This window comes from Streptomyces sp. MUM 203J (genome assembly GCF_022414595.1).
In the GTDB taxonomy this organism is placed as follows: Bacteria; Actinomycetota; Actinomycetes; order Streptomycetales; family Streptomycetaceae; genus Streptomyces.
Window position 1 is genome coordinate 1 of sequence record NZ_JADWYO010000032.1, and the last position, 57,671, is coordinate 57,671.

Below are 57,671 nucleotides of genomic sequence, written 5' to 3' on the forward strand. Positions count from 1 at the left end.
CCGCGGAGGCCGCGACTGCGGCCGCCGCCCCCGCTGCGGAGCCCGCGGCGGAGGCAGCTCCCAAGCCGCGCCGCCGCCGCACCCGCAAGCCGTCCACCCCGGACGCCTGACCAGGTCGTCCCGACGCCCCTGCCCCTCGCCCGAGGCGGCAGGGGCGTCGCGTTTTCCCCGTGCGGGTGGCCGGTCCGGTCCCGGCGGGACCCTGCGGGTGCCCTCCCGCCGTGCACGGATCCTCCGCCGGGGGGGTGCCGCGCCTCCCGGCGGCAGGTGCGTCGGGGCGCTCCGGGGGTTCACCTCCTCACGACGGCTCGTGCGGGTCCGCGTGTGGTGCGGCTCCCCTCACCCCCCGGGCCTCGGCTGCACTCAGGCAGGGGACCCCACCGCTGCGGGGCACCCCATCCCGCAGGGCGGCGACCGCAGGCCGGTGAGGGCGTGGGTGAGGCGGGTGCCGCGGGTCCGCCTGCGCTCCGCGGAGGCGCGGCGCGGGGACCGGGGCGGCGCTGCCGGGCGCTCCTCCTCGCGCTCGCGCTCGCGCCCGCGCCCCGCGCGGCCTCCGCGGCCACGGCTGCCCGGCTCGCCGAGGTCCTCCAGCTCCTCCGCGTCCAGCCCGGCGCGGGTGCGCTCGGCGCGCGGCAGGACGCCCTTCGTGCCCTCCGGGATGCCGAGGTCCTCGTAGAGGTGCGGCGACGTCGAGTACGTCTCGACCGGGTCGTTGAAGTCCAGCTCCAGCGCCTTGTTGATCAGCTGCCAGCGCGGGATGTCGTCCCAGTCGACGAGCGTGATCGCCGTACCGGCCGCGCCCGCGCGGCCGGTACGGCCCACCCGGTGGAGGTACGTCTTCTCGTCCTCGGGCGACTGGTAGTTGATCACATGCGTGACGCCCTCGACGTCGATGCCGCGCGCCGCGACATCGGTGCAGACGAGCACGTCGACCTTGCCGTTGCGGAACGCCCGCAGCGCCTGCTCGCGGGCGCCCTGGCCCAGGTCGCCGTGCACGGCGCCGGACGCGAAGCCACGCCGCTCCAGCTGCTCCGCGATGTCCGCCGCCGTCCGCTTGGTGCGGCAGAAGACCATCGCAAGCCCCCTGCTCTCGGCCTGCAGGATGCGCGCGACCATCTCCGGCTTGTCCATGGAGTGCGCGCGGTACACGTGCTGGGTGATGTTGGCGACCGTCGCGCCCTCGTCGTCCGGCGCGGTGGCGCGGATGTGCGTGGGCTGCGACATGTAGCGGCGGGCCAGTCCGATGACCGCGCCCGGCATGGTCGCGGAGAACAGCATGGTCTGGCGCTTCACCGGAAGCATGTCGATGATCTTCTCGACATCCGGCAGGAAGCCCAGGTCGAGCATCTCGTCCGCCTCGTCGAGGACGAGGGTCCGGACGTGCGCCAGGTTCAGCTTCTTCTGCCCGGCCAGGTCCAGCAGGCGCCCCGGCGTGCCGACGACCACGTCGACACCCTTCTTGAGGGCCTCGACCTGAGGCTCGTACGCCCGGCCGCCGTAGATCGCGAGTACGCGGACGTTACGGACCTTGCCCGCGGTCAGCAGGTCGTTGGTGACCTGGGTGCACAGCTCGCGCGTCGGAACGACGACGAGCGCCTGCGGGGTGTCGGTCAGCTGCCCGGGCTCGGCCCGGCCGGCCTCGACGTCCGCGGGGACGGTGACCCGCTCCAGCAGCGGCAGACCGAAACCGAGGGTCTTGCCGGTGCCGGTCTTGGCCTGGCCGATGACGTCCGTGCCGGAGAGTGCGACCGGGAGGGTCATCTCCTGGATGGGGAAGGGGGTGACGATGCCGACGGCCTCAAGGGCCTCGGCGGTCTCGGGAAGGATCCCGAGCTCTCGGAAAGTCGTAGGCTGCGTAGTCAGGGTGTCGCCTCTTCTGTGAGCCGCGGTATGAGGCGAACGCTGGGGGTCTTGACCACGCCGGTCCGGAGTCGACCGCCGGCCAGGGAACGCGGCCGGATGGCGCGGGACCACTGCCGTCGCTCTAGCGTCATACCGCTGAGGGGCCCCTCGGTGCGAGGGCGCACGGAGGGCTGTCGGGTCGGAGCCGATCGGGCCACCGACCGGGCATCCTCATTCATGAAACGGCCCACCGAGCGCGTGCGGCGCACAGCACAGCGTGTCCGCATACTCGACAGGCGCTTTATCACTGTACCCCGGATTCGCGCAGGTGTGTTGGGCCAATTCACAAGGAGGGCCACGTCACACTCACTGACCAGGGCCTTCGAGGACCTGTCGGGCGGGCTATTCTCCGGACCATGGAGACGCCTGACAACGCCACCGCCGCCGCCGCGGAGACAGAAGAGCCCACCGGGATCGCCGCCAAGGACTGGGCCGGGGCGTCCGCCGACCCCCGCTACCGCGAGGCGATCGTCGATCTGCTCGGCGTACTCGCGTACGGCGAACTCGCGGCTTTCGAGCGCCTCGCGGAGGACGCCAAGCTGGCCCCGTCCCTGGCGGACAAGGCGGAGCTGGCCAAGATGGCGTCGGCCGAGTTCGCGCATTTCGAGCGGCTGCGGGACCGGCTCGCCGCGATCGGTGAGGAGCCGACCGCCGCCATGGAGCCGTTCGCCAGGCACCTGGACGACTTCCACGCCCAGACCGCACCCTCCGACTGGCTGGAGGGCCTGGTCAAGGCATACGTCGGCGATTCGATCGCCAGCGACTTCTACCGCGAGGTCGCCACCCGGCTGGACTCCGACACCTGCGCTCTGGTGCTGGGCGTGCTGGACGACACGGGCCACGGCAACTTCGCGGTGGAGAAGGTCCGGGCGGCGATCGAGGCGGACCCGCGCGTCGGCGGGCGGCTCGCGCTCTGGGCGCGGCGGCTGATGGGCGAGGCGCTCTCCCAGGCCCAGCGGGTGGTCGCGGAGCGCGACGCGCTGTCGACGATGCTGGTCGGCGGGGTCGCGGACGGCTTCGACCTGGCGGCGGTGGGCGAGATGTTCTCGCGGATCACCAAGGCCCACACGAAGCGCATGGCCGCGCTGGGCCTGGCCTCCTAGCGGCGGTCTCGGCTACTCAGCAGGTGGGCGCCGTCTCCGGCGGCGCGGTGGCCGGCCGCGCCGCCGCGCGTCGGCGCAGCCGGCGCCTCGCCGGCCTGATCAGCAGCGACAGCAGTACGGCGCTGATCGCAGCCGCACCGGCGAGCGTGCCCGGCACCTGGCCGGGGCCCAGCGCGGAGTGCGTGACCAGCGCGCCGAACAGGGCACCCAGCACCCCGGTCACCAGGACGGCGCTCCGCGACGGAAGCCGGTCGGCCAGTCGGTGGAGGGCCGCCCAGGCCAGGGCGAGTCCCAGGAGGACGGAGCCGAGAGCTTCCCAGTACACACACATCACCTCGCGGACGGCGGGGCGGGTCAGAACGGTCGTTCCCGTCCTACCCGACACCCCCGGAACGCAACCCTCCCCCGCCCGTCCCGGCCGTCCCGGCGGCTCTCTTCACCCGGTCGGACCACAACGCGGCCGGACAGCACGAAGGCCCGGCGGATCATCCCGCCGGGCCTTCGCCCACGTTCCGCAGCTCAGAGCGCGCCGAAGCCCACCCGGCGCACCGTGGGCTCACCGATCTCCACATACGCGAGCCGGTCGGCCGGCACGAGCACCTTGCGGCCCTTCTCGTCGGTCAGGCTCAGCAGCTGCGCCTTGCCCGACAGTGCCTCCGCCACCAGACGCTCGACGTCCTCGGCGGACTGCCCGCTCTCCAGAACGATCTCCCGGGGCGCGTGCTGCACGCCGATCTTGACCTCCACGGCTATGTCCCTCCGAACGGTCAGCGATGCGCGGCCAGCCGCGCCGTACGCTGCACACATTAGCCCGGAGAGGGGACGCCCCACGGCCCGGCCGCGCACGCCAACAGCGAACAGCGGCGCCACCGGAAGTCCCGGAGGGGGTTCAGGTCCCCTCGGTCCCGTGCAGCGGGAACCCGGCGATGCCCCGCCAGGCCAGGGAGGTCAGCAGCTCCACAGCGCGGTCGCGCGGCACCGGCGACTCGCTGGCCAGCCAGTGCCGGGCCACCACCTGGGACACCCCGCCCAGCCCCACGGCCAGCAGCATCGACTCGTCCTTCGACAGCCCCGTGTCCTCCGCGATCACCTCGGAGATCGCCTCCGCGCACTGCTGCGACACCCGCTCGACGCGCTCCCGCACGGCGGGCTCGTTCGTCAGGTCCGACTCGAAGACCAGCCGGAAGGCGCCGCCCTCGTCCTCCACGTACGCGAAGTAGGCGTCCATCGTCGCAGCCACGCGCTGCTTGTTGTCCGTCGTGGAGCCGAGTGCGGTGCGCACCGCCACCAGCAGCGACTCGCAGTGCTGGTCCAGCAGCGCCAGGTACAGCTCCAGCTTCCCCGGGAAGTGCTGGTAGAGGACGGGCTTGCTGACGCCCGCCCGCTCCGCGATGTCGTCCATCGCCGCCGCGTGGTAACCCTGGGCGACGAAGACCTCCTGGGCAGCGCCCAGAAGCTGGTTGCGTCGGGCTCGGCGCGGCAGGCGGGTGCCTCTAGGGCGTGCTGCCTCTGTCTGCTCGATGGCTGTCACGCCGCCTCCCAAAATCGATCCACATGTGCGCTGTGCGCCGCGCCCGCCATCGTACTTTCGGGTAACCCGGCTGTGCGCGCCGCGAGCGCAGAATTTCACGTACCGGACGCCGGCGACAGATGGTGCTTCAATCTTGAACCGCTACGGGGCGAGCGAGGACCGGTCAAAGTGTGGCGAAGCGGGCGCCGATCGTGAGTGATGCAGCTGGTCAGCGGTAGTCGTCCTCGTCCAGCTGGACGACCCGGGACTGCTCCGCCGCGTCCGCCTCGTTGGCCGTCGACGGGTCGATCCGGGTCAGCGGGTCGTCCTGCTCCTGGCGGAGGTCCGCGTGCTGCTCCGCCACGTCGGCCTCGGGGCTCTCCTCGTCCTCGGTGATCACTCCCGCGCCGTTCTCCTCGCCCGGCTCCGCTCGCGTCTCGGGATCCGTGGGATCGACGCTCATGAGGTCCCCTTTCCCTGCTGTCCACCCTGCTCGGGAGGCCCGCTCCGGGGTGTGGCGCGAGGCCCTGTAACGAGCCTATGGGCTGGCCTCTTCCCGCGCTACGCGATGTGTGACCGCAGACACACCGAATCGGGCGTGATCGTCTCGTAACATTGCCGCATGTCTTCGACCGAGCTGCCCGCGTCCGCGTCCGCCATCGCCGCAGCGGCTCCCCCGGTCCGCTCCGTCCGGGTCGGGGACGGCGAGAGACTGCGCTCCGTGGCACTGCCGGGCCTGAGGCTGAACGTACGCTTCCGTCCCGCCGAGGACCCCGGCAGGGCCCCCGCCCTGTACGTGCACGGGCTCGGCGGCTCCTCGCAGAACTGGTCGGCGCTCATGCCGCTGCTCGACGACCTGCTGGACGGCGAGGCCGTCGATCTGCCCGGCTTCGGTGACTCGCTGCCGCCGGACGACGGCAACTACTCGGTGACCGGACACGCCCGGGCCGTCATCCGGCTGCTGGACAGCGGCGACCGGGGTCCGGTCCATCTGATCGGCAACTCGCTCGGCGGCGCCGTCGCCACCCGGGTCGCGGCCGTCCGTCCCGACCTCGTGCGCACACTGACGCTCGTCTCGCCCGCGCTGCCCGAGCTCAGGGCCCAGCGCAACGCGTGGCCCACCGCGATGCTCGCGGTGCCGGGCGTCTCCCGGGTGTTCGCCAGGATGACCCGGGAGTGGACGCCCGAGCAGCACGTGCAGGGTGTCCTCTCGCTCTGTTACGGGGACCCCCGCCGGGTCACCGAGGACGCACGGCGCGCCGCCGTCGAGGAGATGGAGCGGCGCCTTGAGCTCCCGTACTTCTGGGACGCGATGGCCCGCTCGGCGCGCGGCATCGTCGACGCGTACACGCTGGGCGGCCAGCACAACCTGTGGCGGCAGGCCGAGCGGGTGCTCGCACCGACGCTGCTGGTGTACGGCGGGCGCGACCAGCTCGTCTCGTACCGGATGGCCGGCAAGGCGGCGGCCGCGTTCCGGGACGCGAGGCTGCTGACGCTGCCGGAGGCGGGGCATGTCGCGATGATGGAGTACCCCGAGACGGTCGCCCGCGCGGTACGGGAGCTGGTCACCGAGCACGAACCGGCCGGCCGGGAGCGTCCCGGCGGGCCGGCGGGGAGCTGAGCGGGGCGTGGGACGGCACAGCCGCAAAGGCGGCCGCTCCGCGACACCCCCGCGGAGCGGCGCGGTGGGCACGGGTACGGGGCGGCGCCGCAAGCCGCAGGCGGAGGAGCCGTACCAGGGCGCGGCGTATCAGGAGAGGGCACGGTCGCAGGGGGCCGGTCCCGATCCGGCGCGCCCCGTCCGCGGCGGGCACCCCGAGCAGAGGGAGCCGGGCGGTGGCTGGGGGGCCGGGCCGTACGCGGCAGCCGCGCCGCGGACCGCGCAGTCGCCGCCACGGGTGCCGGGGCCCCGGCAGGAGTTCGTCGAGGCGTTCGACGGGCCGCCGCCCTCGGGCGGGGCGGGCGATCCCGCCGGGGGTCCCGACGGCAGGGCGGAAGGCGGCGCGAAGGCCCCGGACGCCGCCCTCCCGGCCGGCGGCCGGGAGGGCGGGTCCGGCCTGGGGCGTACGTTCACCGGCATCGCCGCCGCCGCCGTCACCACCGTGCTCGCGTTCGTCGTGGCCGGGCAGGTGGCCGACGGGCAGAGGAGGGACGGGCAGGCCGTGTCGCCGGTCGACGCCGCCATGCGGCCCGGTGACGCGGACTCCGTTTCGCGGTCGGACCAGCGGCCCACCCCGTCCGAAGGGGTGGCGTCGCCGTCGGCGTCCGCGTCGCCCGAGAAGCCCCCGCCACCCACGTACGAGGAGCTGATGGCCCTCCAGTTCGACCTCGACCCCGAGCTGAAGGGGTCCGGCGAGTTCGAGGCCGTCGGCGGGACCGACCCCGCGCCCGGCAAGGGACGCAAGGTGCGTTACCGGATCGACGTGGAGAAGGGCCTCGGCCTGGACTCCGAGCTGTTCGCGCGGGCCGTGCAGGACACCCTCAACGACGACCGGAGCTGGGCCCACGACGGGGTCATGACCTTCGAGCGGATCTCCAGCGGGCAGCCGGAGTTCGTGATCACCCTCGCCAGCCCCGGCACGACCGGCGTCTGGTGCGCCAAGTCCGGGCTCGACACCACGGTCGACAACGTCTCGTGCGACTCCGCCGCCACCCGGCGCATCATGATCAACGCCTGGCGCTGGGCGCAGGGCGCGGACACCTTCGGGCCCGACGCGATGCTCGCGTACCGGCAGATGCTGATCAACCACGAGGTGGGTCACCGTCTCGGTCACAACCACGAGACCTGCCGCAAGCAGAACGCGCTCGCTCCGGTGATGCAGCAGCAGACGAAGACCCTGGAGATCGGCGGCGTGACCTGCCGTCCCAACCCCTGGGTGTACCCGTCAGCCTGACGGAGTGTGACCAATACCCGGTCTAGCGCAACAGAACGCTACCAGCGCGCGAAAGTTACGTGCATTCACCCCTTCCGGTGGCGCGATGGACAACCGTCCGCCGCGCCACCGCTCTGTCCGCTTACCGTCGTCCCGCCGCGAGTCGCCGGACCAACGGCGGCCGCACACAAGGGAGATCGGGGGTGTACTCGTGCGAATCGGAGTGCTCACAGAGGGTGGCTATCCGTATGCGTCGAGTGAGTCCAGGGTCTGGTGTGACCGGCTCGTGCGCGGGCTCGCGCAGCACGAGTTCGACGTCTACGCGCTGAGCCGCAGCGCCGGCACCCGGGGCGGTGGCGGACCGTTCCGGCAGCCCGCGAACGTGCGGCTCGTACGGACCGCGCCCCTGTGGGCGCCCGCCGACGACGGCCGCACCTACGGGCGCCGCGACCGCCGCCGCTTCACCACCCACCTGGCCGATCTCGTCACCGCCCTGAGCCGCACCCCGCAGGCCGCGGGCGGGACCGGTGACGACCCGCTCGCCGCCCGGTTCGCCTCCGGGCTCTACGGGCTCGCGGACCTCGCCCGCGAGCGCGGCGGACTGTGCGCCGCCCTCCGCTCTGAGAGCGCCGCCCGCGTGCTGGAGGCCGCCTGCCGGGCTCCCGGCGCACACCGGAGCGTGCACCCCGCGACCGTCCCCGACTACCTCGCCTTCGCCGACCGGCTCGAACGCGCCCTGCGGCCCCTGTCGCTCGACTGGTACGACACGGCGGACGGTCTCGGTTCCACCGACCTGTGCCACGCCGCGTCCAGCGGCGCGGCGGCCCTGCCCGGGCTGGTGGCCAAACGCTTCTTCGGGGTCCCGCTCCTGGTCACCGAGTACGGCGTACAGCTGCGCGCCCACTACCTGACCGCCGCCGGAACCCCGGACAGCCCGCCCCTGCGTACCCTCCTCGCCGCCTTCCAGAGGCGGCTCACCACCGAGGTCTACCGCCAGGCGGACGCCCTGACGCCCGGCAACACGCACGCCCGCCGCTGGCAGGAGCGATGCGGTGCCGACCGGGCCAGGATCCGGACGGTCTACCCCGGGGTCGAAGCGGAACGGTTCGCCGCCGTAGGGGACCGGGCGGACGAGGGCGGCGCGGGCGACGGCCGGACCGTCGTATGGGTCGGGCGCGTCGAACCCGCCAAGGACCTCGTCGGACTCCTCCACGCGTTCGGCGAGATCCGCAAGCAGCTTCCGCACACCCGGCTGCGGATCATCGCCGCCCCCGTGCGGGACCGGGAGGCCGGCGGCTATCTCGCCCACTGCAGGGGGCTGGCCGCCCAGCTGTTCCCCGACGAGGCCGCCGGCGCGCACGCGGTCGGGGACAATCCCGTCTCGTTCGAGGAGATCGGCGGCCCCGAGGCCCCCGACCTGGCCGACGCCTACGCCGCCGGGTCAGTGAGTGTGCTCTCCAGTGTCGTCGAGGGCTTCCCGGTCGGCCTCATCGAAGCCATGCTCTGCGGCCGGGCCACCGTCTCGACCGACGTCGGGGCGGTCGTGGAGGTCATCGGCGGCACGGGCCTGGTCGTGCCCCCGCGCAACCCGCGGGCGCTCGCGGACGCCTGCCTCGCGCTGTTGCGCGATCCGGAGCGCCGGCAGCGGCTCGGGGCCGCCGCCCGCGCCCGTGCGCTGGAACTCTTCACCGTCGAGCAGAACCTCGCCGCGTTCCGCGCCCTCTACCTCGAACTCCTGGCCCTCGCGCCCGTGCGCCGGGAGACCGAGAGCCCGTACGGCTGGCCCGTGCCGTTCGCCCATCCCGCCGAGGCCCATGTGGCCGGCCGTTGGACGGCCGCCCCGCGCCCCGCGCCCGCCTGGGCCGCCACGGTCGCGGAGGGTGTCCATGTCTGAGAGCCGCGCCGCCACGGCCCCGCCGCGCGGGCCCGTCGACCCCGTGAAGGTGCTCCTGCACCGCCACCGTGACCTGTGTGAACGGGCCGTCGACCCACTGGAGATCGCCGCAGGTCTCGAAGCCCACGGGGTCACCGACCGGACCGCCGCCCGCTTCCGCCACCGGGACGTGTTCTCCCTCGCGGAGGAGCTGTACGCGCGCGTGCCCCGGGGCGGGGCCGCCGCCCCGGACGCCGCGCCCGGCCGGGACCGGGCGGGCGAACCCGAGCGGCCGTGGCTGCCCGCCGCACTGCTGCCCGGAGCCGTCTGCGGGCTCACCGCGGCCGGTCACGCCCTGACCACCGGACCCCTGCGGCTCGCCCTCACCACCGCGGGTGCGCTGGGTCTCGTCGGGGCCGGGGTGTGGTGTGTGCGGCGGGGTCCCCTGCGGGCGCCGGGGCGGGGGGTGCCCGGGATGCCGGTGTGGACACCGCTGCTCGTGCTGTACGCGGCGTTCGGGGACGGACTGCTGGGCCAGCTGCTCCGGGGCGGGGTCGACCGGACGTGGTCCCCCGCCACCGGGGCGGTGCTGGGGCTGGCGCTCGCGGTGCCGCCCGCCGCCGGATGCGCCCGGCTGTACGCCGTACGGGCCGGGCGCAGGCTCGCCGGGAGCCGCGGGCTCACCGACTTCACGGCCCGGGCCCGCCCTCTGCTGCTGGCCGTCGTCGCCCTCCAGCTCTGCGCGCTGGCCGGACTGCTGGCGCTGGCCCGGCTGGTGCCCGGCACGGTGCCCGGCGCGTTCGCCCCGGCCGTCGCCCTGGGTCTGCTGCTGTTCCTGGCCCGGCTGCTGGCCGTGCACGGGTACGCGGAGGCCGCTTCCGCGGGGCTCGGCGCCGCATGCGCCGCCGAGGGGCTGGCCTGTGTGTCCGTCCTGGCCGGGCGGCTGCCGGGGGGCGGTGCGCTGGGCGTGCCGGTGCGGGCCGTCGTGGACGCCTGGGGGCCCGCCGCCGTGCCGACGCTCGCCTGCGGCGCCGCCGCGCTGGCCCTGCTGGTCCACGCGGCGGCGGTGCTCTCGCGTGCCTCCGCGCACACCCGACGACTCTGAGACCTCTGCCGATCGGACCCCGGGCCCGTCCTCGTACAAGGCCGGTGCCCTCGTCCCCGTGACTCTCCGTCCTGTCCGTCCTGTCCGTCCTGCTCCCCACCTTCCGTCGACCAAGGAGACATGCCACATGACCCCCCAATTTCCGATCTCGGCCGACCGCCGGCGCGAAGGGGGCGCGCGATGAGGGTGCTGCTGCTCGGCGCCACGGGATTCATCGGCCGCTTCGTCGCGGACCGGCTGCTGGCCGACCCGGCGGTGCACCTGACCGCCCTCGGCCGCCGCGACGACTCCGATGTGCGCTTCGACCTGGCCAGCGGCAGCCCCGGCGCCCTCACCCGGTTCCTGGACGCCGTCCACCCGGGTGTCGTCATCAACTGCGCGGGAGCCACCCGCGGCGGCGCCCGTGACCTGACCCGGCACAACACCGTGGCCGTCGCCACCGTCTGCGAGGCGCTGCGCCGCAGCCGCTGCGGGGCCCGCATGGTGCAGGTCGGCTGTGCCTCCGAGTACGGGCCCGCGCAGCCCGGCTCGTCCACCGCCGAGGACGCGGTGCCGCGCCCCGGCGGGCCGTACGGTGTGTCCAAGCTGGCCGCGACAGAACTGGTCCTCGGCTCCGGGCTCGACGCGGTCGTCCTGCGGGTGTTCTCACCCGTCGGGCCCGGAACCCCGGCCGGTTCGCCGCTCGGGCGGCTCGCCGAGGCCATGCGGCGGGCCATGCAGTCCGGCGACGGCGAGCTGAAGCTCGGCGGACTCGGTGTGCAACGGGACTTCGTCGACGTACGGGACGTGGCCCGGGCCGTGCACGCGGCCTCGCTGTCCGCCGCCCAGGGCGTCGTCAACATCGGCACCGGCCGCGCCGTAAGGCTCAGGGACGCGGCCGCCGTCCTGTCCCGGGTCGCCGGGTACACCGGCGCCCTGCACGAGCTGGACGGTCCGCTCACCCGGCCCGCCATCGCCGCGCAGCGCGCCGACAGCCTCGGTGACCACACACACCTGGGCATGGCGGCCCCCCCGGCCCATCCGTACCCGGACGGCTGCGGCTCCTGGCAGCAGGCGGACGTCCGCACCGCCCGCGACCGGCTCGGGTGGCGTCCCCGCATCAGCCTGGAGGAGTCCTTGGCGGACATCTGGATGGAGGCGGCATGCCGCATCTGACCGCTGCCGGGGCGGACCTGTCGGCCACGGGAGCCGAGAGGCTGGGCATCGGGATCCCCGGGTACGCGCACCCGCTGCTCGCGCCGGTGGAGTGGGCCGAGCTGGCCCGGCCGGGCACCCCGCTGCACTGGGCCGTGCTCAATGTCGCGGACGGCCCCGGGTACCGGCCCGACCCGTACTGCCTGAAGGCCGCGGGGGCGCTGCGGGACGCCGGGGTCCGCGTGCTGGGCCATCTCGCGATGCGGGACGCGTCCGGCGCGGCCCGGCCCTTCGGCGACCTGGTGTCCGACGCCCACCGCTACCTCGACTGGTACCACGTGGCCGGTTACCTGCTGGACAGCTGTCCCACAGAGCGGGAAGACCTGGCCGAGGTGCGGCGGCTCACCGCGACCCTGGAGACCGTGCTGGACGCCGCGGACGGCTGCCATCTGGTGCTGGGGCACGGCGCGCACCCGTACCCGGGCTATGCGGAGATCGCGGACCAGTTGGTGACGTTCTCCGGCCCCTGGACCGAATACCGCTGGTCACAGGCCGATCCATGGACCGCCGACCATCCGCCGGAGCGGTTCGCGCACCTCGTCCACGGAGTACCGCGCACCCACCTGGAGGAGGCGATGCGCATCGCCCGCTGGCAGGGTGCAGGGACGATCTTCTTCACCGACCGCATAAGTGAAGGAGTCGGGCAAAGTGCGGCATTCACGGCGCTGCCCGGCTACTGGGACGAAATCGTCTCGCAGATCGGACCAGGTGTCTCGGAATGAGGAGGGCCGTGGCAGTGTTACGGGAAACGTAGTCCCCGCCCGAGCGGGGGTAGTCCCGTACTGACATACGACCAACGGAGTCCCCGTGTCGCTGCCACCCCTGGTCGAGCCGGCTGCCGAGCTCACCGTAGACGAGGTCCGCAGGTACTCCCGCCATCTGATCATCCCCGACGTGGGGATGGACGGACAGAAGCGGCTGAAGAACGCCAAGGTGCTGTGCGTGGGCGCCGGCGGCCTCGGCTCGCCCGCCCTGATGTACCTGGCCGCGGCCGGTGTGGGCACGCTCGGCATCGTGGAGTTCGACGAGGTCGACGAGTCGAACCTGCAGCGCCAGATCATCCACAGCCAGTCCGACATCGGCCGCTCCAAGGCGGAGTCCGCACGTGACTCCGTCCTGGGCATCAACCCGTACGTGAACGTGATCCTTCACGAGGAGCGGCTCGAAGCCGACAACGTGATGGACATCTTCGGCCAGTACGACCTGATCGTCGACGGCACGGACAACTTCGCGACCCGCTACCTGGTCAACGACGCGTGCGTGCTGCTCAACAAGCCGTACGTCTGGGGCTCCATCTACCGCTTCGACGGTCAGGCGTCGGTGTTCTGGTCCGAGTACGGCCCCTGCTACCGCTGCCTCTACCCGGAGCCCCCGCCGCCGGGCATGGTCCCCTCCTGCGCCGAGGGCGGTGTGCTGGGCGTGCTGTGCGCGTCCATCGGCTCCATCCAGGTCACCGAGGCCATCAAGGTCCTGGCCGGGGTGGGCGACCCGCTGGTCGGCCGACTGATGATCTATGACGCCCTGGAGATGCAGTACCGCCAGGTCAAGGTCCGCAAGGACCCGAACTGCGCGGTCTGCGGCGAGAACCCCACCGTCACCGAACTCATCGACTACGAGGCCTTCTGCGGCGTCGTGTCCGAGGAGGCGCAGCAGGCGGCGGCCGACTCGACGATCACTCCGAAGCAGCTCAAGGAGTGGATCGACGAGGGCGAGAACATCGACATCATCGATGTCCGCGAGGTCAACGAGTACGAGATCGTCTCGATCCCGGGCGCCCGCCTGATCCCGAAGAACGAGTTCCTGATGGGCGGCGCCCTCCAGGACCTGCCGCAGGACAGGAAGATCGTCTTGCATTGCAAGACGGGTGTCCGCAGTGCGGAAGTCCTGGCTGTGCTGAAGTCCGCGGGCTTCTCCGACGCGGTGCACGTCGGCGGCGGCGTCATCGGCTGGGTCAACCAGATCGAGCCGCACAAGCCGGTGTACTGAGCTCTGGGCGTACACGTCTCAGCCGTGCCGGTCACGGCTGGACACGCCCCGGCAGTACGGGAGGGGCCGGGCCGCGGACTGCGGCCCGGCCCCTCCCGCTCGTGGTCCCGGGGGCTCAGCCCTGGCAGGTCGTGCCGTTCTCCGGCACGACGCCCTTCAGCAGGTAGTCGTCCGTCACCCGGGTCACGCAGGCGCCGGAGCCGTACGCGCCGTGTCCCTCGCCCTCGTTGGTGACGAGCACGCCGACGCCGTCGCCCAGCTCCCTCGCCATGATCTTCGCTCCCTCGTACGGGGTGGCCGAGTCGCCGGTCGTCCCGACGACCAGGATCGGCGCGGCGCCGGGGGCGCTGACGTCGGGGGTGACGCGCTCACCCGCGGCGGGCCAGCCGGCGCACCAGGAGGCGGTGTCCCAGGCCAGGAACGCCCCGAACACGGGGGAGATCCGGGTGAACTCGGGCAGCAGCCCCCGAGCGTCGTCGACGGTCGGCCGCTCGCTGTTGTCGGCACAGGAGATCGCCCGCTGGGAGTGGGCCATGGTGCTGTAGTGGCCGCTCGCGTCCCGGTCGGTGTACAGGTCCGCGAGGGCCAGAAGCGTGTTCCCGTTGCCTCTCTCCGCCTCCTTCAGAGCCTGCGTCAGATACGGCCAGCTCTCCTCGGAGTAGAGCGCGGCAGCCATGCCCGTGACGGCCAGACTCTCGGTCACCCGGCGTCCGCTGCTGGTGGGGAGCGGCTCGCTGTCGAGCCGCTCCAGCAGCGCCGCCAGCCGTGCGGTGCCGGCCTCCGGCTTCTCGCCGTTCTTCGTGAAGTAGTTGTTCAGCGCCCGCTGGAAGCCGATGGTCTGGTGGCGGGCGTGACCGGCGGTGTCGGCCGTCGGGTCGACGACCGCGTCCAGGACGAGCCGCCCCACCTTCTCCGGGAACAGGTGGGCATAGACGGCGCCCAGCTCCGTGCCGTACGAGAACCCCAGGTAGTGCAGTTTGCCGTCGCCGAGCGCCTGCCGGACGAGGTCCAGGTCCCGCGCGGTGTTCGAGGTGGTGAGGTGGGGGAGCAGCTTCCCGGCCCTGCGGGAGCACGCGCTGCTGAAGTCCTCGGCGCTGCCGATGAGGGCGGCCTCCTCGGCCGGGGTGTCCGGCGTCGCGTCCGTCTCCGTCAGCGACTTCTCCTGCTCCGCGTCGCCCCAGCACACCACGGCCGAACTGCCGCCGACCCCGCGAGGGTCGAAGCCGACCAGGTCGTAACGGGTGTTCAGGTTCGTGTACGCGGTCGCCTGCGCGGAAAGCTGCTCCACCCCGGACGCGCCGGGTCCGCCGAAGTTGAACAGCAGGGAGCCGATGCGTTCGCTCTTGCGGGTCGCCGCCTTGCGGATCAGCGCGACCGGCATCTTCTCGCCGTCCGGCTTCGCGTGGTCGACCGGCACGGTGGCCGTCGCACAGCTCCACTCCGCGGACGGCGGTTCGCCGCCGTCGCGCGCCTCGCACGGACCCCACGTGAGGGAACCCGTGTCCTTCCCGTCGCCGGTGGCTCCGCCGCCCAGCTCACAGCCGGTGACGGCGCCCGCCAGGAGCAGCGCGGCCGCGACCGCCGCTCCCGTACGAATCCGTGTCGGCCTGGGTCCCCCCATGGTGTGCTCCTCGCGCTCTGCCGTGGCGGTCCGACGGCGATGCGTCCGACGTGGGGGCCATCCTAGGCCGAGGGGCAGACCGTGCCGTTCTTCGGGACGGTCCCGGCGAGCAGGTACGCGTTGACCACACGCTGCACGCAGCGGTCGCCGCTGTTGTACGCGCCGTGCCCCTCACCCCGGTACGTGACCTGGACGCCCACGCCCTCACCCAGCGCCTCGGCCATCGCCGCCGTGCCCTCGAACGGTGTGGCCGGGTCGCCGGTGGTGCCGACGACCAGGATCGGCGGCGCGCCCGGGGCGCTGACCTCCGGGTGGTCCCAGGTGCCCGGCACCGGCCACCGGGAGCAGCCCAGCAGCCCCCAGCCCAGGTAGTCGCCGAACACCGGGGAGGCCTCCCGGAACTCCGGCAGCCGCTCCTTCACCTGGTCCACGGTGAACCGCTGCCTGTCGTCCACGCAGTTGATGGCCGCGTTCGCCGCCTGGAGGTTGTTGTACTGGCCGTTCTCGTCGCGGCCGTTCAGCGAGTCCGACAGGGCCATCAGGAGGGCCCCGTTGCCGCCGCCCGCCTCGTCCAGGGCCTCTTCGAGGAAGGGCCAGAAGTCCTGGGAGTACAGGGCCTGGGCGATGCCGTTGGCGGCCTGGGTCTGGGTCAGTTCACGAGTGCCGATGCCCTCGATCGGCTGCTGGTCGAGCCGGGCCAGCAGGTCGATGACGGAGCCCTCGATCTCGGCGGGGGTGCTGCCCGGCAGCGGGCATTCGTCGCCGCGCGCGACGCAGTCCTCCGCGAAGTTGTCCAGGGCGAGCTGGAAGCCCTTGGCCTGGCCCAGTGCCCCGTCGGCGGAGGTCCCCCCGGGGTCGACGACCGCGTCCAGTACGGCCCGGCCGACGGTGGTGGGGAACATGTGCGCGTAGACGGCGCCCAGTTCGGTGCCGTACGAGATGCCGAAGTAGTACAGCTTGGCGTCGCCCAGGACCTGCCGCATCAGGTCGAGGTCCCGGGCGGCGTTCTCGGTGCCGACGAAGGGCAGGATCGCGCCGGAGTTGTCCTCGCAGGCGTCCGCGTACTTCTTGAGCCGATCCGTGAGGTTCCGCTCCTCCGCGGCGTCGTCCGGGGTGGCGTCCTGTGCGAAGAACGCGTCGAGTTCGCGGTCGTCCAGACACTCCACGCCCTGGCTGCGGCCCACCCCGCGCGGGTCGAAGCTGACCAGGTCGTAGCGGCTGCGCAGGGTCTCGTAGTCGGGCGCGAAGGCGGGCAGCCCGGTGATGCCGGAGCCGCCGGGTCCGCCGAAGTTGAAGATGAGCGAACCGATCCTCCGGGACTGGTCGCGGGCCTTGGCCCGGATCAGGCCCAGCTCGATCGTCTCGCCGCCGGGGTCCGTGTAGTCGAGCGGCGCCTCCATGAACGCGCACTCCCAGACCGTGCCGTCCGGGAGCGGACTGGGCGGCGGCTGGTTGCCCTCGGACACCGGGGACGCCGTGCACCGGTGCCAGGACAGCTCCTGCTGGGCGAGGTCCTCCAGCGCGCTCTCGCCGCCGTCCGGGGGCTCACCGCCGCCGCCGTTGCCGCAGGCCGCGGCGACGAGCACCGCGGCGGCGGCGAGTAGGACGGCGGGGGTACGCCTTGCAGGGCGAGTGATCGGCATAGGCCCATGCTCGACGGGCGGCGGGCAGGCCGCCTGCGACGGGCACCCATGCGGGTGGTCGGTCCGGGGGCCGCCCCGGACCCGCTGCCCAGCTTCTACAGAGGCACCACCGTGACCTCCGTCGCCTTCACGCTCACCCACAGCTCCACCCCCTCCGCGATGCCCAGTTCCGCCACCGCGCCCGGCGTCACCTCCGCGACCACGTCGAGCCCGGGCCCCGGCGCACCCGACACCAGCACCCGCAGCCGCGCCCCATGGGCGGTCAGCTCCCGGACCACGCCCTGCCACACATTGCGCGGGCTGCTGCCGGAGGGCCGCGCCCGGTGCAGGGACACCGCCTCGGGCGCGACCACCGCGAGGGCGGACGCCCCGTCCGGGGGCGCCGGCGACACGGCGGTGACCAGCAGGGCGTCCCCGCCGTCCAGGGCGAGGCTCCCGTCCCGTACCGTGCCCGGCCAGGCGTTGCGGCCCAGCATGCGGGCCACCCACGGGGAGCGCGGGTGCCGGGCCACCTCCGCGGGTTCGGCGTACTGGACGAGGCGGCCGTCCTCCAGGACCAGCACCCGGTCGGCCAGCGACACCGCCTCCACCGGGTCGTGCGTCACGATCAGGCACACCCCCGGGAACCCCGCGAGATGCTGCCGCAGGGTGTGCCGTACACGCGCGCGGGTCGTCTGGTCCAGCGCGGCGAGCGGCTCGTCCAGCAGCAGCAGCCTGGGCCGCGCGGCGAGCGCCCGGGCCAGTGCGACCCGCTGGGCCTGGCCCCCGGAGAGCTGGCCGGGTCTGCGGTGGGCGAGCGGACCGACGCCCAGCCGGTCCAGCCGCCGGCCCGCCGCCGCGCGCGCGTGGGCCCGGGAGACACCCTGGGCGCGGAGCCCGTACGCGGTGTTGGCCAGGGCCGACAGGTGCGGGAACAGGGCTCCGTCCTGCGGCACCCACGCGATGCCCCGGCGGTGCGGCGGCGTGTCGGCGAGCTCGGCGCCCCCGAGCCGCACGGACGAGGCCACGGCCCGGGGGGTGAGGCCCAGCAGGGCGCGCAGGAGGGTGGTCTTCCCGGCGCCGTTCGGCCCGACCACGGCGACGGTCGTCCCGGCGGGCACGTCCAGGACGATGCGGACGGCTCCGGTGACCGTGGCGGTGAGGGGCCAGGCTTCACCGGTCTCCTGCGGGGCACCCGCGGCGGCCGTGAGTGTGTCGGCGGGCCCCGGCGGGCCGGGAGGCTCCGGCGCGGCGGAGTCCTCCGGCGCCCTAGCCGCCTCGCGCGCCCCGAGCCAACGCCCTCGCAGCGCCACCAGCACCGCCGTCGCCACGACGAGCAGCAGCAGCGAGACCGCGACCGCGCCCTCCGGGTCGTTCTGGAGCAGCAGGTACACCTGGAGCGGCAGGGTCTGGGTGACGCCCGGCAGGTTCCCCGCGAACGTGATCGTCGCGCCGAACTCGCCCAGCGCCCGCGCCCAGCACAGCGCGGCGCCCGCCACCAGCCCGGGGCCCGCCATCGGCACGGTCACCGTGAAGAACGCCCGCAGCGGTCCGGCGCCCAGTGACGCCGCGGTCTCCTCGTACCGCGGGTGCAGCCCCGCCAGCGCGCCCTCCAGGCTGATCACCAGGAACGGCATCGACACGAACGCCGCCGCCAGCACCGCGCCCCCCGTCGTGAACGGCAGCGTCACCCCGAACCAGTCGTTCAGCATCCCGCCCAGCAGCCCGCGCCGCCCGAACCCCTGGAGCAGCGCCACGCCCGCCACGGTGGGCGGCAGCACCATCGGCAGCATCACCAGCACCCGTACGAGCGCCTTGCCGGGGAAGTCCACGCGGGCCAGCAGCCAGGCCAGCGGCACCCCGAGCAGCAGGGACAGCAGCAGGGCCCAGCCCGACACGACCAGCGACAGCCCGAGCGCCTCCCGTACCGCGGGAGCCGTCAACCGCCCGGGGAGGCCCGCCCAGGGCGCGTTGGCCAGCACCCCCGCGAGCGGCACCAGCAGGAAGACCACCGCCAGCAGGGCGGGCAGCGCCAGCGCGACGGGGACGCGGCGGGGGAGCCCGCGCATGCGGCGTCTCATGGCGTCTCGAAGCCCGCCTCGGCCAGCAGCCGCCGCGCGGCCGCCGACCGCAGCCAGGTCACGAACCCGTCGGCGGCCTCGGCGTCCTCCGAGCCGTCGAGGGCCGCCGCCGGGTACGACGCGACGGCGTTCTGCGCGTCCGGCACGGCGACGGTGCCGACCTCTCCGCCGGCCGCCGCGGCGTCGGTGGCGTACACGAGTCCCGCGTCCGCCTCGCCCAGCCGGACCTTGCCGAGCACGGCCCGCACGTTCGGCTCCTCGGAGACCGGGCGCACCTCCACCCCGGCCCGGTCCAGGATCTGCCTGCCGTACCGCCCCACGGGCACCTCGGGCGCGGCGAGCACCACCTTCAGGTCGCCGCGGGCCAGGTCCTCCAGGCCGCCGATGCCCTCGGGGTTGCCCTTGGCGGTCGCGATGGTGAGCTTGTTGCGGGCGATGACGACGGGATCGCCCGTCTCGTCCGCGAGGCCGTCCATGGTCGTGGTGTCGGCGGTCACGAGGACGTCGCCGGGCGCGCCCTGCCGCACCTGGGAGGCCAGCTCCTGGGATCCGGCGAAGGAGAACACGATCTTCGTGCCCGGGTGCTCCTTCTCGTAGGCGGCGCCGACGTCCTCGAACACGTCCGTCAGGGAGGCCGCGGCCAGGACGGTCACCTGGCGGTCGCCCGTGCCGCCGCCGGAACCGCCGCACGCGGCCAGCGGGACGAGCAGCACGGCGGCGAGCAGTGCGCCCGTGGAACGTCGCATGACAGCCCTCCTGCGCCGCTCAGACCCGGTCGATGTGGACATTGGTCGACTTCACCCGCGCCACCGCCTCGACGCCCACCTCCAGGCCCAGCTCCTCCACGGCCTCACGGGTGAGCAGGGACACCAGGCGGTGCGGACCGGCCTGGATCTCCACCTGTGCGGCCACGTCCCCGAGCTTCACGGCCGTGACGATGCCCGCGAACGCGTTGCGTGCGCTGGTGTAGGGCGCCTCGCCGGGCTCGGTCTCCGCCTGCCGGGCCAGCCCGACGGCGAACGCCGCCAGGTCCGGGCCGTCGACGAGCCGCCGGCCCGTCTCGTCCCGGCGGGTGGGCAGCCGTCCGGCGTCGGCCCAGCGGCGCACGGTGTCGGCGCTCACGCCGAGGAGCCGGGCCGCCTGCTGTGTGCTGTAGGACCTGATGGGTGACCGCATGTGCGGCAATGTAGGCTCGTGTAGGCCGCATCTGCAAGCAAGATCATGGGATCTGCCTGGGAGATGCAACCCTCGTGGTGGGAACCTACAGCGAGGCGGGGTGCGTCCGTCCGGGGTGGGCTACAGCGCGCCCTTCCGGGTCAGGTAGTTGAACGAGAACCAGCCCGGCAGCACCGGCAGCCACAGCGTCAGCAGCCGGTACAGCAGCACCGCGGGCGCCGCCACCTCGCTCGGTACGCCGGCCAGCAGCAGACCGCCGTACAGGGCGCCCTCGACGGCGCCCACACCGCCCGGTGTCGGAGCGGCCGAGCCGATCGCGTTGCCCGCGAGGAACACCACGGCGAGGCTGGCGTAGCTCAGCGGCTGCTCCCCGTCCGCGAACGCCCGGATCGACGCGTCCAGGCACAGCACGAACATCGCCGTCAGCAAGAGCATGCCGCCGATGCCGGTGAGTAGCTTCCCCGGCCGCTGGAGCACGTCCAGCATGCGCGGCACGACCCCCGCGAACAGCGACCGCAGCCGTGTCGACACGAACTTGCGCAGCGCCGGGATCGCCGTCACGACCAGCACCAGCACCGCGATCGTCAGCAGGCCCGCGATGACCGACCGGGACGGCGTCAGGTCACCCTGCGACCGTTCCGTCCCGGTCAGATAGCCGAACAGCAGCAGAAGCAGGATGTGCGCGCCCAGACCGAACAGCTGGGAGGCTCCGACACTGGCGACCGCCAGGCCCGGCCGGATCCCGGACCTCTGCAGGAACCGCGTGTTCAGCGCCACACCGCCGACCGCCGCCGGAGCGACGATCTTCACGAACGACCCGGCCACCTGCGCCACGACCGTCCGCCGGGCGGACACCCGCTCCGGTACGAAGCCCAGCAGGCTCATCGCCGCCGCGAGGTACGTCAGCGCCGAGAACACGGCGGCTGCCGTCACCCAGCCCCACGAAGCGTCGCGGATGCTCGACAGCGGGACGCTGGCGATCTGCGACAGCAGGAAGTAGGCGGCGACGGCGCCCGCGAGGAGACTGATGAGCGTGCGCGGCCTGATCCGCTCCAGGCGCACCGGCTCGACCGGTGCCTGTGGCCGGATCAGCAGCACCTGGCGGCGGATCTGCGCCAGCAGGTCCTCCTCCCGGGCCCCGTGCAGGGCGTCCTCCAGGGCCCGCTTCTCGGCCTGCTTCTCCGCCCGGGCGGCCTTGCGGTCCGCCTTCGTGGGGGCCTGGCCCTCACCCGCCGCCCCGGAAGTGGCGAGCCGGGCCTGCTTGGCGGACTCCGAGGCCTTCAGCAAGGCGTCCCGCTGCCGCTGGGACCGCTCGCGGGCCAGCCGGCGCAGCGTCGCGCGGGTGGACCGGGACAGCGCGATCGGCTGGAGCAGCGGCAGGCAGTCCGCGACCTTGTCCGGCCCCAGCACCTCCAGGGCCACCGCCACCGCCCGCTCGGCGCCCACGCGCAGTCCCAGTGTCGTCAGCAGCTGCGCGATGTCCATGCGCAGGATCAGGTCTCCGGCGGCGATCTCACCGCCCCGCAGATCCGTGATCACCACCTTGCCGGAACGATCCACCAGCAGGGCGTCGCCTGCCAGCCTGCGGTGCGCGATACGGCGGGACTGCAGGGCTCTGACCTGCTCCCAGCAGCCCCGCATCACCTGGTCGGTGACCTCCGCGTCGGCCAGCGAGTCCAACGGCCGGCCCGCCCGGTGCTCATACACCAGCATCACGGCGTCCGGGCCCAGCTCGGATGTCGCGATCAGCTTCGGCGCGTTCGCCCCGGCCGCGATCGCCGCGTACGCCAGCAGCGCCTCCTGCTCCAGTGCCTGGCGCAGCGACTGGATGGAGCGGCGGGTGGTGAAGCCGCGCAGGGTGAGGCGGCGCCAGACCCGGTAGAAGAAGCCGTGCGCCTGCTGCTCCCGGTCGACGACGGTCACGTCGAGGGGGGAGCCCTCCTCCAGGGTCACGATGTAGCGGCGGCCCCGGTCGCCCTGCTCGGCGGTCTCCGGAACCCCGGCTTCCGCTCGCATGGCCGACACCGGGCGGAAACCCACGTGGCGCAGCCCGGCCAGCAGGGTCTGGCCGGTGGGGCGGACGTTGGGGGTGCCGACGGTGTAGAGGGTGCCGTACGCGACGGTCCAGCCGATCAGGATCGTCAGGATGATCGAGAGCGGGGTCGTGTAACCGGCGACGAGCATCGTGAACGCGTCGAGCAGGATCACCGTCCACAGCAGGAACCGCCAGCGCGGTCTCCGGGCCATGCCCACGGCCGCCATGTACGCGATCACCGGGGCGAGGTAGCCGTGGACCGGGTCGGTGAGCCCGCCGCCGGTCTGGGGGCGGGTCAGCGCGTCCTGGATGGTGCCGGGGGCGGCTCTGGCCACCCACAGGTCCGTGGCGAGGGTCACCCCGTGCGCGAGGACGGCCGCGAGGACGCCGTCAGCGATGCGCAGGCCGTCCCGTTTGATGAGCCGCTCGATCGCGAACGCCACGGGGACGAGCAGCACGGCGATGCTGGACACCAGCCCCGCGACCTTGACGAACACGTCGGGCGCCTGTCCGGTGCCCTTGGTGATGTCCTCCTCCAGGCCGGTCGTCGTGCCGTGCGCGAACGCGGCGATGGCGAGGACGACGGCGATGCAGAGGACGCCGACGAGGAGGCGGAGGAGGTCGGACGGCCGGTGCACGCGTGCGGCGAGCAGGGGTTCGTCGCCGTCGACCCGGTCGTTCGGACCGTCGGCGGCGGAGTCTCCGCCACCGGTTCCGCCGTCGCCGGGGCCGTTGTCGGCGGAGCCGTTCCCGGTCGTGCCGCTCCTGGCACGGACGCCGTTGCTGCGGCCGCTCGGCGCCGGGCCGCTCGGCGTCGGACCGCCGTCGGCGGCGCCCCTGCCGGAGCCGTTCGGCGTCAGACCGCCGGGGGAGCGGGAACCGGTTTCCGGGTGTGGCTCGGCGTCAGGAGTGCTCGCCGTCTCCGCAGGCTGCACGTCCTGTCCCTCCGCCTTCTCTGACTCTTCTTGATCTCGTATCACCAGTCACCGCCCGGAAGATGGTGGCATGACCGGGAGGCGCAGGACCGCATCAGGGTCGGCCGACCGGGTCGCTGTCGCAGTCGTGCGCGTGGTGCAGGATGGACCGGATGGACCGGAAGACCGCCGAGGAGGCCGTGGGAGACATGGAGGCCGAGGACCCCGGGCAGCGGGCCGCCGACCGGCTGCCCGACTACGCGGAGCGCGTACTGGAGACCGCGGAGTCCATCCCGCCCGGCCGGGTGATGACCTACGGGGACGTCGCGGAGTGGCTGGGAGAGGGAGGGCCCCGTCAGGTGGGGCGCGTGATGGCGCTGTACGGCGGCGGAGTGCCCTGGTGGCGGGTCGTACGGGCCGACGGCAGGCTGCTGCCCGGCCACGAACTGCGGGCGCTCGCCCACTACCGCGGGGAGGGCACACCGCTGAGGGACGCGGCCGCGGCGCACACCGACGGGACCCATCTGCCGCGCCTCGACATGCGCCGGGCCAGATGGGACGGCGACGACCCCGGCCGCTCGATGGCCCACAATTGACAGCTTCCGCCATCCGGCGGGCCGGTGCCCACTCACCACCGCTCCTTCACCCTCGCGACACCCACCGGCGACAGCCCGCACACCGACGACCAGCCACCCACCGACGACGCACCCACCATCAGCGCGTCCAGCACCAGGACCGGCGATCCACGTGAGCTCCTCCTCCACCACCCGGCGAGCGCCGTACCAGCCGTACCCCGATCCGGTACGGCACCGGTCGCCGGGCGCGTACCGGCTGGTACGCACCCCGCCGGGCCCGGTGACCCCTCCCCTCCTGGACGCAGCACAGCGCGCGGTGGTTGACCACCCGGGCGGTCCCCTCCTGGTCCTCGCCGGACCCGGCACCGGCAAGACGACGACCCTGGTGGAGGCGGTCGCCTCCCGCGTCGAGCAGGGCGCCGACCCGGACCGGATCCTCGTCCTCACCTTCAGCCGCAAGGCGGCCGTGGAGCTCCGCGACCGCATGACGGCCCGGCTGCGGGGCGCACGAGGCCCCCGAGGGCCCGTCACCCCACCCCAGGCGACGACCTTCCACTCCTACTGCTACGCCCTCGTACGGGCCCACCAGGACGCCGAGCTGTTCGCCGAGCCGCTGCGGCTGCTGTCGGGCCCCGAGCAGGACGTCACCGTGCGCGAGCTGCTGGCGGGGCAGCTCGACCTGGAGCGGGCGGGGCTCGCGCGGATCGGCTGGCCGGACGAGCTGCGGGCCTGCCTGACGACGCGGGGCTTCGCCGACGAGGTACGGGCCGTCCTGGCCCGCTCCCGGGAGCTCGGGCTGGGCCCGCGTGCCCTGGCGGACTTCGCGAGACGGACCGGGCGGAAGGACTGGTCGGCGGCGGCGGAGTTCCTGGCGGAGTACCTGGACGTGCTGGACATGCAGGGCGTCCTCGACTACGCGGAGCTGGTGCACCGCGCGGTGCTGCTGGCGCGGGAGGTGACACTGCCGTCCTACGACGCGGTGTTCGTCGACGAGTACCAGGACACCGATCCCGCGCAGGTACGGCTCCTGCGGGCGCTGGCCGGGCGGGGCGAGACGCTGTACGCGTTCGGGGACCCGGACCAGTCGATCTACGCGTTCCGGGGGGCCGACGTCAACGGCATCCTGGACTTCCCCCGCACGTTCCGCCGCGCGGACGGCACTCCGGCCCCGGTCGCCGTACTCCGGACGTCCCGTCGCGCCCCGTCGGCGCTGCTCTCCGCGACCCGCCTGCTCACGACGCGCATGCCGCTGCGGGGCCTGCCGGGCGACGCGGTCCGCGCCCACCGGGAGCTGGTGCCGGTCCGCGAGGGCGGCCGGGTGGAGACGTACACCTTCCCGACCGCGTCGACGGAGCTGGACAACATCGCGGACATCCTGCGCCGCGCCCACCTGGAGGACGGCGTCCCCTGGGGCGACATGGCCGTGCTCGTCCGTGCCGGAGGCCGCTCCCTGCCGCCGCTGCGCCGCGCCCTGACCTCGGCGGGCGTCCCCCTGGACATCGACGGCGCCGACCTGCCGCTCCGCCACGAGCCCGCGGTGACCCCACTGCTCCTGGCCCTCCGCGCCGCGGCGACGGCCGCGGCGGGCTCCCCGGGTGCCGGCGCCTCCGAGACCGGCGCCCCTGGTGCCGTGCCTGTGGCTGACGTCTCCGGTGCCGCCTCGGAACCGGGCGCGCGTCCCGCACCCGGGCCCGCCACCGCGGGTCCCGGTACCGGTGACGGCGCCGACGAGCCCGCCGCCACCGGTCTCGCTCCCGGGCAGGCCGCCGCGCGCCGCGTCTCTGAGCCCGCCGCCACCGTTCTCGCCGCCGCGGATCCCGCCGACGGGACCAGCTCCCCGGCCCCGCGTCCCGCCGGCCCCGCAGCCGTACCCCCCGCCCACCCGGCGGGGCCCGGGGCCGAGCACGCGGACGCCCCGACGGCTCCCGGGCCCGACTGGCTCGACACCGACACCGCGCTCACCCTCCTCGCCTCCCCCCTCGGCGGCATGGACGCCGCGGACCTCCGCCGCCTCGGCCGCGCCCTCCGCGACGAGGAGCGGGCCGCGGGGACGAAGGTGCCCGCGCCCTCCGACACCCTCCTCACCCGCGCCCTCGCGCAGCCGGAACGCCTCATCGCCCACGACACCTACGCGCGCGGGGCGCGAGCCCTCGGCCTCCTCCTCCACCGCACCCGCGAGCTCCTCGCCGCCGGAGGCACCGCAGAAGAGGCCCTCTGGGAACTCTGGAGCGGCACCAACTGGCCCACCCGCCTCCACAACGCGGCGCTCCGCGGCGGCGCCGCCGGCCGCAACGCCGACCGCGACCTGGACGCCGTCTGCACCCTCTTCGACGCCGCCGCCCGCGCGGAGAAGCGCACCGGAGGCCGCGGCGCCCTGAACTTCCTGGCAGAGCTGGAAGCCCAGGACATCGCCGCCGACACCCTCACCAAACGCCGACCCGTCCGCCCCGACGCGGTCCGCCTCATGACCGCGCACCGCGCCAAGGGCCTGGAGTGGAGCCTCGTCGTCGTCGCCGGAGTACAGGAGGGCCTCTGGCCCGACCTCCGCCGCCGCGGCTCCCTCCTCGAAGCCGACCGCATCGGCCGCGACGGCCTCGCGGAACCGCTCCCCCCGGGTGCGCTCCTCGCAGAGGAGCGCCGCCTCTTCTACGTCGCCGCCACGCGTGCGAGGCACCGGCTCGTCGTCACCGCGGTCAAGGCGTCCGCCGAGGACGGCGACCAGCCCTCCCGCTTCCTCACCGAACTCGGTGTCGAGCCCAGGGACGTCACCGCGCGCCCCCGCCGCCCCCTCGCCGTCGCCGCGCTCGTCGCGGAACTGCGTGCCACCACCGTCGACCAGGCCGCCTCCCCGGCGCTCCGCGACGCCGCCGCCCGCCGCCTCGCCCGGCTGGCCGCGCTCACGGACCACGAGGGCCAGCCCCTCGTCCCCGCCGCCGACCCGCACCGCTGGTGGGGACTGGACGACCCCACCCACGCCACCGCGCCGCTCCGGGACCGCGACCTGCCCGTCACCCTCTCCGGCAGCGCCCTGGACCAGCTCGTCCACACCTGCTCCCTCCAGTGGTTCCTGGGCCGCGAGGTCAAGGCCGACGCCCCCGCCACCGCCGCCCAGGGCTTCGGCAACGTCGTCCACGTCCTCGCGGACGAGGTCGCCTCCGGCAGGACCCCCGCCGACCTGGCCGTCCTCATGGAACGCCTCGACCGGGTGTGGGAGGCCCTCGCCTTCGACGCCCCCTGGAAGTCCGCGCAGGAGAAGGAGCACGCGCGCGTGGCGCTGGAGCGCTTCCTGCGCTGGCACGTCATGGACCGCGGCGGCCGTGCCCCCGCCGCCACCGAGCACGGCTTCGACATCACCCTGGAGGCGGGTGAGTACCGGGTACGGATCCGCGGCTCCATGGACCGCGTCGAACGCGACGAACACGGCCGTGCCTACGTCGTCGACTTCAAGACCGGCCGACAGACCCCCACCAGGGACGAGGTCGCCCGCCACCCCCAGCTGGCCGTCTACCAGCTCGCGGTCCGCGAGGGCGCCGTCGACGAGGTCTTCGACGGCCGCCGCCCCGAGCCCGGCGGGGCCGAACTCGTCCACCTCCGCCAGGCCGCCCCCAGGAAGGAGGGCGGGGACGCCCTCCCCCGTGTCCAGCCTCAGGCACCGCCCGCCGACGACTGGGTGGCCGGTCTCCTCGCGGCCGCCGCGGGCCGCGTCCTCGACGAGCGCTTCACCCCCACCACCGGCCAGCACTGCACCACCTGCACCTTCCGCGCCTCCTGCAGCGCCCGCCCCGAAGGCCGCCACATCGTGGAATAGGAGTGTCCGGCGGATCATGCCGAGGCCCGGGCCGGTGCGCGCCTGCCGCCGGTGAGCGGTCTCCGGTGCGTGCGTACGGACGGCGGAGGAGGGTGCCGAGGCGGCGGGGACCCGTCAGCCGACGGTGACGCCGGTGGGGTGCCTGCTGCCCGAACGCCCGCCGCGAGCCCGGGGCGGCGTGCCCGGCCCGCGGCCCGGGCACGGTCCGCCGCCCGGCACGGTCCGGCCAGGCCGCGGGCCCCGTTGTCCACAGGCGCGCCCGACTGTCGGCGGGCCCCGCTAGCCTTCTTCGAGTGACCGCACGACTCACCGACCCCGAGCAGCTCAAGGAGCTCCTCGGTATCCCGTTCACCCCGGAGCAGACGGCCTGCATCACGGCGCCGCCCGCCCCGCAGGTCGTCGTGGCCGGAGCCGGATCCGGCAAGACCACGGTGATGGCCGCCCGGGTGGTCTGGCTGGTCGGCACGGGGCAGGTCGCTCCCGGACAGGTCCTCGGCCTCACCTTCACCAACAAGGCCGCCGGCGAACTCGCGGAACGCGTCCGCACCGCCCTCGTCCGCGCCGGCATCACCGACCCCGACCCCATGGACCCGGACGACCCCCCGGGAGAGCCCCGCATCTCCACGTACCACGCCTTCGCCGGGCAGCTCCTCACCGACCACGGCCTGCGCATCGGCCTGGAGCCCAGCGCCCGGCTCCTCGCGGACGCCACCCGCTACCAGCTCGCCGCCCGCGCCCTGCGCGAGGCCCCGGGCCCCTACCCCGCGCTGACCCGCTCCTTTCCCACCCTGGTCAGCGACGTCCTCGCCCTCGACGGGGAGCTGGCCGAGCACCTCGTACGGCCCGAGGACCTCCGCTCGTACGACTCCGCGCTGCTCACCGCCCTGGAAGGGGCCCGCCTCAGCAACGCCGACCTGCGCAAGGTCCCCGAGGCCGCCGCCGCCCGCCGCGAACTGCTCGATCTGGTCATCCGCTACCGCGCCGCCAAACGCGACCGCGACCTGCTCGACTTCGGAGACCAGATCGCCCTCTCCGCCGAGCTGGCCCGCTCCCGCCCCGAGGTCGGAACGCTCCTGCGGAACGAGTTCCGGGTGGTCCTCCTCGACGAGTACCAGGACACGTCCGTCGCCCAGCGAATCCTCCTGTCCGGCCTGTTCGGCGGCGGCAGCGGTCACCCCGTCACGGCCGTCGGAGATCCCTGCCAGGCCATCTACGGCTGGCGTGGCGCCTCCGTCGCCAACCTCGACGACTTCCCCACCCACTTCCCGCACGCCGACGGGCGCCCCGCCACCCGCTTCGCACTCAGCGAGAACCGGCGCAGCGGCGGCCGTCTCCTGCACCTCGCCAACGGTCTCGCAGCGCCCCTGCGCGCGCTGCACGACGGTGTCGAAGCCCTCCGCCCGGCCCCCGGCGCCGAACGGGACGGCACCGTGCGGATCGCCCTCCTGCCCACCCAGGCCGAGGAGATCGCCTGGCTCGCGGACTCCATCGCGCACCTCGTCCGCACCGGCAGGGAGCCCGGCGAGATCGCCGTCCTGTGCCGCACGGCCACCGACTTCCCCGAGATCCAGGCGGCCCTCGTCGCGCGCGACGTCCCCGTCGAGGTGGTCGGCCTGTCCGGGCTGCTCCACCTCCCGGAGGTCGCGGACCTCGTCGCCGTCTGCGAGGTGCTCCAGGACCCGGGTGCCAACGCCTCCCTGGTGCGGCTCCTCACCGGTCCCCGCTGGCGGATCGGCGCGCGCGACCTGGCTCTCCTCGGTCGCCGTGCCAGGCTGCTGGTGCACCGCGACGCCGCCGGGGCGTCCGCCGACGCCGACGAGCGGCTCGCCGCCGCCGTGGAGGGCGTGGACCCCTCCGAGGTGGTGTCCCTGGCGGACGCCCTGGACACGTTCCTGGAGTCCGGCGGTCACGACGACGGGCTGCCGTTCTCCGCCGCCGCCCGCGTCCGCTTCGCCCGGCTGGCCGCCGAACTCCGCGACCTGCGGCGCTCACTGGCCGACCCCCTCATGGACGTCCTGCACCGCATCCTCGCCACGACCGGCCTGGAGGTCGAACTGTCGGCGTCCCCGCACGCCCTCGCCGCCCGCCGCCGCGAGACCCTCGGCAACTTCCTGGACGTCGCCGCACGCTTCGCCTCCCTCGACGGCGACGCCAGCCTGCTCGCGTTCCTGGGCTTCCTGCGCACGGCCGCCCAGTACGAGAAGGGCCTCGACAACGCGCTGCCCGGCGCCGAGAACACCGTCAAGGTGCTCACCGCCCACAAGTCCAAGGGCCTTGAGTGGGACGTCGTCGCCGTCCCCGGCCTGGTGACCGGCCAGTTCCCCAGCTCCCGGGCCCGCGAGGCCTGGACCGCCCAGCCCCAGGTGCTGCCGCACGCCCTGCGCGGCGACGCCGCCACCCTCCCGGACATCGACACCTGGGACGCGGCCTCGCTCAAGGCGTTCAAGGCGGCCATGAAGGACCATCAGCACACCGAGGAGCTGCGCCTCGGCTATGTGACCTTCACTCGCCCCCGGAGCCTCCTCCTGGCCTCCGCCCACTGGTGGGGCCCCTCCCAGAAGCGCCGCCGCGGTCCCTCCGGCTTCCTCCACGCCCTGCACGACCACTGCGCGGCCGGCCACGGCGAGACCGAGGCCTGGGCGGAAGAACCCGACGAGGACGCCGAGAACCCGGCCCTCACGGCGGTGGAGGCCGCCGACCAGGCCTGGCCCCTGCCGCTGGACCCCACCGCCCTGGCTCTCCGCCGCCAGGCGGCCGGCACGGTCCGCCACTACCTGGCAGAACAGCACACCCAGGTCCCCGGCGGGCACGGCGGCCCCGAGGACGACCCCCTCATGTGGCCGGACGAGCTGGACGAGCCGGAGGAGCTGTGCGAACCGGACGGGCCGGGCGAGCCGTGGCCCGGGGAAGCGGAGCCGGAGGCGGCCCGGCACGACGCCGAGCCGCAGGCGGGCGGCACACCCGACGACGTCCCACGGGCCGATGCCGACGATGCCGCCGAGCCGTCGGCCTCCCGCGCCGAGCCCGCCGCGCCTCCCGCCCCCGCCCCGCCCCCGGGGACCCTGCCCCACCAGCGCGCCCCACGGCCGTACGGCGACGAGGGCCCGCTCACCCCCGAGGAGGCGCGGGCCGTCGCGTCCTGGGACCGGGATCTGGAGGCGCTGGCAGGGGAACTGCTCCGGGCCCGGGCGACCACCCGTGACGTACCGCTGCCCGCGTCCCTCTCCGCGTCGCAGCTCCTGCGCCTCGCCGCCGACCCGGACGGCCTCGCCGCCGAGCTGGCCCGGCCGATGCCGCAGCCTCCGCAGCCGGCCGCCCGGCGTGGCACCCGCTTCCATGCGTGGGTGGAGTCCCGCTTCGAGGAGCTGCCGCTGCCCCTGCTCGGCCCGGAGGAACTGCCCGGCGGCGAGGTGTACGCGGACGAACCGGAGATCGAGGACGAACGGGACCTCGCCGCCCTCAAGGAGGCCTTCGCTCGCACTCCGTACGCGCGACGCACCCCCCACCGTGTGGAGGCGCCGTTCCAGCTGACCCTCGCCGGGCGGACCATCCGGGGGCGGATCGACGCGGTCTACCGTGACCCGGCCACCGGCGCGTACGAGATCGTCGACTGGAAGACCAGCCGACGGCACACCGGCGACCCGCTGCAGCTCGCGGTCTACCGCCTCGCCTGGGCCGAGCAGCACGGGCTGCCGCCCGACGAGGTGACCGCCGCCTTCGTCTACATACGCGGCGGGGACGTCGTACGGCCCGCCCACCTGCCCGGCCGTGCCGAGCTGGAAGGGATCATGCTCGGTGAGACGGCAGACGGGACACCCTCCGGCGCCGGATAGGCTCGGGAGCATGAGCCACACCCCGGACAGCGCCGTCCAGACGGTACGGAAGTACATAGACCAGCACCGCCCCGCGTTCCTCGACGACCTCGCGGACTGGCTGCGCATCCCCTCCGTGTCCGCGCAGCCGCAGCACGCCCCGGACGTGCGGCGCAGCGCCGAGTGGCTCGCCGCGAAACTGAAGGAGACCGGGTTCCCGGTCGTCGAGGTGTGGGAGACGGCCCCGGCCGGCGGCGGCGCCCCCGCCGTGTTCGCGCACTGGCCGTCCGCCGACCCCGACGCCCCGACCGTCCTCGTCTACGGACACCACGATGTGCAGCCCGCCGCCCGCGAGGACGGCTGGCACACCGAGCCGTTCGAGCCGGTCGTCCGCGACAACCGCCTCTACGCGCGCGGGGCCGCCGACGACAAGGGCCAGGTGTTCTTCCACACCCTCGGCCTCCGCGCCCATCTGGCCGCCACCGGCCTCACCGCCCCCGCCGTCAACGTGAAGCTGATCGTCGAGGGTGAGGAGGAGTCGGGCTCGGCGCACTTCCGGGCGCTCGTCGAACGCGAACGCGCCCGTCTCGCCGCCGACGCCGTGATCGTCTCCGACACCGGCATGTGGAACGAGACCACGCCCACCGTCTGCACCGGCATGCGCGGCCTCGCGGACTGCGAGATCGAGCTGTACGGGCCGGAACAGGACATCCACTCCGGCTCCTTCGGCGGAGCGGTCCCCAACCCGGCGACCGTCGCCGCCCGCATCGCCGCCGCCCTGCACGACGACCAGGAGCGTGTGACCGTCCCCGGCTTCTACGACGGCATCACGGAGCTCACCGGAACCGAGCGCGCCCTGATCGCGGAGCTGCCCTTCGACGAGGCGGACTGGCTGGCCACCGCCCGCTCCCACAGCACGCTCGGGGAGACCGGCTACTCCACCCTGGAGCGCGTCTGGGCCCGCCCGACCGCCGAGGTCAACGGCATCGGCGGCGGCTACCAGGGCCCCGGCGGCAAGACGATCATCCCGTCCTCGGCCCAGCTGAAGCTGTCCTTCCGGCTGGTCGCCGGACAGGACCCGGACCGTGTCGAGGCCGCCGTACGGGAGTGGGTCGCCACTCGCGTCCCCGCAGGCATCCGCCACAAGATCACCTTCGGGGCGTCCACCCGGCCCTGCCTGACCCCGCTCGACCACCCCGCGCTCCAGGCGGTCACCCGCGCGATGAGCCGGGCCTTCGACGGCTCGAAGATCCGTTACACGCGCGAGGGCGGCTCCGGACCTGCAGCAGACCTCCAGGACGTACTGGCCGCGCCCGTGCTGTTCCTGGGCATCTCCGTACCATCCGACGGCTGGCACGCACCGAACGAGAAGGTGGAACTGGACCTGCTACTGAAAGGCGCCGAGGCGAGCGCCCACCTGTGGGGCGAACTCGCCACCGCCCTCGGCTGAACCCCGCCGCGCCCCGCCCCCGGGCATCCCGCCGCCCGGCACCGGGTGACGCGCGGCCCGGAACCCCGAGCCACGTCACCGGGGCGGCACCGCCCGCCCGGGCGGTCCGGGTCCCGCGCACCCACCCGCGCACGGGGCCCGCCCGCCGCGAGGGGCACGGCCGAAGACCCGCAGACACACGCCGACACACACACCCACACACCGGGGGAGTTGGACGCACCAGTGAGCACCATCAGCAACGAGGCCGATCACCGCCCGATCGGCCTCACCGCCCCGAGCGGCATCGACCGCGCGGCCCACCACCGTCTTGACGAGGCCTGGCTGGCAGCGGCCTGGAGCCACCCCACCACCCGCGTCTTCGTGGTGTCCGGCGGCCAGGCCCTGATCGACGACACCCCCGACGGCCGCACCGAACTGGTCATGACCCCGTCCTTCGAGGCGCCCCTCACGGAGACCCACCGTTACTTCCTCGGCCGGGACACCGACGGTGTCAGCTACTTCGCCCTCCAGAAGGACGCTCTGCCCGGCCGCATGGACCAGTCGGCGCGCCCCGCCGGACTGCGCGAGGCCGGTCTGCTGCTGGAGGCCCGGGACGCCGGTCTCATGGCGCACGCCGTCGCCCTGGAGAACTGGCAGCGGCTGCACCGTTTCTGCTCCCGCTGCGGCGAGCGCACCGTCATCGCCGCCGCCGGTCACATCCGCCGCTGCCCGGCCTGCGGCGCCGAGCACTACCCGCGCACCGACCCGGCCGTCATCATGCTGGTGACGGACGAGCGGGACCGCTGCCTCCTCGGCCGCCAGGTGCACTGGCCGGAGGGCCGCTTCTCGACCCTCGCGGGCTTCGTCGAGCCCGGCGAGTCCATCGAGCAGTCCGTGATCCGCGAGGTGCACGAGGAGGTCGGCATCACCATCGGGCAGGTCGAGTACGTCGCCAGCCAGCCCTGGCCGTTCCCGTCCAGCCTGATGCTCGGTTTCATGGCCAGCGCCACGTCCACCGAGATCGACGTCGACGGAGACGAGATCGAGGAGGCCCGCTGGTTCTCCCGCGAGGAGCTGACCGCAGCCTTCGAGACCGGCGAGGTCCTCCCCCCGTACGGCATCTCCATCGCCTCCCACCTTCTCGAACTCTGGTACGGCAAGCCGCTGCCGAAGCCGGGCAGCACGCACTGACACGCCGAGGGCCCCCTCCCGGCCGGGAGGGGGCCCTCGGCGTGCCGCCACAGGCCTCAGCCGGCCAGGGCCTGCTGCACCTGGGCCAGGCTCGGGTTGGTCATCACCACGTCCCGGGAACCGCTCTCCGGCTTCACGAGCACCGTCGGCACGGTCTGGTTGCCGTCGTTGACCTTCTCCACGAAGGCGGCGGACGCCGGGTCCTGCTCGATGTTGATCTCGGTGTACGCGATGCCCTGGCGGTCCAGCTGGCTCTTCAGCCGCCGGCAGTAGCCGCACCAGGTCGTGCTGTACATCGTCACAGTTCCCTGCATGTCTCTTCCGCTCCTCTGGGTGCTCGGAGTGCGTGATCGCACACGGGGAACGCACCGGCCGCGCGGCTCATTCCCTCAGGGGGTATCCCGCCGGTATGACAAAGACCGCACCCCTGTGGACAAGCGGCACGGCCGCCTCCGCCGACCTGGCAGCATGGCAGGGTGACAGGAGCAACGCACACCACCCTCGTCCCGCAGGTGCCCCAGGACGCCGACGCGGTGCTCGACGGGCTCGACCCCGAGCAGCGCGAGGTCGCGACCGCCCTGCACGGACCGGTGTGCGTCCTCGCCGGTGCGGGGACCGGCAAGACCCGCGCCATCACCCACCGCATCGCCTACGGGGTGCGCGCCGGCATCCTGCAGCCCGCCAGCGTGCTCGCCGTCACCTTCACCAACCGCGCCGCGGGCGAGATGCGCGGACGGCTCCGCCAGCTCGGTGCGGCCGGCGTCCAGGCCCGTACCTTCCACTCCGCCGCGCTCCGCCAGCTCCAGTACTTCTGGCCGAAAGCCGTCGGTGGCGAACTGCCTCGGATCCTCGACCGCAAGGCCCAGACCGTAGCGGACGCCGCCGCCCGCTGCCGGGTCCGCCTCGACCGCACCGAGCTGCGCGATGTCACCGCCGAGATCGAGTGGGCCAAGGTCACCCAGACCGTCCCCGCCGACTATCCGGCCGCCATCGCCGAGGCCCAGCGCGACGCCCCCCGCGACCCCGCCGAAATCGGCCAGATCTATTCCATGTACGAGCAGGTCAAGCAGGAGCGCGACACCCTCGACTTCGAGGACGTCCTTCTGCTGACCGTGGGCATCCTCCAGGACCGCCAGGACATCGCGGAGCAGATCCGCCGCCAGTACCAGCACTTCGTCGTCGACGAGTACCAGGACGTCTCCCCGCTCCAGCAGCGGCTGCTGGACCTGTGGCTCGGGGACCGCGACAGCCTCTGTGTCGTCGGTGACGCCAGCCAGACGATCTACTCCTTCACCGGGGCCACCCCCGACTACCTGCTCGACTTCCGCACCCGGCATCCCCACGCCGCCGTCGTGAAGCTCGTCCGCGACTACCGCTCCACCCCCCAGGTCGTGCACCTGGCCAACGGCATCCTCGCCCAGGCCCGCGGCCGGGCCGCCGACCACCGGCTGGAGCTGGTGTCCCAGCGCGGCCCCGGCCCCGAACCCGTCTACACCGCCTACGGCGACGAACCCACCGAGGCCGAAGGCACCGCCCGCCGCATCCGCGACCTCATCGCCTCCGGTGTCCCCGCCGCCGAGATCGCGGTCCTCTACCGGGTCAACGCCCGCTCCGAGATCTACGAGCAGGCCCTCGCCGACGCGGGAGTGCCCTACCAGCTGCGCGGCGCGGAGCGCTTCTTCGAACGCCAGGAGGTACGGGAGGCCGGAGCCGCCCTGCGCGGCGCCGCCCGCTTCGGAGCCAACGACCGGCTCCTCGACGATGTCGTCGACCTGCCCTCCCAGGTCCGGGCCGTCCTCTCGACCAAGGGCTGGACCACCGAGCCCCCCTCGGGCTCCGGAGCCGTCCGGGACCGCTGGGAATCCCTCGCCGCCCTCGTCCGCCTCGCGGAGGACCTGGCCCGCGCCCGCCCCGCCGCCACCCTCACCGACCTCGTCGCGGAACTCGACGAACGGGCCGCCGCCCAGCACGCCCCCACCGTCCAGGGCGTCACCCTTGCCTCCCTGCACGCCGCCAAGGGCCTCGAATGGGACGCCGTCTTCCTCGTCGGCCTCACCGAAGGAACCCTCCCCATCACCTACGCGAGGACCGACGAGCAGATCGAGGAGGAGCGCCGCCTGCTGTATGTCGGCGTCACCCGCGCCCGCCGGCACCTCTCCCTGTCCTGGTCCCTGTCCCGCTCCCCCGGGGGGCGCCCCCACCGCGAACCCTCCCGTTTCCTGAAGGGCCTGCGCCCCGGCACCGTACCGAGCACAGCGGGTCGCGGCTCCTTCGCCGCGGGCGGTGCGGCCGCCGCAGCCCGCCCCGGCGGCACCCGCCCCCGGCGCGCCCGGGGGCCCGTGCGCTGCCGGGTGTGCGGCACGACCCTCACCGCTGCGGGCGAGATGAAGCTGATGCGCTGTGAGGACTGTCCCTCGGAGATGGACGAGGCGCTCTACGGGCGGCTGCTGGACTGGCGGTCCCGCGCGGCCCGGCGGCTCGGCCAGCCCGACTACTGCGTCTTCACCGAGAAGACCCTCATGGCCATCGCGGAGGCCACCCCCGCCACCGATGCCGAGCTGGCCGTCATCCCGGGCGTCGGCATCCGCAAGCTCAACCGCTTCGGCTCCGACGTCCTCGCCATCTGCGCAGGTCAGCCATGCTCGGACGAGAACGTCGAGGACTGAGACGAACTCGTCGGAAAAATAGTTTGCGCGCGCCCCAGAAGTCCCCATAGGTTCTTAACCACGCGAACAGCGGCTTCACTGAAGCGCTGTCCTCGTGCTGTACTTATCCGAATACACGAGGGACCGGGCCCCGCCCGATCCCCCCGAGACGCCGAGAGGAGGCGAGTCCAGTGATCAGCATCAACTTCAACACCACCAGCTTCGTCAGCACCGCCAAAATGACCGATCGCCCGGTCGCCTCCGCCTGCTCGCTCGGCATGTCCGGCCACTTCGGCCGTACCCGCTCGGCGTTCACCGGCACCGGCCTGTCCGGCTTCGGCTCCGAGGCCGCCCGTCCGGCGTCCCTCCTGATGGAACTCCCCGTCATCGAGGGATCCCTGGCCGATGAGCGACCGACCAAGGCACTGGAAGCAGACGTAGCAGCGGCGCAGGCCCCGGCCTATGCCATTGCGGCGACCGGTGCCGGCAACCAGAAGCAGACGACGCAGCACCACCACACGATGTGGGCCTTCCGCGGGCTCGAACCCTGGAGTGATCCAGCCTGATCCAGGATCAGGCCGGCGCCTTCAGGGCCGCGGAACCCCACCAGGGATCCGCGGCCCTTCTGTTTTCCCTCACACGGGGCGACAGAGCGAAGGGGCCTCGGGACCAAGCAGTACCCGGTACCAGCCCACCGGCCGACCGGCCGGACCGACCATGACGAGGAAAACACCACCGTGCAACTCGAAGCGCACGCCCCGTCCGTACCGCCCTCCGAGACGATCCCCCCGCCCGGCCTTCAGAAGGACCCCAACGTGACCGCCCTCAGCGCTCTCACCGCGCTCACCGCGCTCGACGACGCGATCGAGAACCTCGGCGTACCCGTTCCCTGCCGCTCCTACGACCCCGAGGTCTTCTTCGCGGAGTCGCCGGCGGACGTCGAGTACGCCAAATCCCTCTGCCGCACCTGCCCTCTGATGGACGCCTGCCTCGCGGGCGCCAAGGAGCGCCGCGAGCCGTGGGGTGTCTGGGGCGGTGAACTCTTCGTCCAGGGTGTGGTCGTCGCCCGCAAGCGGCCCCGTGGCCGCCCGCGCAAGAACCCGGTCACGGCATGAACGCCACCGGAACGATCGATCGCCCCCTCACGCACGACCCTCAGAAGCAGGCCCCGATGACCTCTTCCACCCACGAGCCCATGGGCTCCGCGACCTCTGACGTCACCACTCTTGGCGCCCACGCCTCGCGCCAGAACAGGAACCGTGAAATGCAACTCATCCCCGAAGCCCTGGCCCGTGCCCATATGCACGAGCGTCTGCACGAGGCAGAGCAGCAGCGGGCCGGTGCCCGCCTGCTCGCCGCCCGGCGGATGCAGCGCCGCGCCGAGCGCGCCTCGCTCCGCGCCCGCCGCGCCCTGGCCATGGCCGTCATGCAGTAAGCGCCACACCACCCGCCGCGGGGGCCGTCCGAACGGACCGGCCCCCGCGGTGCGTTGTACCGGGAACCGGCGGCCCGGGGAGTTATCGTCGCGAAGTGAACGACCGGACCCCCGAACCCCCGAGGTCCCGCACGCAGAGCGTCACCTGCTCCCGCTGCGGCACGACCGCCGACACCCTCCCCCTGACCTGGACCTGTTCCGTCGAAAACGGCACGAGACTCTACTTCTGCGAAACCTGCGCCCGAACCCACCTCAGGTCCATCGAGAGCCGCCTCGACTCCTCCTGGTGGTAGGGGGCCTCCCCCTTCCCCGCATCCCCACCTCCCCCCTCCCTCCCGTTTCGTCGGTCTTCGCCTGTGGGACCCGTTCAGCTCAGTCCCGGCCGTCAGGGGTGAAGCCCGGGAGCCAGGTGGAGAGTTCTGCGTGGAGGTCGACGGTGGCGTCGAGTTGGCACAGGACTCCGATGGTGCTCAGGGTGACACGGTGGATGAGGAGGTAGGACGGGGGCAGGTTCAGGCGCTTGCCCAGTTGGTGGGCGGGGGAGCGGGGGTCCGCGATCCTGGCTGCCTGGGTACGCAGCCAGTCCCTCGTGAAGGCGAAGGATTCCGCCTGGGCCGGTTCGATGATCGGCAGGAGGTAGTCCAGGACCTCGTCGGGGTCCAGGGTGATGGACTCCTTGACGAACTCCTCCTCGCGGAGGAGCTGATAGACCGTCTCCGCTTCGCCCTCCAGAGCCATGCGGAGGCAGGTGCCGATGGTCTCCGGAAGGCCGCCCGGGAGGCGGTCCACGGTGCCGAAGTCCAGCACACCCAGACGCAGCTCCCCGTCGGCTTCACCGGGCAGCAGCCGGAAGTTGCCCGGGTGCGGGTCCGCGTGCAGGAGCCCCGTGCGGGCCGGGCCCGAGAACAGGAAGCGTGCCAGCAGCTGGCCCGCGCGGTCCCGCTGGTCGGGAGTACCGGTCGCGATGACCTCCGACAGAGGTGTGCCTTCGATCCACTCCGTCACCAGGACCTGGTCCGACTGGTGGACCACATCCGGGATCACCACGTCGGGATCCTCCGCGAACTCGGTCGCGTGCTTCCGCTGGGCCCGGGCCTCCAGCTCGTAGTCCAGCTCCTCCGCCACCCGGTCGCGCATCTCGTTGATCAGCGGCTTGATGTCCATGCCCGGTACCAGGGGGCCCAGCAGCCGGGCGAAGCGGCTGAGCTGTGCCAGGTCGGAGAGGAGTGCCTCCCCCGCGCCCGGGTACTGCACCTTCACCGCAACCTGACGGCCGTCCCGCCAGACCGCCCGGTGTACCTGCCCTATCGACGCAGCCGCCGCCGGTTTGTCCTCGAACTCCAGGAACAGCGCCCGCCAGTCCTCACCCAGCCGCTCCTCCAGGACCTCGTGCACCGTCCGGGTCGGCATCGGAGGCGCCGCCTCCTGAAGCTTCGTCAAGGCGGCCCGGTAGGGGCCCGCGACCTCCTCCGGCAGCGCCGACTCGAACACCGAGAGCGCCTGACCCAGCTTCATCGCACCCCCCTTCAGTTCGCCGAGCACCTTGAACAACTGCTCCGCCGTCCGCTGCTGCAGTTCCCGCGCCACGATCTCGGCCGGTTTGCCGCCGATCCGCTTGCCCAGCCCCCAGGTGGCCCGGCCCGCGAAGCCCAAGGGCAGCGCCGCCAACTTGGCGGTCCGGGTGACCGCCTTCCGAGGAAGATCCGACATGCGCCCCTCCAAATCCCTGGCAGCCGAACCGCGTTCGTCCCGCATGCGCCACGGACGGCCGTTACCCCGCCATTGTGTCCTGCCTGCTTCCGGCCACCACGGCCCCCACGTCACTCCTCCCGGCCGCAGCCCCGCACGGGCACTCCGCGTGCGGCTCCACCCGGTGCGAGCGCCACTCCAGCAGCGGTGACGCCACCTCCCAGCGCGCCCCCGCACTCGCCGGCGGCGATCCGTCGAGGAACGCCAGCGCGTGCGCCGCCGCCAGGCCCGCCACCGCCGACACCAGCGCCACATCCCCCGCCGGCCCCGTGCCCCGCCTGCCGGACCGCCACTGGGCCAGCATCCGCGGCCACACCGGGTCGCCGTCCGTCCGGTGCAGCTCCAGACACCGCCCACAGGCTGTGCCGCCCGGCACCACCAGCGGACCCACCACACCCGTCGCCTCCAGCAACCCCGTGAAGAGATGCGGCACGCCCGACTCCACCCAGCGGTCCGCCGTCACCGGATCCGGGGCATACGCCTCCAGACCCTCGCGCGGAGCGATGACGGTCAGGGCCGGTTCCGCCGCCTGCCCGCGAGGCCGGTGTCCGGCTTCCGGGGGCGCCGAGCCTGACACGAGGCGGCGGGCCGACACGTCCCTGCGCTTCCCGACCGACTCGGCCGGGTGCCCGCCCGGTGACACATCCCACGGCTCCACACACCCCCCGTCCAGCACCTCCACCTCACCCACGCCCGCAGCCGACAGCAGCGCCGCCACACCCGCACCCACCCGGCCCGCGCCCCGGACCCGCACCCGCATGCCGCCCCGCGCCGCCAGACGCCGAAGCGCTCCGCCCGGCTCCCTGTGCACCACCGACAGCGACGCCAGATCCGCCCGTAACCGGTCCAGCGCACCGTCCCTCCGCCGCAGTGCCTCCACCGCCGGATCGCCGGCCGCCCGGTCGTCCAGCAGCCCCGCCCCGGCCAGCCTCCGCAGCAGGCCTTCCAGCCAGCCGTCCGGCACGCCGAGCGCCCGCGCCTCCCTCCGCAGCAGTTCCGTGCCCCGCGTCCCGTCGAGCAGTCCGAGCAGACTGCCCGTCGTCGTGTCCACCGGGCCCACCACCACGGCATGCGCCGCCGTCACCCCGTACTGCACATACTGGAGATCCCGCCAGGCCCGCCGCAGTGCGGGCTTCACCGCCGGATGCATGCCGCCACCCCTCTCCTCGTCCGGATGCCTCGTTCCCGACACCGACAGCATGCCGAGAGTGACGGCCCGCGTGCCGAAGGTCATCCACAGGGCGGCTCATCAGTCATACGAATGCTGCGGGTTGTGGAAGGGGCGTGCACAGGCCCGGACGATGGCGGACATCCCCCCGGCCAGCGGGTACCGTCGGGGCGTGTCCGCCGACTCCCCCCACCGTCCGACCAGCGCCCCGCCACCCGGCCGCGGAGACTCCGCCGCGGGGACGCCCGCCGTGGGAACGTCAGGCGGGAGAGCATCGGGCGGGAGAGCAGCCGATGTCGAGGTGCGGCGGAGTTCGCGGCGCCGACGGACCGTTTCCGCCTACCGCGAGGGCGATCGCACGATCGTCCTGATCCCGGCCCGCATGTCCGAGGCGGAGGAGCGGCGCTGGGTCGACGTCATGCTCGACAAGCTCGCCGCGCAGGAGAGCAAGCGGCTGCTCGGTGACTCCGAACTGGCCGGGCGTGCCGAGCGGCTCGCCGCCCAGTACCTCGAAGGGCGCGCCCGCCCGGCCTCCGTGCGCTGGGTCACCAACCAGAACACCCGCTGGGGCTCCTGCACCCCGGCCGAGGGCAGCATCCGCCTGTCCCACCGGCTCCAGGGCATGCCGGAGTACGTCATCGACTACGTGCTCCTGCACGAGCTGGCCCATCTGCTCGTCCCCGGGCACGGCCCCCGCTTCTGGCGCCTGCTGGAGGCCTACCCCCGCACGGAACGGGCCCGTGGCTACCTCGAGGGCGTCGTCGCCGCCGCCCGGCTGCCGCACGTTCCCGGGCCGGGCACCGAACCGCCGTCCGCGTGACGCCGTCCCGGACACCCGCTCCTGTACCGAGTCCGTACCAGTCCTCGTCCGGCGCGGCTACCCCCGTGGTTCCTGCCGGAACCAGCCGTTAGCCTTGCGCGACGCACACACCATCCGGGATGGGGGACGGTCGTTACGCATGGCCAGGGAATTCCAACGGGGCCACAAGGCCCGGATCAGTGATCTGACCGCCGGGACCGATCTGTACGTGGGCGTGCAGATCGCCGCCCCCGGACTGAGCTTCGACATCAGCTGCTTCGGCCTGGACGCCGACGAACGGCTCTCCGACGACCGGTACTTCGTCTTCTTCAACCAGCCGAAGTCGCCCGAGGAATCCCTCCAGCTGCTCGGCCCCCAGGCCGGTGACACCGAGTCCTTCCGGGTCACCCTGGATCGTGTCCCCGAAGGGATCCACAAGCTCTCCTTCACCGCCACGATCGACGGCGACGGCCAGATGTCGCAGGTCGGCCCCGGTTATCTCCGGATCGTCGCCGGTGGCGAGGAGGTCGCCCGCTACGCCTTCAGCGGAGCGGAGTTCAGCACCGAGCGGGCCGTGATGCTCGGTGACTTCTACCGCAAGGACGGCTGGCGTTTCGCCGCCGTCGGCCAGGGTTTCGACGGCGGACTCGAAGCACTGCTCAAGAACTTCGGCGGCGAAGTCCTCGAAGAGGAAGAGCCGCAGGCCCAGGAGCCCCCGCAGCAGGCGGCCCCCGGGTTCGCACCGCCGCCGGGGCCCGCCCCGTCCCAGGCCCCCGCACCGGCACCCGCCCCCGCGTTCGGCACGCCGGCAGCGCCTCCCGCTCCGGAGCCCGCCGCCCCCGCTCCGCACCGGCAGCCCGTGCATTCCGCGCCCACCATGGTGGCACCGATGACCCCGCAGGGGGGCATCCCGAACCCGCCCGCGCCGCCCGGCCCGGCGCCCGCCCCGCAGGCCCCGTCCCCGTACGGAGCGCCGCAGCCCGGCGCGTACGGCCAGGTCCCCGGCCAGACGCCCCCGCCCGGCGCCCCCGGCCAGTACGGCCAGACGCCCCATGGCCAGGGCCACGCTCCCGGACAACCCGTGCCCGCCCCCACCGCCCCCTACGGGCAGCCGCCGTACGGCCGGCAGCCCGGGGACATGTCTCCGGCCGGTGCCCCGCACGCCGCCGCGCCCCAGGCCCCCGGCCTCACCGTGGCGCTGCAGAAATACCGGGAAACGCCCACCGGGCAGCGCTGGACCCCGCAGAACGCACAGCTCATGCGGGTCGACCTGAGCCACGGCGAGACCGCTGTCCTGGCCCGCCAGGGCAGCATGGTCATGTACCAGGGCAAGGTCGACTTCGGCTACAAGGGCGCCGGCTTCGCCGGACGGATCGTCGGCAACGCCACGGGCCAGGAGATGCAGCTCATGCGCTGCACCGGCCGCGGTCAGGTGTTCCTCGCGGAGAACGCCACCCACCTGCACCCCATCGAGCTGCAGGGCGACGGCATCTGCGTCTCCGCCGAGAACGTCCTCGCGTTCGACGAGTCGCTGCACCACGAGGTCCGCCGGATCGAGGGCCACGGGATCCCGGGCGGGGCGCTGTTCACCATGCTGTTCCAGGGCACCGGCACGGTCGTCGTCAAGACGCACGGCGTTCCCGTCGTGCTGCCCGTCACACCCACCACCTTCGCGGACTGCAACGCCGTGGTGGCCTGGTCCGCGGCCTCCCAGGTGGTGCTGTCGAGCCAGGTCAGGCTGCGCCGCAACGCCTACCCGGGGCACAGCGGGGAGAGCGTCAACCTCCAGTTCCGGGGAGCGCCCGGAAACTTCATCATCGTCCAGCCGTACGAGGTCTGAGGGAGCCCGCACCCATGAACCAGCAACTCTCGGGCTACGCCCCGACCCCGCCCGTGGCCCGTATGGAGAACCACGGCTCGTCCATGCTCAAGGTCGCCATGGCCACCGGCCAGGACCTGTACGCGCGGCCCGGCTCCGCCGTCGCCTACGAGGGCTTCATCCAGTACGAGCCGAACCCGCCCGCCGTGCGCCAGATCGCCGCCTCGTGGTTCACCGGCGAGAGCGCCCCGGTCATGAAGTGCTCCGGCGACGGTCTGCTGTACCTCGCGGACTACGGCGCCGACGTCGTGATCATCAATCTGAACAACGACGCACTGTCCGTCAACGGCACCAACGTGCTGGCCTTCGACGCCCACCTCCAGTGGGGCGTCGAACGGGTCAAGGGCATGGCCAAGTTCGCCGGGCAGGGCCTGTGGAACGTGCAGATCTCCGGCACCGGCTGGGTGGCGCTCACCTCGCTCGGCACACCGATCGTCGTCGACTGCGGACGCGGCGACGACGAGACGTACGTCGACCCGGACGCGCTCATCGCCTGGTCGCCGTCCCTGAAGGTGAAGGGCAAGCGCAGCTTCAAGGCGGGCTCCCTCATCGGGCGGGGCAGCGGCGAGGCCTACCAGATGGCCTTCTCGGGCCAGGGCGTCGTCGTCGTGCAGCCGAGTGAGGACAGCACGGACCGCCTGCGGATCCGGCACTGAGGACCAGGGGGAGCGAGAAACACCATGCAGAGCCCGCTTTTCGGCCACACGGAACAGCAGAGCCAGGACCGGTACACCGTGCAGAACCCGCAGCTGCTGCGGGTCGCACTCACCGGCCATGACGACATCCTCGCCCGCAAGGGCGCCATGGTCGCCTACCAGGGGCTGATCGACTTCGACGGCGAGTACCAGAGCCGGAGCCAGCGCACGGCGCGCGCGCGTACCGGTGAGGGCCTGGACCTGATGCGCTGCTCGGGCCAGGGGACCGTCTACTTCGCCAACCTCGCCCAGTACGTCCACGTCGTCGACGTGGACCAGGAGGGGCTGACCGTGGACAGCTCCTATGTGCTGGCGCTGGACTCCACGCTGCACACCGAGGTCATCGCCGTCGACAGCCAGTACGGGATCTCCGGGTCCGGGAAGTACCAGCTGAACATCTCCGGCAGCGGCAAGGTCGCGTTGATGACCTCGGGCCAGCCGCTGATGATGCAGGTCACGCCGGACAAGTACGTCACCGCCGACGCCGACGCGATCGTCGCCTGGTCGTCCTCGCTGAGGGTGCAGATGCAGGCCCAGACGCACGCGTCGGGTGTCCGGCAGCGCCGTGGCAGTACGGGTGAGGGCTGGGAGCTGAGCTTCCTCGGCCAGGGCTTCGCGCTGGTGCAGCCCAGCGAGGTCATGCCTCCGCAGCATGCACAGATCGGCCCGGGGCTCGGTGCCCAGTTCGGCGTCGGTCAGCACGGGGTGCACGCCCAGAACCAGAACAACGCCTGGAACTGACACCGGGACGCAGACACCCGCGAGGGGCGGCCCGCCCTCGCGGGCCGCCCCTCGCCGAGGCGCCCGGCCCCTCACACCGGCGGCCCCTCAGAGGCGGGCCAGGGTCGCCCGTACGAGTCGCACCACCGACGCGTCGGCCACTGCCGCCACCTCGTCGTACGCGAACCAGCGCAGGTCCAGCGACTCGTCGCTGATGGCCTCCACCGCGCCGGGCGGCGCGACGGCGGCGTACTGCACGTCGAGGTGCCAGGCGCAGGGCGTCTCGTGCCGGTCCAGCCGCACCGGGCCGCCCGGCAGCAGCGTCAGGCCCGGGATGCCGGACTCCTCCGTCGCCTCCCGCAGCGCGGCCCCCGCGAGTGTCGTGTCCTCAGGCTCGCAGTGGCCGCCCATCTGCAGCCACATCCGCATCTTCCGGTGCAGGGTCAGCAGCACCCGGTCCCGCTCCGGGTCCACCACCAGCGCGCTCGCCGTCAGATGCCCGGCCTCGCAGGACTTCCACATCGCGTCCTCGTACGCCGCCAGGTGGTCCAGATACGCCCGGCGCAGGCCTCCCTGCCCCTCCTGGCCGTCCTCGTACGCCTTGAGTACGAGGACGGCGTCATCACGCAGGGTCACTTGCCGGTCTCGCCCTCGTCGTCCCCGGCGGGACGCTCCGGGGCGCCCCCAGCCGCCTCCCCGAGCATCTTGTCCAGCTCGGAGAAGTCCAGCTGCTCACGGTGGACGAAGCCGTCCGGGTCGTCGAGGTCCGTGGCCGTCGGCAGCATGTCGGGGTGCTCCCACAGCGCGTCGCGCCCGTCGACGCCCCGGGCGTCACCGAGCAGAGCCCACAGCCGCGAGGCGTCCCGCAGCCGCCGCGGACGCAGCTCCAGGCCGATCAGCGTCGCGAAGGTCTGCTCGGCGGGCCCACCGGTGGCGCGCCGCCGCCGCAGCGTCTCGCGCAGCGCGTCCGCCGAGGTCAGACGGGTCCCGGCGGCGGTGTGCACCACCGCGTCCACCCAGCCTTCGACCAGCGCCAGGGCCGTCTCCAGACGGGCCAGCGCCGCCTTCTGCTCCGGAGTGTCCTCCGGCTGGAACATGCCCTGCTGGAGCGCCTCCTGAAGCTGTTCCGGGTTGCTCGGGTCAAGCTGGGAGACCGCGTCCTCCAGCTTCGAGGTGTCGACCTTGATCCCGCGCGCGTAGCCCTCGACCGCGCCGAACAGATGCGAGCGCAGCCACGGCACATGCGCGAACAGCCGCTGATGGGCGGCCTCCCGCAGCGCCAGGTACAGCCGTACCTCGTCCGGCGGCACGCTCAGGTCCCTGCCGAACGCCGCCACGTTCAGCGGCAGCAGCGCGGCCTTCCCGGCCGGGCCCAGCGGCAGCCCGACATCGGTCGAGCCGACCACCTCGCCGGCCAGCACCCCCACGGCGTGCCCGATCTGCTGGCCGAACATGGCGCCGCCCATGGACCGCATCATGCCGATCAGCGGCCCCGCCATGGCCTGCATCTCCTGCGGCAGCACCTCGCCCATGGCGGTACCGACCCGCTCGGCCACCGGGTCGACGAGCTGCTGCCACGCGGGCAGGGTCGCCTCAACCCACTCCGCGCGGCTCCACGCCACGGCCGTGTTCGCGCCCGAGGGCAGGGACGTCGCCCCGTCGAGCCACAGGTCCGCCAGGCGCACCGCCTCCTCCACGGCCGTCCGCTCGGCCGGGCCCACGGACGCGTCCTTGGTGCCGTCGGACGTGCCCTGGGCGACCGTCTGGCGGGCGATCTGCTTGGCCATGTCCCAGTTCACGGGACCGCCCTCGTAGCTCAGCATCTGGCCGAGCTGCTGGAAGGCGGCGCCCAGGTCCGCCGGATTGAAGGACCCGAACATCGCGGCGAACGGATTGTCCGCGCCGCCCTGACCGCCTCCGGGCAGCCCGCCGAACCCGAACGGGTCCGCACCACCCTGGGGCTTCTTCTTGCCTTCGTCGCCGTCGTCCGGCTCCTCCGGCGGAAGGCCGAATCCGAATGGGGTGTCGCTCACGGGGTTCCTCGGCTGGTAGGGCCGTCGGCCTCGTGCCGACGGCGGTTGCCCGACATCACACCCAGCGTAGACATCCGGGCCGGTATGGGGCTCGGTGCTCCACTGACGCGGCGCCTGCGGCAGGATGGACCGCACCTGGTCCGTACGCGTTGTCGCGCGTAGGTACTGAAGACAACCGCTGGAGACGCCTGGTGAGTTCCCCAGATCCGCAGGTTCGCGCAGCGCGAAACCGCTCAACCTCGTCCACCGCCCGAGGGCCCGTGGTCGCCGTCACCGGAGCCGCCTCCGGGGTCGGTGCCCTGCTGACCCGGCGCCTCGTCGCGTCCGACGAGGTCAGGCAGGTCATCGCGATCGACGAGCGGCGCGGCGAGGTGCCCGAGGCGCACTGGCACATCCTCGATGTGCGGGACCCGGCCATCGCGGACAAGCTGCGCGATGTCGACGTCGTGGTGCACCTGGCCCTCGACCTCGACCTGGAGACCGACGCCGCCGCCCGTACCGCGTTCAACGTGCGGGGGACGCAGACCGTGCTCACCGCGGCTGCCGCGGCGGGCGTCCGGCGGGTCGTGCTGTGCACGTCCGCGATGGTCTACGGGGCGCTGCCCGACAACGACATCCCGCTGTCCGAGGACGCCGAGCTGCGCGCCACCGAGGAGGCCACCGGCGTCGGTGACCTGCTGGAGATCGAGCGCCTGGCCCGTCGGGCACCGCGCGCGCACCCCGGCCTGAACATCACGGTGGTTCGCCCGGCCGTTCTCGTCGGCGGCACCGACACCGCGCTGACCAGGTACTTCGAGTCACCGCGGCTGCTGGTCGTCGCCGGTTCGCGGCCCGCGTGGCAGTTCTGCCACGTCGAGGACCTGGCCAGTGCCCTGGAGTACGCGGCGCTGGAGAAGGCCGACGGGGAGTTCGCGGTCGGCTGCGACGGCTGGCTGGAGCAGGAGGAGGTCGAGGAGCTGAGCGGCATCCGGCGCATGGAGCTGCCCTCCGCGGTCGCGCTCGGCGCGGCGACCCGGCTGCACCGGATCGGTCTCACCCCGTCACCGGCCGGTGACCTCGCGTACACGATGCATCCCTGGGTGGTGAGCGTCGGCCGCCTGCACGACGCGGGCTGGCGGCCCGAGTGGACCAACGAGGAGGTGCTGGCCGCACTCCTGGAGGAGGTCAAGGGCCGGCACACGGTGGCGGGCCGCCGCCTCGGCCGCAAGGACGCCACGGCCGCGGGGGCCGCCGGCGCGACGGTCGCGCTGCTGGGCACTGCGGCCCTCGTGCGGCGGGCGCGTCGGCGCCGGGGGCTGTAGGCCGTGTCCGGCCGGTGAGGCACGGGGCGGGGCCCGCACGTGTCCCCCGGGCCCTCGGCGGCGGCCGGGCAGGGGGATGCTCCAGGGGGCTGACGACGGGTGCCGGTGCTCCGCGTCGACGCTCACGTCCGCCGTGCACCCGCACGCGCCGGACCCCGCTCGACGGCGGAGCGCACCGGGCCCGGATCCGGCGTGATCCGCCGGACACGCCCCGGCGGTCGGCCCCGTGCGTGCCGGAGGACGCCGCCCCGTACGCCCGGCTGCCGCCGCGGGCGTTCCGCCACACGTGCGCAGTGCCGGTTCGCCCTGTGTGAGGCTCCAACGCGTGTCCGTGTCCGCCGGTCGAACAGGCAATTCCGCGATGCCGGTCCCGTACGGCACGATGGGGGCATGGCTCCCACGTACGATCACCCCGGTGAGCGCGCGGCCAGCGATCCCATCCGGCTGCTGGCGATCCGCGACACGCCGCTCTCCCTCGACGAGGTCTTCCGCGCCGTCGGTGACGACTCCGCGGGCGGCACCGCCCTCTTCGTCGGCACCGTGCGCGACCACGACGGCGGCGCCGACGTGGACGCCCTCGGCTACTCCAGCCATCCCACCGCCGAGGCGGAACTGCGCAGGGTGGCCGAGAAGGTCGTCGCGGACTTCCCGGTACGGGCCCTGGCCGCCGTCCACCGGGTGGGCGACCTGGCCGTCGGGGATCTCGCGGTGGTCGTCGCCGTGTCGTGCCCGCACCGCGCGGAGGCCTTCGCGGCGTGCCGGAAGCTCATCGACGACCTGAAGCACGAGGTCCCGATCTGGAAGCACCAGCGCTTCTCGGACGGACAGGAAGAGTGGGTCGGCGCGTAGCGCCGTCCTGGTGGCCGGGTGACGGGAGGGCGGGTCGGCGCGTGGCGCCGTCCTGGTGGGGTGGTGGCCGGGTGACGGGAGGGCGGGTCGGCGCGTGGCGCCGTCCTGGGGCGGCCTGCGGTGGCTGTTCCCGGGGTGCGGTGTCGATTTGCGTAACCGCCTGCCCGGCTGGAGCGTTGAGACAGCGACCGACTCGTCGGATGAGCATCTGATCGACGGATGAGTCGGCCGCGGTACGCGCTTTCGATCACCGGGACGGGAGGTCGCGATGGCAGCGCTCGTCTGGTTGCTGATTCCGCTGTTCACCATCGTCGGCGTCGCGATGTGGAGCAGCTGGGCCTCACGGAACCGTACGACGGGGGACATGGCCGAGCTGGCGGGATACGCCCGGTTCCGCGAGGCCATGGACCAGCACGCCGGGCAGCATCGCATCATCGGCTGATCGCCCCGGACGGACGGCCTGGGCGGTGCACTGACAGCCCTGTCCCGTACTGTCGTTCCATGCCACGCCGCACCGCGACGATGCTCGCCTCCACCCTGATCCTGATCTCGCTGATCTGCGTGGGACTGTTCATCCCGGTGCCCTACGCCGAGATGAGCCCGGGCCCCACGGTCAACACCCTCGGGGAGTCCGGCGGGCAGCCCGTGCTGAAGATCGCCGGACGCGAGACGTATCGCACCTCGGGCCATCTGAACATGACGACGGTGCGGGTCACCGGTGCCGAGTACCGGATGAACATGATCTCGGCGCTCACCGGCTGGCTCAGGCACGACAGCGTCGTCGTCCCGCACGAGACCCTCTACCCGGACGGCAAGACCGAGGAGGAGTCCACCCAGGAGAACGCGGAGGAGTTCTCCCAGTCCCAGGAGAGCGCCCGGGTGGCCGCCCTCAACCAGCTCGACATCCCCGTGAAGTCCTGGGTGGTCGTCGCGTCCGTGGTGAAGGGCGGGCCCGCCGAGGGCACGCTGCACGCCGGTGACGTGATCAAGGCGGTCGACGGCACCGCCGTGAAGGAGCCGAAGGACGTGGCGGCGATCGTCACCAAGCGGCAGCCCGGCGAGCCCGTGGACTTCACGGTCGTTCCCGCCGACGAGGCCGCGGCCGCCGAGAAGGCCGGGCGGGAGCCCACCTCGACCGAGAAGGTCACGGTCACCACCAGGAAGGCCGACGACGGGAACCGCGCCGTCGTCGGTATCCGGGCCGGTACGGACCACACCTTCCCGTTCAGCATCGACATCCGGCTGGAGGATGTCGGCGGGCCGAGCGCGGGCCTGATGTTCGCCCTCGGCATCGTGGACAAGCTCACCCCGGAGCAGCTCACCGGGGGCCAGTTCATCGCGGGCACCGGCACGATCAACGACGCGGGCGAGGTCGGGCCCATCGGCGGCATCGGGATGAAGCTGGTCGGAGCGCGCCAGGCCGGGGCGAACTACTTCCTCACCCCGTCCGCGAACTGCGCCGCCGCCGCGGCCGACACCCCCGACGGGCTGACCCTGATCAAGGTCGACACGATCGGGGACGCGGTGAAGTCCCTGGAGAAGGTCCGAGCCGGCGACACCGCGGGCCTCCCGAGCTGTTCCACGGACTGAGGGCCAGGCCCCTCAGGGCCGCCGCTGAGCGCCCGGCCTCCGGGGGCCCGCCGCCGAGGGCTCAGCCCTCGAACGTCGCCGACAGCGCCTCCGCCAGGTTCGGCACCAGGTCGGCGCCGGTCAGGACCTCGGTGGGGGAGTCCTTCTCGCGGAGGCGCACCGCCGACTCGCGGGCACCGTCCCGCAGCACCGCGACCGTCATCCGGACCTCGCGGCGCTCCGGGTGGTCGGCCACCCAGCGGGCCAGAGCCGCCTGGTCGAGGGCGTCCGGCACGGCGCCCTCGGCGGACGGCGGCAGCATCAGCCGCTCCACTGTCAGCGCGCAGCCGACGACCGCGTCCGGCCAGGCGATGGTGGCCAGGAACTCGTCGAGCGCGGCCCCGGCGGGCAGCTCGTCCTGCTCGATGGGGGTGAGCGGCGCGGTCGCCTCGGCGTCGTCGAGGCCGAGCTGAGTGGCCATCTCCGGCTCCTCGGCGCGCATCCGCGCGGTGTCGACGAGGGCGAACAGCCGGGCGGGCTGGTCCCAGCCGAGGGTGGAGGCGTACTGGTCGATCTCCAGTACGGCACGGGTGAGCGGGCTGGCGGCCATCGGAGGGCCGTCGGAAGAAACATTGGACATGGGCAATATCCTGCCTCTTCTCGACCCGGAGGCGGGAACCAGGTAAAGCTTCAGTAAGTTGCATCAGTGGGCCCTGTGCGTTGCGGGGCCCCTGGCACCACATACGACCGCGAACTTCAAGGGGCGCACGTTGGCTTTCCAGATGCCGGACCGCGGCGGAGGCCCGACCGGGCCACGGATCAGAGTCGGCCGGCCGTCGCGGCGGGCCCGTACTCTCCTCATGACCCTGGGCGTGCTGGCCGTCCTCGGCATGCTCTTCGTCATGTTCTCCGGGTTCTGGACGGACTGGCTCTGGTACCGGTCCGTCCAGTACTCCTCCGTCTTCACCACCACCCTGTGGACCAAGATCGGCATGTTCGCCGTCTTCGGTCTGCTGATGGCCCTGGCCGTCGGGCTGAACATCTGGCTCGCACACCGGCTGCGGCCGCCGCTCAGCGCCATGTCGCTGGAGCAGCAGAGCCTGGACCGCTACCGCATGGGTGTGGCCCCGTACAAGAAGTGGGTGCTCCTCGGGGTCTCCGCGCTCGTCGGGCTGATCGCCGGTGCCTCCGCCTCCGGGCAGTGGCGCACCTGGCTGATGTGGGTGAACGGCGTGCCCTTCGGCGAGAAGGACCCGCAGTTCAAGATGGACGTGGCGTTCTACGCCTTCGACCTGCCCTGGTACCGCTTCCTGCTCGGCTTCGGCTTCGCGGCCACCGTGCTGTCGCTGATCGCCGCGGCGGTCACGCACTACCTGTACGGCGGGCTGAGGGTCACCAGCCCCGGAGCCCGCGCCACGGCGGCGGCCACCGGGCACCTGTCGGTGCTGCTCGGCGTCTTCGTGTCCCTCAAGGCCGTGGCGTACTGGCTGGACCGGTACGGCCTGGCGGTGAAGTCCAGCGACTTCAAGGCGACCGGCAACTGGACGGGTCTGCGGTTCGTCGACGCCAACGCGTACCTGCCGGCGAAGACCATCCTGTTCTGCATCGCGGTCATCTGCGCCCTGCTGTTCTTCGCGACGCTGTGGCGCCGCACCTGGCAGCTGCCGGTCATCGGTTTCGGCCTGATGGTCCTGTCGGCCATCCTGATCGGCGGCCTCTACCCGGCGATCGTCCAGAAGTTCCAGGTCGACCCCAATGAGCAGGCCAAGGAAGCGCCGTACATCGCCAAGAACATCGAGGCGACGCGCAAGGCCTACGCCATCGACGGCACCAAGCCCGAGAACTATTCGGGTAAGGCGGCGACGAAGGCCAAGGAGCAGCTCCGGGGCGACGCCGCCACGGCCGCCAGCTACCGTCTGCTCGACCCGACCATCGTGTCGCAGACGTTCCAGCAGCTGGAGCGGAAGCGCAACTACTACCAGTTCCCCGTGACGCTGGACGTCGACCGGTACGACGGCAAGGACACCGTCATCGGTCTGCGTGAGCTGAACATCAAGGGCATCCCGAAGCGGAACTGGATCAACGACCACTTCACCTACACCCACGGTTACGGCGCGATCATGGCCGCGGGCACCCAGGTGGACGGCCGCGGCTCCCCGGTCTTCACCGAGAACGGGCTGCCCACGAAGGGCCAGGTCGGTACGTACGAGCAGCGGATCTACTACGGCGAGAAGACCGAGCAGTACTCGATCGTCGGCGGCCCGCAGAAGGAACTCGACTACGAGGCCAACGGCGAGCAGACGACGAGCTTCAAGGAGAAGAGCGGCGTCAGCCTCTCCAACCCGTTCAACCGTGCCGCCTACGCGGTCGCGCTGAGCGAGCCGCAGATCCTCTACTCGGGCGCCATCGGTGACGGCTCGCGGATCCTCTACAACCGCACCCCGAAGGAGCGCGTCGAGGCGGTCGCCCCGTGGCTGACCATCGACGGCGACGCCTACCCGGCGGTCGTCGACGGCCGGATCCAGTGGATCGTCGACGCCTACACGACGACGAACGGCTACCCGTACGCCTCCCGTACGACCCTCGGTGACACCACCGCGGACTCGCTGACGGCCGGCAACCAGACGCGGGCGGTCGTCGCCCAGCAGAACCAGGTCAACTACATCCGCAACTCGGTCAAGGCCACCGTCGACGCGTACGACGGCTCGGTCCGGCTGTACGAGTGGGACACCCAGGACCCGGTCCTCAAGACCTGGAAGAAGGCCTTCCCCGGCACCGTGCTGGACAAGAAGGACATCCCGGCCGACCTCAAGGCGCACCTGCGCTACCCGCAGGACATGTTCAAGGTCCAGCGCGAGCTGCTGACCCGCTACCACGTCGAGGACCCGGCGCAGTTCTACAGCGGCAGTGACGCCTGGCAGGTGCCCGCCGACCCGACGGTCAAGGACGGCAACTCGGTCCCGCCGTACTACCTGAGCATGAAGATGCCCGGGGACACACAGCAGAAGTTCTCGCTGACGACGACGTTCACGCCGAACGGCCGCCCGAACCTGAGCGGCTTCATGGCGGTCGACGCGGACGCCAACAGCGAGGACTACGGCAAGATAAGGCTTCTGAGGGTCACGTCGGACGTGCCGGGCCCCGCGCAGGTGCAGAGCAAGGTCAACGGCCTGCCGGCCGTGGCCACGTTCGTCCGTGACATGAAGGGTGCCGACTCGGAGATCGAGTACGGCAATCTGCTCACCGTGCCGCTGGACGGCGGGTTCCTGTACGTGGAGCCGGTGTACGCCCAGGGCCGCAGTGCGAACCTGCCGTTCCTGAAGAAGGTCGCCGCGTCGTACGTCGCCGCCGGCGACAACGAGAACGGCACCGACACCACGGTGTTCGAGGACAGTCTCGCCGAGGCGTTGAACGCGGTGTTCGGCGTGGACGGCGAGACGCCGCCCACCCCGCCGACGACGCCCGACGAGCCCACCCAGCCGCCGGCCACCGGTGACGCCGCTCTCAAGGCGGCCATCGCGGACGCCCAGAAGGCGTTCGACGAGGGTGAGGAGGCCCTGAAGAAGGGCGACTGGACGGCGTACGGCAAGGCCCAGCAGGACCTGGCCGACGCGCTGCAGCGCGCCGCCGACGCGGACGCCGCCCGCAAGGCGGCGGACCAGAAGAACACCGACGAGAAGCCCGCCGACGGCGACAAGCCCGCCGACGGTGACAAGCCCGACGACGGTGACAAGCCCGACGACGGTGACAAGCCCGACGACGGCGGATAACCGGTGGAAAGGCTCCCTCCGTGCCGTGATACTGTGGACAACACAACGGCGCGGGGTGGAGCAGCTCGGTAGCTCGCTGGGCTCATAACCCAGAGGTCGCAGGTTCAAATCCTGTCCCCGCTACTGAAAGCCAGGGCCCGGATCCTTCAAGGATCCGGGCCCTGGCTATGTGTGCGACGGCCAACGGCTGTGTCGATGGGGGGAGTTGAGGGGCGGCGTGTTTGACTTGTCTCTCTGTGGGCATGTCGACAAAACGCCGAAGTGACCTCACTGGCTGCGGTATACCAAGGTGTACGCGGGTTGCGGGTGGTGCGACGATGGAACTTATGGGGGACAGGGCAACGCTCTTGGATACCTGGCGGTTTGACCGGCACACAGGACGTGCCGCGGACGCGTTCGACCACGCCGACGCCACGTTCGACCATCCGGAGGCCGGGGACGCCGTCGAGGCCGAGGCGCGGCACCGCCGCGCCGCCGACACCGGCGACCCGACGTCCATGAGTGTCCTCGGGGCCATGCTGCTGCGCCGCGGCGACCTCGACGCCGCCGAGCCCTATCTGCGCGCCGCCACCGCCGACGGCGACCGCGCCGCCGCCAACAACCTGGGTGTCCTGCTGCACCAGCGCGGCTACCCGGACGAGGCCGCCGGGTGGTGGCGGGTCGCCGCCGTCGCCGGATCCGCCGCCGCGGCGCACGCCCTGGGCCGCCACTACCGCGAGCGCGGTGACGAGCCCGCCGCCGAGTACTGGCTGCGCCAGTCCGCCGAGCAGGGCCACGCGCTCGGGGCGTACGCCCTCGCGGACCTGCTGGAGCACCGGGGTGACGGCGGAGTCGAGCGCTGGCTGCGGGTCGCCGCCGAGCAGGGGCACCGGGAGGCCGCCTACCGGCTGGCCCGCGCACTGGAACGCCGGATCCAGGAGCGCCGGGCCGCAGCCACGCTGGAGGGGCACGCTCCGCTGGACGGCCAGGTTCCGCCGTCGGCCGGCGCGGACGGCCCGTCGCCCGGCACGGACCGGGCAGCTGCGGCCGCCCGCCCGGACCGGGCCGCAGCCGCCAACCGCGCCCTGCAGGCCCTGGACCTCCAGGCTCTGGAACGGGACCTGGCGGACGCCCCGCGCGTCGACGCCGTAGTCCTCGCCGCGGGCGCCGTACCCGTCCAGGGAGGCGTACCCGGCCCGGGCGCGACCGCCGGAGGCGGCTCCGACGGCCCCGAGCAGTGGTACCGCCGGGCCGCCGCGCGCGGCCACCGCCGAGCCGCCCTGCACCTCGGGGCGATCCTGGAGGAGCGCGGCGAGCTGAAGGAGGCCGGCCGCTGGTACCTCACCGCCGCCAAGGACGGCGAGCCCCGCGCCGCGTGTGCGCTCGGGTTCCTGCTGCGCGACGCGGGTGACGAGGAGAGCGCCGCCGTCTGGTGGCTGCGCGCCGCCCAGGACGGCGACGGCAACGCCGCCAACGCGCTCGGCGCCATGCACGCCGCCCGCGGCGAGTACCAGACCGCCGAGCGCTGGTACCGCCAGGCCACCGACGCGGGCGACGTGAACGGCGCCTACAACCTGGGCCTGCTGTTCGCCGCCCAGGGGCAGACCGCCAAGGCCGAGCAGTGGTACCGCCGCGCCGCCTACGCGGGCCACCGCGAGGCCGCCAACGCGCTCGCCATCCTGCTGCTCCAGGCCGGGGACCCGCACAGTGCCGAGCCCTGGTTCTCCAAGGCCGCCGAGGCGGGCAGCGTCGACGCCGCCTTCAACCTCGGCATCCTGTACGCGGGCCGGGACGACGACCGCACGGCCCTCCAGTGGTATGAACGGGCCGCCGCCGCCGGTCACACCGAGGCCGCGCTCCAGGTCGGCATCGCCAGACTCAGGGACGGCGACGAGAAGGAGGCCGAGCGGCACCTGCGCTGCGCCGCCGGCGGCGGCGGCGCAGAGGCCGCGTTCCGGCTCGCCTCCGTACTCGACGCCCGGCAGCCGCCGCCCGGACCGCCCGCTCTCGGCCAGCCGCAGGCGCCCAAGACCGAGTGCGAGGAGTGGTACGAGAAGGCGGCGGCCCAGGGCCACCGCCGCGCCCAGGTGCGCGTCGGCATGCTCGCCGCCGCCCGCGGGGACGTCGCCCACGCGGCCCGCTGGTACCGGGAGGCCGCCGAGGCGGGCAGCCGCAACGGCGCCTTCAACCTCGGGCTGCTGCTTGCCCGGGACGGCAACGAACGCGAGGCCGCCCTGTGGTGGGCCCGCGCCGCCCGGGCCGGGCACGGGCGGGCCGCGCTGCGCCTCGCCCTGCTGGCCGCGCGGCGCGGGGAGCTGGCGGAGGGAAGACACTGGTGCGCCCGTGCCGTCGAGCTGGGCCCGGCGGAGGTGACCGAGCGGGCGGCCCGGCTCAGCGAGGCCCTGCACCAGGAACTCACCGCGTGACCGTCCTGTGTCGGTGAACGCTCACTGTCGGCTCCGCCTCACGCAGGGGACTTCGCCGCGCGGCTCGATCCTTCGTCCGGCCGGGGCGGCCGGTCGAAGGGCCAGGACCGGTGCGCCCGGCGACACGGGGAACGAGGGGGCGGGGCCGCACACTCGTGCCGCGTGCCGTGAAGGCAAGGCTCGTCGCTCGTCCCGCCCGTCAGCCGCACTCGGCGGCGCACCCTCCCGTCGCGCCTGACGGTGACTCCCGGATCCGTCGCGCGAGCCCCGCGTCGGCCGGGCCGGCCGGACTGCTCGTCCGGCTGATGTCCGGGGCCCCCGGGACGCAGCAGTATCGATTTGCGCTGCTCAGGACAGTCCCGTAAGGTTGTGTTCACCGACGCGGGGTGGAGCAGCTCGGTAGCTCGCTGGGCTCATAACCCAGAGGTCGCAGGTTCAAATCCTGTCCCCGCTACTGAAGGCCGAAGGCCCGGATCCTGAGAGATCCGGGCCTTCGGTGTTTCCGGTCGAGTACGGGCCGGGGCGCACAGGACGTGAGCGGGGCGGGCCCCGGTGCGCGCAGCACCGGGGCCCGCCCCGTCCGGATGTGTTCAGGCCGCCGCGCAGGCCGGGCAGATGCCCCGGTACGTGACCTCCACGTCCGAGACCGTGAACCCGAAACGCTCGGCGTCCGGCAGGGCCGCCAGCGGGTCGCCCGTCGGGTGGACGTCGCGGATCGCGCCGCAGCGCGCGCACACCAGGTGCTGGTGCGGGCGGTGGGCGTTCGGGTCGTACCGCTTCGCACGGCGGTCGGTCGCGACTTCGAGGATCTCGCCCAGACTGACCAGCTCGCCCAGCGTGTTGT

45 protein-coding genes, 2 tRNA genes and 1 pseudogene (1 of these 48 running past the window's edge) are annotated in these 57,671 nt (G+C 73.2%); 30 read left to right on the plus strand and 18 right to left on the minus strand.

The genetic code is table 11. From position 1 onward, the window contains the following. Positions 1-447: 447 nt before the first annotated feature. Positions 448-1,761, minus strand: a pseudogene (locus I3F58_RS17470) (DEAD/DEAH box helicase); the annotation flags it as partial. 497 nt (positions 1,762-2,258) lie between these two features. Between I3F58_RS17470 and I3F58_RS17475 the strand changes: the two are divergent. Then, positions 2,259-3,005, plus strand: coding sequence for a ferritin-like fold-containing protein (locus I3F58_RS17475; protein WP_240109544.1), 747 nt, complete (start codon positions 2,259-2,261; stop codon positions 3,003-3,005). A 16-nt stretch (positions 3,006-3,021) separates the two neighbouring features. Here I3F58_RS17475 and I3F58_RS17480 read toward each other — a convergent pair whose 3' ends face one another. The 4 genes from I3F58_RS17480 to I3F58_RS17495 all read right to left on the minus strand — a co-directional run bounded on the left by I3F58_RS17480 (position 3,022) and on the right by I3F58_RS17495 (position 4,978). Continuing rightward, positions 3,022-3,330, minus strand: a complete 309-nt coding sequence (locus I3F58_RS17480; protein ID WP_240109545.1) for a hypothetical protein — start codon at positions 3,328-3,330, stop codon at positions 3,022-3,024. A gap of 194 nt (positions 3,331-3,524) precedes the next feature. Then, positions 3,525-3,752, minus strand: a complete 228-nt coding sequence (locus tag I3F58_RS17485; RefSeq protein ID WP_240109546.1) for a DUF3107 domain-containing protein — start codon at positions 3,750-3,752, stop codon at positions 3,525-3,527. Between the two features lie 142 nt (positions 3,753-3,894). Further along, positions 3,895-4,536 (minus strand): TetR/AcrR family transcriptional regulator, encoded by a 642-nt coding sequence (locus tag I3F58_RS17490; RefSeq protein WP_240109547.1) that lies wholly within the window; start codon positions 4,534-4,536, stop codon positions 3,895-3,897. A gap of 208 nt (positions 4,537-4,744) precedes the next feature. Next, positions 4,745-4,978, minus strand: a complete 234-nt coding sequence (locus tag I3F58_RS17495) for a hypothetical protein (RefSeq protein WP_240109548.1) — start codon at positions 4,976-4,978, stop codon at positions 4,745-4,747. A 159-nt stretch (positions 4,979-5,137) separates the two neighbouring features. Here I3F58_RS17495 and I3F58_RS17500 point away from each other — a divergent pair, with 159 nt between their 5' ends. The 7 genes from I3F58_RS17500 (at position 5,138) to moeZ (ending at position 13,546) form a co-directional block, all read left to right on the plus strand. Continuing rightward, positions 5,138-6,136, plus strand: a complete 999-nt coding sequence (locus I3F58_RS17500; RefSeq protein WP_240109549.1) for an alpha/beta fold hydrolase — start codon at positions 5,138-5,140, stop codon at positions 6,134-6,136. A 7-nt stretch (positions 6,137-6,143) separates the two neighbouring features. Next, on the plus strand, positions 6,144-7,409 hold the full coding sequence (locus I3F58_RS17505) for a DUF3152 domain-containing protein (protein WP_240109550.1): 1,266 nt from the start codon (positions 6,144-6,146) through the stop codon (positions 7,407-7,409). A gap of 190 nt (positions 7,410-7,599) precedes the next feature. Continuing rightward, complete coding sequence (locus tag I3F58_RS17510) at positions 7,600-9,282, plus strand: DUF3492 domain-containing protein (RefSeq protein WP_240109551.1); 1,683 nt, start codon at positions 7,600-7,602, stop codon at positions 9,280-9,282. Next, complete coding sequence (locus I3F58_RS17515) at positions 9,275-10,366, plus strand: hypothetical protein (protein ID WP_240109552.1); 1,092 nt, start codon at positions 9,275-9,277, stop codon at positions 10,364-10,366. Before I3F58_RS17510 ends, I3F58_RS17515 begins: the two co-directional genes overlap by 8 nt. Before the next feature lie 180 nt (positions 10,367-10,546). Beyond that, entirely contained in the window at positions 10,547-11,521 is a 975-nt protein-coding gene (locus I3F58_RS17520) for an NAD(P)-dependent oxidoreductase (RefSeq protein ID WP_240109553.1), read from the plus strand. Next, a complete protein-coding gene (locus I3F58_RS17525; RefSeq protein WP_240109554.1) occupies positions 11,509-12,282 on the plus strand; it encodes a spherulation-specific family 4 protein in 774 nt (257 codons plus the stop codon). Before I3F58_RS17520 ends, I3F58_RS17525 begins: the two co-directional genes overlap by 13 nt. Positions 12,283-12,367: 85 nt before the next feature. After that, a complete protein-coding gene (moeZ, locus tag I3F58_RS17530) occupies positions 12,368-13,546 on the plus strand; it encodes an adenylyltransferase/sulfurtransferase MoeZ (protein WP_240109555.1) in 1,179 nt (392 codons plus the stop codon). Between the two features lie 115 nt (positions 13,547-13,661). Here moeZ and I3F58_RS17535 read toward each other — a convergent pair whose 3' ends face one another. From I3F58_RS17535 to I3F58_RS17560, 6 genes are all read right to left on the minus strand, one after another. Further along, on the minus strand, positions 13,662-15,167 hold the full coding sequence (locus I3F58_RS17535; protein WP_240109556.1) for an alpha/beta hydrolase: 1,506 nt from the start codon (positions 15,165-15,167) through the stop codon (positions 13,662-13,664). A 62-nt stretch (positions 15,168-15,229) separates the two neighbouring features. Continuing rightward, the gene (locus I3F58_RS17540) at positions 15,230-16,810 is read right to left on the minus strand and encodes an alpha/beta hydrolase (RefSeq protein WP_240109557.1); all 1,581 of its coding nucleotides are present in this window, start codon (positions 16,808-16,810) and stop codon (positions 15,230-15,232) included. 95 nt (positions 16,811-16,905) lie between these two features. Beyond that, on the minus strand, positions 16,906-18,870 hold the full coding sequence (locus I3F58_RS17545) for an ABC transporter permease (protein WP_374207991.1): 1,965 nt from the start codon (positions 18,868-18,870) through the stop codon (positions 16,906-16,908). Beyond that, the gene (gene modA, locus I3F58_RS17550; protein ID WP_240109559.1) at positions 18,867-19,616 is read right to left on the minus strand and encodes a molybdate ABC transporter substrate-binding protein; all 750 of its coding nucleotides are present in this window, start codon (positions 19,614-19,616) and stop codon (positions 18,867-18,869) included. Before modA ends, I3F58_RS17545 begins: the two co-directional genes overlap by 4 nt. A 19-nt stretch (positions 19,617-19,635) precedes the next feature. Further along, positions 19,636-20,046 carry a molybdopterin-binding protein gene (locus I3F58_RS17555; protein ID WP_240109560.1) on the minus strand — a complete coding sequence of 137 codons (411 nt, stop codon included), beginning with the start codon at positions 20,044-20,046 and terminating at the stop codon, positions 19,636-19,638. Positions 20,047-20,166: 120 nt separating this feature from the next. Next, complete coding sequence (locus I3F58_RS17560; RefSeq protein WP_240109561.1) at positions 20,167-23,016, minus strand: lysylphosphatidylglycerol synthase domain-containing protein; 2,850 nt, start codon at positions 23,014-23,016, stop codon at positions 20,167-20,169. Between the two features lie 188 nt (positions 23,017-23,204). Between I3F58_RS17560 and I3F58_RS17565 the strand changes: the two genes are divergently transcribed. The 5 genes from I3F58_RS17565 (at position 23,205) to nudC (ending at position 33,810) form a co-directional block, all read left to right on the plus strand. Beyond that, positions 23,205-23,591 (plus strand): MGMT family protein, encoded by a 387-nt coding sequence (locus I3F58_RS17565; RefSeq protein WP_240109593.1) that lies wholly within the window; start codon positions 23,205-23,207, stop codon positions 23,589-23,591. A 151-nt stretch (positions 23,592-23,742) separates the two neighbouring features. Next, entirely contained in the window at positions 23,743-27,378 is a 3,636-nt protein-coding gene (locus tag I3F58_RS17570; protein ID WP_240109562.1) for an ATP-dependent DNA helicase, read from the plus strand. Positions 27,379-27,671: 293 nt separating this feature from the next. After that, entirely contained in the window at positions 27,672-31,211 is a 3,540-nt protein-coding gene (locus tag I3F58_RS17575) for an ATP-dependent DNA helicase (protein WP_240109563.1), read from the plus strand. 10 nt (positions 31,212-31,221) lie between these two features. Further along, positions 31,222-32,640, plus strand: a complete 1,419-nt coding sequence (locus I3F58_RS17580) for a dipeptidase (RefSeq protein WP_240109564.1) — start codon at positions 31,222-31,224, stop codon at positions 32,638-32,640. Positions 32,641-32,862: 222 nt separating this feature from the next. After that, positions 32,863-33,810 carry an NAD(+) diphosphatase gene (gene nudC, locus I3F58_RS17585; protein ID WP_240109565.1) on the plus strand — a complete coding sequence of 316 codons (948 nt, stop codon included), beginning with the start codon at positions 32,863-32,865 and terminating at the stop codon, positions 33,808-33,810. A gap of 56 nt (positions 33,811-33,866) precedes the next feature. On the opposite strand, the gene I3F58_RS17590 is transcribed toward nudC, so the two are convergent. Further along, positions 33,867-34,124, minus strand: coding sequence for a mycoredoxin (locus I3F58_RS17590; protein ID WP_240109566.1), 258 nt, complete (start codon positions 34,122-34,124; stop codon positions 33,867-33,869). 162 nt (positions 34,125-34,286) lie between these two features. Between I3F58_RS17590 and I3F58_RS17595 the strand changes: the two genes are divergently transcribed. The 5 genes from I3F58_RS17595 (at position 34,287) to I3F58_RS17615 (ending at position 38,183) form a co-directional block, all read left to right on the plus strand. Further along, the gene (locus I3F58_RS17595; RefSeq protein ID WP_308355034.1) at positions 34,287-36,476 is read left to right on the plus strand and encodes an ATP-dependent DNA helicase UvrD2; all 2,190 of its coding nucleotides are present in this window, start codon (positions 34,287-34,289) and stop codon (positions 36,474-36,476) included. Positions 36,477-36,694: 218 nt separating this feature from the next. Continuing rightward, a complete protein-coding gene (locus tag I3F58_RS17600) occupies positions 36,695-37,021 on the plus strand; it encodes a hypothetical protein (protein ID WP_275678638.1) in 327 nt (108 codons plus the stop codon). Positions 37,022-37,192: 171 nt separating this feature from the next. After that, the gene (locus I3F58_RS17605) at positions 37,193-37,570 is read left to right on the plus strand and encodes a WhiB family transcriptional regulator (protein WP_240109568.1); all 378 of its coding nucleotides are present in this window, start codon (positions 37,193-37,195) and stop codon (positions 37,568-37,570) included. Beyond that, complete coding sequence (locus tag I3F58_RS17610; protein WP_240109569.1) at positions 37,567-37,890, plus strand: hypothetical protein; 324 nt, start codon at positions 37,567-37,569, stop codon at positions 37,888-37,890. The genes I3F58_RS17605 and I3F58_RS17610 overlap by 4 nt, the downstream gene beginning before the upstream one ends. Before the next feature lie 95 nt (positions 37,891-37,985). After that, positions 37,986-38,183, plus strand: coding sequence for a hypothetical protein (locus I3F58_RS17615; protein ID WP_240109570.1), 198 nt, complete (start codon positions 37,986-37,988; stop codon positions 38,181-38,183). A gap of 79 nt (positions 38,184-38,262) precedes the next feature. Here the strand turns inward: I3F58_RS17615 and I3F58_RS17620 are convergent, their stop codons facing one another. After that, positions 38,263-39,600 carry an AarF/ABC1/UbiB kinase family protein gene (locus I3F58_RS17620; RefSeq protein ID WP_240109571.1) on the minus strand — a complete coding sequence of 446 codons (1,338 nt, stop codon included), beginning with the start codon at positions 39,598-39,600 and terminating at the stop codon, positions 38,263-38,265. Positions 39,601-39,661: 61 nt separating this feature from the next. Next, on the minus strand, positions 39,662-40,789 hold the full coding sequence (locus I3F58_RS17625; protein WP_240109595.1) for a TOMM precursor leader peptide-binding protein: 1,128 nt from the start codon (positions 40,787-40,789) through the stop codon (positions 39,662-39,664). A gap of 190 nt (positions 40,790-40,979) precedes the next feature. Here I3F58_RS17625 and I3F58_RS17630 point away from each other — a divergent pair, with 190 nt between their 5' ends. The 4 genes from I3F58_RS17630 to I3F58_RS17645 all read left to right on the plus strand — a co-directional run bounded on the left by I3F58_RS17630 (position 40,980) and on the right by I3F58_RS17645 (position 44,921). Next, entirely contained in the window at positions 40,980-41,627 is a 648-nt protein-coding gene (locus tag I3F58_RS17630) for a M48 family metallopeptidase (RefSeq protein ID WP_374207992.1), read from the plus strand. Between the two features lie 139 nt (positions 41,628-41,766). Then, positions 41,767-43,446 carry a TerD family protein gene (locus I3F58_RS17635; RefSeq protein WP_240109573.1) on the plus strand — a complete coding sequence of 560 codons (1,680 nt, stop codon included), beginning with the start codon at positions 41,767-41,769 and terminating at the stop codon, positions 43,444-43,446. A gap of 14 nt (positions 43,447-43,460) precedes the next feature. After that, positions 43,461-44,141 (plus strand): AIM24 family protein, encoded by a 681-nt coding sequence (locus I3F58_RS17640; protein WP_240109574.1) that lies wholly within the window; start codon positions 43,461-43,463, stop codon positions 44,139-44,141. A gap of 24 nt (positions 44,142-44,165) precedes the next feature. Further along, positions 44,166-44,921, plus strand: coding sequence for an AIM24 family protein (locus I3F58_RS17645; protein WP_240109575.1), 756 nt, complete (start codon positions 44,166-44,168; stop codon positions 44,919-44,921). 87 nt (positions 44,922-45,008) lie between these two features. On the opposite strand, the gene I3F58_RS17650 is transcribed toward I3F58_RS17645, so the two are convergent. Together I3F58_RS17650 and I3F58_RS17655 are read right to left on the minus strand one after the other, a co-directional pair. After that, positions 45,009-45,536 (minus strand): NUDIX hydrolase, encoded by a 528-nt coding sequence (locus tag I3F58_RS17650; RefSeq protein ID WP_240109576.1) that lies wholly within the window; start codon positions 45,534-45,536, stop codon positions 45,009-45,011. Further along, a complete protein-coding gene (locus I3F58_RS17655) occupies positions 45,533-46,933 on the minus strand; it encodes a zinc-dependent metalloprotease (RefSeq protein ID WP_240109577.1) in 1,401 nt (466 codons plus the stop codon). The genes I3F58_RS17650 and I3F58_RS17655 overlap by 4 nt, the downstream gene beginning before the upstream one ends. A 191-nt stretch (positions 46,934-47,124) precedes the next feature. On the opposite strand from I3F58_RS17655, the gene I3F58_RS17660 reads away from it, so the two are divergent. The 4 genes from I3F58_RS17660 to I3F58_RS17675 all read left to right on the plus strand — a co-directional run bounded on the left by I3F58_RS17660 (position 47,125) and on the right by I3F58_RS17675 (position 50,673). Further along, a complete protein-coding gene (locus tag I3F58_RS17660) occupies positions 47,125-48,234 on the plus strand; it encodes an SDR family oxidoreductase (protein ID WP_240109578.1) in 1,110 nt (369 codons plus the stop codon). Positions 48,235-48,624: 390 nt separating this feature from the next. Next, positions 48,625-49,083 carry a molybdenum cofactor biosynthesis protein MoaE gene (locus I3F58_RS17665; RefSeq protein ID WP_240109579.1) on the plus strand — a complete coding sequence of 153 codons (459 nt, stop codon included), beginning with the start codon at positions 48,625-48,627 and terminating at the stop codon, positions 49,081-49,083. 268 nt (positions 49,084-49,351) lie between these two features. Next, complete coding sequence (locus I3F58_RS17670) at positions 49,352-49,525, plus strand: hypothetical protein (RefSeq protein ID WP_240109580.1); 174 nt, start codon at positions 49,352-49,354, stop codon at positions 49,523-49,525. 59 nt (positions 49,526-49,584) lie between these two features. Next, a complete protein-coding gene (locus I3F58_RS17675; RefSeq protein ID WP_240109581.1) occupies positions 49,585-50,673 on the plus strand; it encodes a PDZ domain-containing protein in 1,089 nt (362 codons plus the stop codon). A gap of 61 nt (positions 50,674-50,734) precedes the next feature. Here the strand turns inward: I3F58_RS17675 and I3F58_RS17680 are convergent, their stop codons facing one another. Further along, positions 50,735-51,292 carry a PPA1309 family protein gene (locus tag I3F58_RS17680; protein ID WP_240109582.1) on the minus strand — a complete coding sequence of 186 codons (558 nt, stop codon included), beginning with the start codon at positions 51,290-51,292 and terminating at the stop codon, positions 50,735-50,737. Positions 51,293-51,434: 142 nt separating this feature from the next. On the opposite strand from I3F58_RS17680, the gene I3F58_RS17685 reads away from it, so the two are divergent. The 4 genes from I3F58_RS17685 to I3F58_RS17700 all read left to right on the plus strand — a co-directional run bounded on the left by I3F58_RS17685 (position 51,435) and on the right by I3F58_RS17700 (position 57,281). After that, on the plus strand, positions 51,435-54,422 hold the full coding sequence (locus I3F58_RS17685) for a UPF0182 family protein (protein WP_240109596.1): 2,988 nt from the start codon (positions 51,435-51,437) through the stop codon (positions 54,420-54,422). Positions 54,423-54,471: 49 nt separating this feature from the next. Next, positions 54,472-54,545: transfer RNA gene (locus tag I3F58_RS17690), tRNA-Met, on the plus strand. A gap of 194 nt (positions 54,546-54,739) precedes the next feature. Then, complete coding sequence (locus I3F58_RS17695; RefSeq protein ID WP_240109583.1) at positions 54,740-56,827, plus strand: tetratricopeptide repeat protein; 2,088 nt, start codon at positions 54,740-54,742, stop codon at positions 56,825-56,827. Positions 56,828-57,207: 380 nt separating this feature from the next. Then, a tRNA-Met gene (locus I3F58_RS17700) sits at positions 57,208-57,281 on the plus strand. A 136-nt stretch (positions 57,282-57,417) separates the two neighbouring features. Here the strand turns inward: I3F58_RS17700 and I3F58_RS17705 are convergent. Beyond that, positions 57,418-57,671, minus strand: the 3' portion of a protein-coding gene (locus I3F58_RS17705) for a Fur family transcriptional regulator (protein ID WP_240109584.1). Its footprint extends 163 nt past the window's final position; only the last 254 of its 417 coding nucleotides appear in the window; its start codon lies beyond the right edge, outside the window; the stop codon is at positions 57,418-57,420.

Coding starts and splice junctions, on each gene's coding strand:
- I3F58_RS17475 (WP_240109544.1), top strand. CDS start 2,259: ATGGAGACGCCTGACAACGCCACCGCCGCCGCCGCGGAGACAGAAGAG.
- I3F58_RS17495 (WP_240109548.1), bottom strand. CDS start 4,978: ATGAGCGTCGATCCCACGGATCCCGAGACGCGAGCGGAGCCGGGCGAG.
- I3F58_RS17500 (WP_240109549.1), top strand. CDS start 5,138: ATGTCTTCGACCGAGCTGCCCGCGTCCGCGTCCGCCATCGCCGCAGCG.
- I3F58_RS17515 (WP_240109552.1), top strand. CDS start 9,275: ATGTCTGAGAGCCGCGCCGCCACGGCCCCGCCGCGCGGGCCCGTCGAC.
- I3F58_RS17520 (WP_240109553.1), top strand. CDS start 10,547: ATGAGGGTGCTGCTGCTCGGCGCCACGGGATTCATCGGCCGCTTCGTC.
- I3F58_RS17525 (WP_240109554.1), top strand. CDS start 11,509: ATGCCGCATCTGACCGCTGCCGGGGCGGACCTGTCGGCCACGGGAGCC.
- I3F58_RS17535 (WP_240109556.1), bottom strand. CDS start 15,167: ATGGGGGGACCCAGGCCGACACGGATTCGTACGGGAGCGGCGGTCGCG.
- I3F58_RS17540 (WP_240109557.1), bottom strand. CDS start 16,810: ATGCCGATCACTCGCCCTGCAAGGCGTACCCCCGCCGTCCTACTCGCC.
- I3F58_RS17545 (WP_374207991.1), bottom strand. CDS start 18,870: ATGAGACGCCGCATGCGCGGGCTCCCCCGCCGCGTCCCCGTCGCGCTG.
- modA (WP_240109559.1), bottom strand. CDS start 19,616: ATGCGACGTTCCACGGGCGCACTGCTCGCCGCCGTGCTGCTCGTCCCG.
- I3F58_RS17555 (WP_240109560.1), bottom strand. CDS start 20,046: ATGCGGTCACCCATCAGGTCCTACAGCACACAGCAGGCGGCCCGGCTC.
- I3F58_RS17565 (WP_240109593.1), top strand. CDS start 23,205: ATGGAGGCCGAGGACCCCGGGCAGCGGGCCGCCGACCGGCTGCCCGAC.
- I3F58_RS17580 (WP_240109564.1), top strand. CDS start 31,222: ATGAGCCACACCCCGGACAGCGCCGTCCAGACGGTACGGAAGTACATA.
- I3F58_RS17590 (WP_240109566.1), bottom strand. CDS start 34,124: ATGCAGGGAACTGTGACGATGTACAGCACGACCTGGTGCGGCTACTGC.
- I3F58_RS17600 (WP_275678638.1), top strand. CDS start 36,695: ATGACCGATCGCCCGGTCGCCTCCGCCTGCTCGCTCGGCATGTCCGGC.
- I3F58_RS17610 (WP_240109569.1), top strand. CDS start 37,567: ATGAACGCCACCGGAACGATCGATCGCCCCCTCACGCACGACCCTCAG.
- I3F58_RS17620 (WP_240109571.1), bottom strand. CDS start 39,600: ATGTCGGATCTTCCTCGGAAGGCGGTCACCCGGACCGCCAAGTTGGCG.
- I3F58_RS17625 (WP_240109595.1), bottom strand. CDS start 40,789: ATGCATCCGGCGGTGAAGCCCGCACTGCGGCGGGCCTGGCGGGATCTC.
- I3F58_RS17635 (WP_240109573.1), top strand. CDS start 41,767: ATGGCCAGGGAATTCCAACGGGGCCACAAGGCCCGGATCAGTGATCTG.
- I3F58_RS17640 (WP_240109574.1), top strand. CDS start 43,461: ATGAACCAGCAACTCTCGGGCTACGCCCCGACCCCGCCCGTGGCCCGT.
- I3F58_RS17645 (WP_240109575.1), top strand. CDS start 44,166: ATGCAGAGCCCGCTTTTCGGCCACACGGAACAGCAGAGCCAGGACCGG.
- I3F58_RS17665 (WP_240109579.1), top strand. CDS start 48,625: ATGGCTCCCACGTACGATCACCCCGGTGAGCGCGCGGCCAGCGATCCC.
- I3F58_RS17670 (WP_240109580.1), top strand. CDS start 49,352: ATGGCAGCGCTCGTCTGGTTGCTGATTCCGCTGTTCACCATCGTCGGC.
- I3F58_RS17675 (WP_240109581.1), top strand. CDS start 49,585: ATGCCACGCCGCACCGCGACGATGCTCGCCTCCACCCTGATCCTGATC.
- I3F58_RS17680 (WP_240109582.1), bottom strand. CDS start 51,292: ATGTCCAATGTTTCTTCCGACGGCCCTCCGATGGCCGCCAGCCCGCTC.
- I3F58_RS17685 (WP_240109596.1), top strand. CDS start 51,435: ATGCCGGACCGCGGCGGAGGCCCGACCGGGCCACGGATCAGAGTCGGC.
- I3F58_RS17695 (WP_240109583.1), top strand. CDS start 54,740: ATGGAACTTATGGGGGACAGGGCAACGCTCTTGGATACCTGGCGGTTT.